38 protein-coding genes and 1 pseudogene are annotated in these 44,928 nt (G+C 72.7%); 15 read left to right on the top strand and 24 right to left on the bottom strand.

Annotation, left to right across the window (positions count from 1 at the left end):
* Window positions 1-25 precede the first annotated feature (25 nt).
* The 15 genes from ACFWUQ_RS19090 to ACFWUQ_RS19020 all read right to left on the bottom strand — a co-directional run bounded on the left by ACFWUQ_RS19090 (window position 26) and on the right by ACFWUQ_RS19020 (window position 15,279).
* On the bottom strand, window positions 26-1,318 hold the full coding sequence (locus ACFWUQ_RS19090; RefSeq protein WP_384539179.1) for a ricin-type beta-trefoil lectin domain protein: 1,293 nt from the start codon (window positions 1,316-1,318) through the stop codon (window positions 26-28).
* Window positions 1,319-1,517: 199 nt separating this feature from the next.
* A complete protein-coding gene (locus tag ACFWUQ_RS19085; RefSeq protein ID WP_384539177.1) occupies window positions 1,518-2,288 on the bottom strand; it encodes a sirohydrochlorin chelatase in 771 nt (256 codons plus the stop codon).
* A 5-nt stretch (window positions 2,289-2,293) separates the two neighbouring features.
* The gene (locus tag ACFWUQ_RS19080; RefSeq protein ID WP_384539175.1) at window positions 2,294-3,190 is read right to left on the bottom strand and encodes an ABC transporter permease; all 897 of its coding nucleotides are present in this window, start codon (window positions 3,188-3,190) and stop codon (window positions 2,294-2,296) included.
* Complete coding sequence (locus ACFWUQ_RS19075) at window positions 3,177-3,971, bottom strand: ABC transporter ATP-binding protein (RefSeq protein ID WP_384539173.1); 795 nt, start codon at window positions 3,969-3,971, stop codon at window positions 3,177-3,179. The genes ACFWUQ_RS19080 and ACFWUQ_RS19075 overlap by 14 nt, the downstream gene beginning before the upstream one ends.
* A 31-nt stretch (window positions 3,972-4,002) precedes the next feature.
* The gene (locus ACFWUQ_RS19070) at window positions 4,003-5,130 is read right to left on the bottom strand and encodes an aliphatic sulfonate ABC transporter substrate-binding protein (RefSeq protein WP_384539171.1); all 1,128 of its coding nucleotides are present in this window, start codon (window positions 5,128-5,130) and stop codon (window positions 4,003-4,005) included.
* A 212-nt stretch (window positions 5,131-5,342) separates the two neighbouring features.
* Complete coding sequence (locus ACFWUQ_RS19065) at window positions 5,343-6,683, bottom strand: sulfate adenylyltransferase subunit 1 (protein ID WP_384539169.1); 1,341 nt, start codon at window positions 6,681-6,683, stop codon at window positions 5,343-5,345.
* A 1-nt stretch (window position 6,684) separates the two neighbouring features.
* Window positions 6,685-7,620, bottom strand: coding sequence for a sulfate adenylyltransferase subunit CysD (gene cysD, locus ACFWUQ_RS19060; protein ID WP_384539168.1), 936 nt, complete (start codon window positions 7,618-7,620; stop codon window positions 6,685-6,687).
* Window positions 7,617-8,162, bottom strand: a complete 546-nt coding sequence (gene cysC / locus ACFWUQ_RS19055) for an adenylyl-sulfate kinase (RefSeq protein WP_384539185.1) — start codon at window positions 8,160-8,162, stop codon at window positions 7,617-7,619. The genes cysD and cysC overlap by 4 nt, the downstream gene beginning before the upstream one ends.
* A gap of 44 nt (window positions 8,163-8,206) precedes the next feature.
* On the bottom strand, window positions 8,207-8,914 hold the full coding sequence (locus ACFWUQ_RS19050) for a phosphoadenylyl-sulfate reductase (RefSeq protein WP_384539167.1): 708 nt from the start codon (window positions 8,912-8,914) through the stop codon (window positions 8,207-8,209).
* Window positions 8,911-9,090, bottom strand: a complete 180-nt coding sequence (locus ACFWUQ_RS19045) for a hypothetical protein (RefSeq protein WP_384539165.1) — start codon at window positions 9,088-9,090, stop codon at window positions 8,911-8,913. The genes ACFWUQ_RS19050 and ACFWUQ_RS19045 overlap by 4 nt, the downstream gene beginning before the upstream one ends.
* 28 nt (window positions 9,091-9,118) lie before the next feature.
* Window positions 9,119-10,825: a nitrite/sulfite reductase gene (locus ACFWUQ_RS19040; RefSeq protein WP_384539164.1), complete on the bottom strand. Its 1,707-nt coding sequence runs from the start codon at window positions 10,823-10,825 to the stop codon at window positions 9,119-9,121.
* Between the two features lie 213 nt (window positions 10,826-11,038).
* Window positions 11,039-11,122, bottom strand: coding sequence for a putative leader peptide (locus tag ACFWUQ_RS19035; protein ID WP_312847410.1), 84 nt, complete (start codon window positions 11,120-11,122; stop codon window positions 11,039-11,041).
* Window positions 11,123-11,332: 210 nt separating this feature from the next.
* Window positions 11,333-11,896, bottom strand: a complete 564-nt coding sequence (locus ACFWUQ_RS19030) for a GNAT family N-acetyltransferase (RefSeq protein WP_384539163.1) — start codon at window positions 11,894-11,896, stop codon at window positions 11,333-11,335.
* A gap of 48 nt (window positions 11,897-11,944) precedes the next feature.
* Window positions 11,945-13,297, bottom strand: a complete 1,353-nt coding sequence (locus ACFWUQ_RS19025; RefSeq protein WP_384539184.1) for a GAF domain-containing protein — start codon at window positions 13,295-13,297, stop codon at window positions 11,945-11,947.
* A gap of 293 nt (window positions 13,298-13,590) precedes the next feature.
* Window positions 13,591-15,279: an acyl-CoA dehydrogenase family protein gene (locus ACFWUQ_RS19020; RefSeq protein ID WP_384539162.1), complete on the bottom strand. Its 1,689-nt coding sequence runs from the start codon at window positions 15,277-15,279 to the stop codon at window positions 13,591-13,593.
* 17 nt (window positions 15,280-15,296) lie between these two features.
* Between ACFWUQ_RS19020 and ACFWUQ_RS19015 the strand changes: the two genes are divergently transcribed.
* Entirely contained in the window at window positions 15,297-16,412 is a 1,116-nt protein-coding gene (locus tag ACFWUQ_RS19015) for a YihY/virulence factor BrkB family protein (protein ID WP_384539160.1), read from the top strand.
* Between the two features lie 141 nt (window positions 16,413-16,553).
* Here the strand turns inward: ACFWUQ_RS19015 and ACFWUQ_RS19010 are convergent, their stop codons facing one another.
* Window positions 16,554-17,366, bottom strand: a complete 813-nt coding sequence (locus ACFWUQ_RS19010; protein WP_384539158.1) for a class I SAM-dependent methyltransferase — start codon at window positions 17,364-17,366, stop codon at window positions 16,554-16,556.
* 248 nt (window positions 17,367-17,614) lie between these two features.
* On the opposite strand from ACFWUQ_RS19010, the gene ACFWUQ_RS19005 reads away from it, so the two are divergent.
* A complete protein-coding gene (locus tag ACFWUQ_RS19005; protein WP_384539157.1) occupies window positions 17,615-18,361 on the top strand; it encodes a helix-turn-helix domain-containing protein in 747 nt (248 codons plus the stop codon).
* Here ACFWUQ_RS19005 and ACFWUQ_RS19000 read toward each other — a convergent pair.
* Window positions 18,280-18,693, bottom strand: a complete 414-nt coding sequence (locus tag ACFWUQ_RS19000; RefSeq protein ID WP_384539155.1) for a VOC family protein — start codon at window positions 18,691-18,693, stop codon at window positions 18,280-18,282. The two genes, ACFWUQ_RS19005 and ACFWUQ_RS19000, sit on opposite strands and share 82 nt — an antisense overlap.
* Window positions 18,694-19,018: 325 nt before the next feature.
* Between ACFWUQ_RS19000 and rsgA the strand changes: the two genes are divergently transcribed.
* A complete protein-coding gene (gene rsgA, locus ACFWUQ_RS18995; RefSeq protein WP_384539154.1) occupies window positions 19,019-20,134 on the top strand; it encodes a ribosome small subunit-dependent GTPase A in 1,116 nt (371 codons plus the stop codon).
* A gap of 333 nt (window positions 20,135-20,467) precedes the next feature.
* On the opposite strand, the gene ACFWUQ_RS18990 is transcribed toward rsgA, so the two are convergent.
* Entirely contained in the window at window positions 20,468-20,953 is a 486-nt protein-coding gene (locus ACFWUQ_RS18990) for a DUF456 domain-containing protein (protein WP_384539153.1), read from the bottom strand.
* Between the two features lie 24 nt (window positions 20,954-20,977).
* Window positions 20,978-21,955: a helix-turn-helix domain-containing protein gene (locus ACFWUQ_RS18985; protein ID WP_384539182.1), complete on the bottom strand. Its 978-nt coding sequence runs from the start codon at window positions 21,953-21,955 to the stop codon at window positions 20,978-20,980.
* A gap of 1,122 nt (window positions 21,956-23,077) precedes the next feature.
* On the opposite strand from ACFWUQ_RS18985, the gene ACFWUQ_RS18980 reads away from it, so the two are divergent.
* The 3 genes from ACFWUQ_RS18980 to ACFWUQ_RS18970 all read left to right on the top strand — a co-directional run bounded on the left by ACFWUQ_RS18980 (window position 23,078) and on the right by ACFWUQ_RS18970 (window position 26,583).
* The gene (locus ACFWUQ_RS18980; RefSeq protein ID WP_384539151.1) at window positions 23,078-24,163 is read left to right on the top strand and encodes a protein phosphatase 2C domain-containing protein; all 1,086 of its coding nucleotides are present in this window, start codon (window positions 23,078-23,080) and stop codon (window positions 24,161-24,163) included.
* A gap of 75 nt (window positions 24,164-24,238) precedes the next feature.
* Window positions 24,239-25,981: a pyruvate dehydrogenase gene (locus ACFWUQ_RS18975; RefSeq protein WP_384539149.1), complete on the top strand. Its 1,743-nt coding sequence runs from the start codon at window positions 24,239-24,241 to the stop codon at window positions 25,979-25,981.
* Window positions 25,982-26,193: 212 nt separating this feature from the next.
* A complete protein-coding gene (locus tag ACFWUQ_RS18970) occupies window positions 26,194-26,583 on the top strand; it encodes an ATP-binding protein (RefSeq protein ID WP_384539180.1) in 390 nt (129 codons plus the stop codon).
* 74 nt (window positions 26,584-26,657) lie between these two features.
* On the opposite strand, the gene ACFWUQ_RS18965 is transcribed toward ACFWUQ_RS18970, so the two are convergent.
* Window positions 26,658-27,743 (bottom strand): DUF2637 domain-containing protein, encoded by a 1,086-nt coding sequence (locus tag ACFWUQ_RS18965; protein ID WP_384539147.1) that lies wholly within the window; start codon window positions 27,741-27,743, stop codon window positions 26,658-26,660.
* A gap of 191 nt (window positions 27,744-27,934) precedes the next feature.
* Window positions 27,935-28,810, bottom strand: a complete 876-nt coding sequence (locus ACFWUQ_RS18960) for a (2Fe-2S)-binding protein (RefSeq protein ID WP_384539145.1) — start codon at window positions 28,808-28,810, stop codon at window positions 27,935-27,937.
* Between the two features lie 140 nt (window positions 28,811-28,950).
* Here ACFWUQ_RS18960 and ACFWUQ_RS18955 point away from each other — a divergent pair, with 140 nt between their 5' ends.
* On the top strand, window positions 28,951-29,649 hold the full coding sequence (locus ACFWUQ_RS18955; RefSeq protein WP_384539143.1) for a GntR family transcriptional regulator: 699 nt from the start codon (window positions 28,951-28,953) through the stop codon (window positions 29,647-29,649).
* A 62-nt stretch (window positions 29,650-29,711) separates the two neighbouring features.
* On the opposite strand, the gene ACFWUQ_RS18950 is transcribed toward ACFWUQ_RS18955, so the two are convergent.
* The gene (locus tag ACFWUQ_RS18950; protein WP_384539142.1) at window positions 29,712-30,563 is read right to left on the bottom strand and encodes a hypothetical protein; all 852 of its coding nucleotides are present in this window, start codon (window positions 30,561-30,563) and stop codon (window positions 29,712-29,714) included.
* A 165-nt stretch (window positions 30,564-30,728) separates the two neighbouring features.
* On the bottom strand, window positions 30,729-32,405 hold the full coding sequence (locus ACFWUQ_RS18945; RefSeq protein ID WP_384539140.1) for a PucR family transcriptional regulator: 1,677 nt from the start codon (window positions 32,403-32,405) through the stop codon (window positions 30,729-30,731).
* 254 nt (window positions 32,406-32,659) lie between these two features.
* Between ACFWUQ_RS18945 and ACFWUQ_RS18940 the strand changes: the two genes are divergently transcribed.
* The 6 genes from ACFWUQ_RS18940 (at window position 32,660) to ACFWUQ_RS18915 (ending at window position 41,062) form a co-directional block, all read left to right on the top strand.
* The gene (locus ACFWUQ_RS18940; RefSeq protein ID WP_384539139.1) at window positions 32,660-33,556 is read left to right on the top strand and encodes an FAD binding domain-containing protein; all 897 of its coding nucleotides are present in this window, start codon (window positions 32,660-32,662) and stop codon (window positions 33,554-33,556) included.
* Between the two features lie 2 nt (window positions 33,557-33,558).
* Window positions 33,559-34,182: a (2Fe-2S)-binding protein gene (locus ACFWUQ_RS18935; RefSeq protein WP_384539137.1), complete on the top strand. Its 624-nt coding sequence runs from the start codon at window positions 33,559-33,561 to the stop codon at window positions 34,180-34,182.
* Between the two features lie 2 nt (window positions 34,183-34,184).
* A complete protein-coding gene (locus ACFWUQ_RS18930) occupies window positions 34,185-36,590 on the top strand; it encodes a xanthine dehydrogenase family protein molybdopterin-binding subunit (RefSeq protein WP_384539135.1) in 2,406 nt (801 codons plus the stop codon).
* Between the two features lie 319 nt (window positions 36,591-36,909).
* Window positions 36,910-38,373, top strand: a complete 1,464-nt coding sequence (locus ACFWUQ_RS18925; RefSeq protein WP_384539134.1) for an NCS2 family permease — start codon at window positions 36,910-36,912, stop codon at window positions 38,371-38,373.
* 83 nt (window positions 38,374-38,456) lie between these two features.
* Entirely contained in the window at window positions 38,457-39,620 is a 1,164-nt protein-coding gene (locus ACFWUQ_RS18920) for an XdhC family protein (protein WP_384539132.1), read from the top strand.
* Between the two features lie 185 nt (window positions 39,621-39,805).
* Window positions 39,806-41,062, top strand: a complete 1,257-nt coding sequence (locus tag ACFWUQ_RS18915) for a YncE family protein (protein WP_384539131.1) — start codon at window positions 39,806-39,808, stop codon at window positions 41,060-41,062.
* A 113-nt stretch (window positions 41,063-41,175) separates the two neighbouring features.
* On the opposite strand, the gene ACFWUQ_RS18910 is transcribed toward ACFWUQ_RS18915, so the two are convergent.
* Window positions 41,176-43,392 (bottom strand): germacradienol/geosmin synthase, encoded by a 2,217-nt coding sequence (locus ACFWUQ_RS18910; RefSeq protein WP_384539130.1) that lies wholly within the window; start codon window positions 43,390-43,392, stop codon window positions 41,176-41,178.
* Window positions 43,393-43,567: 175 nt separating this feature from the next.
* On the opposite strand from ACFWUQ_RS18910, the pseudogene ACFWUQ_RS18905 reads away from it, so the two are divergent.
* Both ACFWUQ_RS18905 and ACFWUQ_RS18900 read left to right on the top strand, forming a co-directional pair.
* Window positions 43,568-43,648, top strand: a pseudogene (locus ACFWUQ_RS18905) (2-phosphosulfolactate phosphatase); the annotation flags it as partial.
* 44 nt (window positions 43,649-43,692) lie between these two features.
* A complete protein-coding gene (locus ACFWUQ_RS18900) occupies window positions 43,693-44,862 on the top strand; it encodes an acyltransferase family protein (protein ID WP_384539128.1) in 1,170 nt (389 codons plus the stop codon).
* The last annotated feature ends 66 nt before the right edge of the window (window positions 44,863-44,928 follow it).

The following is a 44,928-nucleotide window of genomic DNA, read 5'->3' as shown; positions in this document are numbered from 1 at the left end:
GTCGCCGACGGGGGGCCGCGCCCGGCTACTTCGGAGCCACCCAGACCTGGCGCTTGTTGCTGTTCGCCGTGTAGAGCTGGATCGCGGTGCCGTTGGCGGTCGCGCCGCCCGTCACGTCCAGGACCTTGCCCGACGCGACGTGCACGATCTGCCCCTTGGCGTTGACGGACCAGCGCTGCGCCGGCGAGCCGTTGCAGTCGTGGAGGCTGATCCGGTTGCCGTTCGTGCTCGCGTTGCGCGCGTTGTCCAGGCACTTGCCGAAGGCGCGGAAGGTGCCGTCCTTGCCGAGGATCCACGACTGCGCGGGCGACCCGTTGCAGGTGTAGAGCTGGATCTGCGTGCCGGTGGCCGCCTTTCCGCCCTTGACGTCCAGGCACTTCCCGCCGAGTCCGCCGACCCTGCCCTGCGGGGACAGCGCGGCGCCCGCGCCCGCGGCCAGCAGGCGCAGGCCCTGGACGTCGAACTGCTGCACGTAGCCGCCCGCGCGCTTGTCCTGGTAGGCGTACGCGGGCGAGCACATGACCGGGAACTGGCCGGAGTCCGTTCCCTTGACGCAGTCGCTCCTGGTCAGGCTGCGGTTGGCGTGCGTGAGCCCCAGGGTGTGCCCGAGCTCGTGGCTGATGTGGTTGCGCATGTACGTCTCACCCATGGCGGCGGTCGGCTTGCCGGCGGACGTGAAGAACTCGCTGTCGATGTAGGCGTGCCCGCTGGTGACCGTCCCCGGAACGGAGGAGTTCGTGAAGCCGCAGCTCAGGTTCGCGCTGCCGGAGCCGTCGCGGACCACCTTCCAGCCCGTGCTGCCCATGCTGCCCTCACCGGCGGGCGGCAGGCACGGCCGGTGCAGCACGCCGATGACGACCTCGCCCTTGGGCCGGACGTACTCCCAGCCCACCGGCCGGGAGTCGACCGTGACCGGCAGGTTCGTGATGCGCTGCAGGTCCGCCGCCGAGGCCCGCACGTAGGGGCCGAGCCAGTCCGCGGACTTCTGGTCGTAGAACCTGACGGTGTAGCCGGTCGGCAGCCACTTCGTCGCGCCGCTCAGCTTCCACCCCTCGCCCTGCGGCGGGGCGGGGGCGGCGGCCGCCGGGGCGGTCGCCGCCATCGGCGCGGGCCGGGCCCCGGCGGGGCCGAGCGACATGGTCCCGTTCGTGAAACCGGTGTGGTCGCTGCCGTACGGGGCGGCGTCCCCGTGGTGCGCGTCGGGCGCCGTGTCGGGCAGCGCCGCCGGCACCTCCCGCTCGCTCACGGCCGACCGGCCGCTGTCCTCGGTGCCGAAAGCGCTGGGGGAGAGCTGGAGCCCTCCCACGATCGTCGCCACGACTGCCGCCGTGACGACGGATATGCGCCGTTTGCGTGTGAAACTCAAGTCCCCGTTGCCCTCTCGTCGTTCGTCGACTCACCTGCCCCGCGGACCATGTCCGGGCGGCGGGAATCGAACAGATGATAGAGGAGTCGCCGAAGAGCCCCCGTCGGCGCCCCAGTTGGGGGCCGGACGGGGGCTCGTGCGTGCGGCGGGTCTACGCGGTGAGGGCCGGGAGCCGCGCGGGCGCCGCGGCGGCCGCGTCGTAGCGGCGCAGCAGCAGCGCGGCCAGTTCCGGCGCGGCGCCCAGCACGCCGGCGAGGACATCCGCGCCGCCGGCTCGCGCGCCCGCCTCGATCCGGTCCGGCAGCCGTCCCGGAGCGATGACGTACGGGGCCACCGCCACCCGGGCGAAGCCCTCCGCGCGCAGGGCCCGTACCGCGTCCTCGGTACGGGGGAACGCGGGCGAGGCGGCGGAGGCGAACGCGGGCCGCACGGCGCACCAACCGGTGCGCCGCCACTCCCGCGCGGTTCGAGCGATCACCGCGCCCGCCTCCGGATCGGTGGATCCGGCGGACGCGAGCACCACCGCGGTGGTGGCGCGGTCCGCCGGGGTGAGGCCGGCCTCTTCGAGCCGACGGTCGAGGGCGCCGAGGAGCAGCGGGGACGGTCCGAGGACGTCCGCGACCCGTACCGACAGGCCCGGCAGGCGCGCGGTCGACTCGGCCAGCGCCGCCGGGATGTCGGCCTTGGCGTGGAAGGCGCGGGTCAGCAGCAGCGGCAGCGCCACGACCTCCCGTACGCCCGACAGGTACAGCGAGGACAGGACCGGTCCGACCGACGGCGTGTTGAAGTCGAGGAACGCCGTCTCCACGCGCAGCCCGGGCCGCAGTGCCCGTGCGCGCCGGGTGAGGGTGTGCACGGTCGCCGCGTGCCGCGGGTCGCGGCTGCCGTGGGCGATGACGAGGAGGGCGGGGGAGCCGGACACGGTGATCAGCTCTTGACCAGCAGGCCGCGGCTGCGCAGCACGTACCGCTCGATCGGGCTGAAGATGAGGAGGTCGATGGCGATGCCGACGACCAGGATGAGGATGATCGCCAGGAACACCCCCGGCAGGTCGATGTTGTTGCGGCCGTTCTCCAGCAACTGCCCCAGCCCCAGGCCCAGGTCGGGGGAGCTGGCGATGATCTCGGCGGCCATCAGCGAGCGCCAGGAGAAGGCCCAGCCCTGCTTCAGGCCGGCCAGGTAGCCGGGCAGCGCGGCGGGCATCACGATGTGCCGGGCCCCGCGCAGACCGGTGGCGCCCAGGGTGCGACCGGCCCGCAGGAACAGCGGCGGTACCTGGTCGATGCCGGAGACCAGGCCGTTGGCGATGGACGGGACGGCTCCCAGCAGGATCACCGTGTACATCATGGCGTCGTTGAGGCCGAACCAGAGGACGGCCGGCGGCACCCAGGCCACCGAGGGCAGCGACTGCAGGCCCTGGAGGATCGGGCCGATCGCGGCGCGGACGAACTTCACCCGGGCGACCAGCAGGCCGAGCGGGGTGCCGATCGCCAGGGCCATCAGGAAGCCGAGCAGGCCGCGCGAGACACTGGTCCAGATGATCTCCAGCAGGGTCCCCTGCAGCCACATCGTGGTCAGGCTGTCCCAGACGGCGGACAGCGGGGGCAGTTTGGTCTCCTCGGTGACCTTCGCCGCGACGAGGACCTGCCACACCGCCAGCACCAGGCCGACGGCCAGGAGCGGCGGGAAGACCTTCTTGAGGAGCACCTCGCGGATCGGCGTGCGGTGGGTCTGGACCGCGTCGAGCGCGTCGAGGCCCGCCTCCAGGCCGGCGAGGTCGTCGTTCTTGGCCGCGGCCTTCGAGGTGGTGTCAGTGCTGGCCATGGCGGCGGATCTCCCCACGCAGGTGTTCAGTGATCTCAAGGGACAGCTCCGCGACGTCCGCGTCCTCGATGCGGCGCGGCTGCGGGATGCCCACGGTCCATTCCTTCGCGATCCGGCCGGGCCGGGAGGAGAGGAGGACCACGCGCTGGGCGAGGCGCACGGCCTCGCGCACGTTGTGCGTGACGAAGAGGACGGACAGGTTCGTCTCTTCCCAGATGCGGGTGAGCTCACCGTGCAGTACGTCCCGCGTGATGGCGTCGAGCGCCGCGAACGGCTCGTCCATCAGCAGGAGTTGACTGTCCTGGGCGAGCGCCCGGGCCAGCGCCACGCGCTGGCGCATGCCCCCCGACAGCTCGTGCACGCGCTTGCCGTACGAGCCGCCGAGGCGGACCAGCTCCAGCAGCCGCTCGGCCTCCGGGCGGCGGTCGGCCTTGGCCACCCCGCGCAGCCGCAGGGCGAGTTCGATGTTCTTGCCCGCGGTCAGCCACGGGAAGAGGGCGTGCTCCTGGAACATGAGCGCCGGACGGCCGCCCGGGGTCGCGATGGACCCCGCGGACGGCTTGTCCAGCCCGGCGACGAGGTTCAGCAGGGTGGACTTTCCGCACCCCGACGCCCCCAGGATGGTGACGAACTCCCCGGGAGCGACATCGAGGCTGATGTCGTCCAGGACGAGCTGCGATCCGGCCGGGCCGGTGAAGGACTTCGAGACGTGCTCGATGCGCGCGGCGCCGGTCAGCTCCGCTACGGTGCCCTCGGCAGCCTTGGCAAGCGTGGTGGCCATGGTCGTCACCTCCTGGGTTTGCTGTACGGGGTTACTTGGTGCCGAGGCCGGCGTCGGAGACCTCGGGCTTGCCGGCGGCCTTGAGGACCTTGTTCAAGAGCGTCAGGTCGTAGATGCCGGCCAGGTCGGGCTGCTCGATGAGCTTGGCCTTGACCGCCCAGTCGGCCTGCGTCCTCAGCGTCGCGGCCAGCGGGTCGTCGGTGATCGCGATGCTGGGCCACGCCGGGTCGATGATCTTCGCGTCGAGCGGCTTGCCGCTCTCCGCCTCCAGCTTGGCGTTCGCGGAGGCCTTCGCCTTCTCCGGGTTGGCGTTGATCCACTCGTTGGTCTTCACCGTGCCCCGGAGCACGGCCTCGACCACGTCCGGGTGCTCCTTGAGGAACTTCTGCGACACGATGACGTTCGTGATCACGAACTTCTTGTCGGGCCACAGGGCGGTCTCGTCGAGGAGGACGGCGCCGCCGTCGGAGACGAGCTTGGAGGCCGTGGGCTCCGGCACCCAGGCGCCGTCGATCGAGCCCTGCTTGAAGGCGTCGGGGGTGACCTTGTTGTCCGTGCGGACGACGGAGACGTCGCCCTTGCCGGACTCCGGGTCGACCGTCCAGCCCTTGGTGGAGATCCAGTTGAGGAACGCGACGTCCTGCGTGTTCCCCTTCTGCGGGGTGGCGATCCTCTTGCCCTTGAGGTCGTCCAGGGTCTTGATCTTCTGCGGGTTCACGACGAGCTTCACGCCACCGGACGCGGAACCGGAGATGATCCTCAGGTTGGAGCCCTTGGACTTGACGTAGCCGTTGATCGAGGGCGAGGGCCCGATGAAGCCGATGTCGAGAGAGCCGCCGTTGAGGGCTTCGATCTCGGACGGTCCGGCGTTGAAGGCCTGCGGCTTGACCTTGGTGCCGCTCAGTTCCTTCTCGATCAGGCCTTCCTGGAGCCCGACGAGCGCGGTGGCGTGCGTCAGGTTCGGGAAGTAGCCGATGCGCACCTCGGGGGCGGAGAGCTTCTTGCCGGCGTCGGCCACGTTGGCGGCCTTGTCCCCGGGCTCGTCCTTCTTGGCCGCGGAGCCGTAGCCGCAGGAGGCGAGCGCACCGATCAGGAGCGGGAGGGCGGCGGCGACGACACCGCGGCGCAGAGTGTTACGGGTGGTTCCGTTGGCAGGCACGGGAGGGTTTCCTCTCGGAGCGCCGTGGGGTCACGACGCATGTCTTCGTCTGTGGGGCAGGGGCGGGTGCAGCGGGAGGGCTTGGGCGCGCATGCGGTGCGCGTACGTCGTCACGCACATCGCGCCACCCCTCCCTGGCCGCTGCCGAGGGCGCCGCTGCCGACGCGGCCGCCCTCTTTCGCGAAGGTGGAGTAGATGTCGTCGGGCATGGGCTAGAAGTCCCACCCTTCTTCATCGGCCTGGACGGTCGTCTCGGCCTGGGAGGCGAAGGACTCGCCCGCCATGCCGGCCGCCAGGGTCGTACCGTCGGCCGGGTCGATCAGCAGGAAGGACCCCGTGCGGCGCGAGTCGGCGTACGCGTCGAGCGCGAGGGGCTCGGCGGTGCGGACGACGACGCGGCCGATGTCGTTGGCCACCAGCTGCCCCGGATTCGGGTGCTGCGACAGGTCGTCCAGGGTCAGCCGCGAGGGGATCTCCTTGACGATCGCCTTGACCGTGCGCGTCGTGTGCTTGATCAGCACCCGGGCGCCGACGGCCAGCGGCTGGTCCGCCACGTGGCAGACCGTCGCCTCGACGTCCTGCGTGGTGGCCGGGGCGCTCGCGGACGGCGCGATCAGGTCGCCGCGCGAGATGTCGATGTCGTCCCGCAGCCGCAGGGTCACCGACTGCGGGGCCCAGGCGATGTCGACGCTCCCGCCGAGTGCGTCGATGCCCGCGATGACGCTCGTGCGGCCCGAGGGCAGCACGGTCACGGCCTCGCCGACGCGCAGTACGCCGGAGGCGATCTGGCCCGCGTAGCCGCGGTAGTCGGGGTGCTCCGCGGACTGCGGGCGGATCACGTACTGCACCGGGAAGCGTGCCGGGCAGGCCGTGAGGTCGTGGCTGACCGGGACGGTCTCCAGGTGCTCCAGGACCGTCGGGCCGCCGTACCAGTCCATGTTTCCGGACGCGTCCACCACGTTGTCGCCGGCCAGGGCCGAGATCGGGATCGCGGTGATCTCCGGGACGCCCAGGTCCGAGGCGTACGCCGTGAACTCCTCGGCGATCGCGGCGAAGACCGCTTCCTCGTAGCCCACCAGGTCCATCTTGTTGACGGCCAGGACCACGTGCGGCACGCGCAGCAGCGCGGCGACGGCCGCGTGCCGGCGGGTCTGCTCGATGACGCCGTTGCGGGCGTCGACGAGGACCACGGCCAGGTCGGCCGTGGAGGCGCCGGTGACCATGTTCCGGGTGTACTGCACGTGCCCCGGGGTGTCCGCGAGGATGAACCGGCGGCGCGCGGTGGCGAAGTAGCGGTACGCGACGTCGATGGTGATGCCCTGCTCCCGCTCGGCCCGCAGGCCGTCGGTGAGCAGCGCGAGGTCGGGGGCGTCCTGGCCGCGCTGGGCGGACACGGCCTCCACGGCCTCCATCTGGTCGGTCAGGACCGACTTGGAGTCGTGCAGCAGCCGGCCCACCAGGGTGGACTTGCCGTCGTCGACGGAACCGGCGGTCGCGAAGCGCAGCAGTGTGGTCGCCGACAGGTCGGCGAACTGCTCGGTGGTGCTGGTCATCCTAGAAGTACCCTTCGCGCTTGCGGTCTTCCATCGCGGCCTCGGACATCTTGTCGTCGGCGCGGGTCGCGCCCCGCTCGGTGAGCCGGGAGACGGCGATCTCGGCGATCACGGCGTCCAGCGTGGCGGCGTCGGAGTCGACGGCGCCGGTGCAGGACATGTCACCGACGGTGCGGTAGCGGACGAGACGCGTCTGGGGCGTCTCGTCCTGCTTGGGCCCGCCCCACTCGCCGGCGGTCAGCCACATGCCGTTGCGCTGGAAGACCTCCCGCTCGTGTGCGAAGTAGATCTGCGGCAGCTCGATGCCCTCGCGGGCGATGTACTGCCAGACGTCCAGCTCGGTCCAGTTCGAGAGCGGGAAGACCCGGACGTGCTCGCCGGGGGCGTGCCGGCCGTTGTACAGCTGCCACAGCTCGGGGCGCTGGCGGCGGGGGTCCCACTGCGAGAACTCGTCGCGGAGGCTGAACACCCGCTCCTTGGCGCGGGCCTTCTCCTCGTCACGGCGGCCCCCGCCGAAGACGGCGTCGAAGCGGTGGCTCTGGATCGCCTCGGTCAGCGGGAGGGTCTGCAGCGGGTTGCGGGTGCCGTCCGGACGCTCGCGCAGCTTGCCCGCGTCGATGTAGTCCTGGACGGACGCCACATGGAGGCGCAGGCCGTGCTCCTCGACCGTGCGGTCGCGGTACTCCAGCACCTCGGGGAAGTTGTGCCCCGTGTCGACGTGCAGCAGCGTGAAGGGCACCGGCGCCGGCGCGAACGCCTTCAGCGCCAGGTGCAGCATGACGATGGAGTCCTTGCCGCCGGAGAAGAGGATCACCGGCTTCTCGAACTCCCCCGCCACCTCGCGGAAGATGTGGACGGCCTCGGATTCGAGGGCGTCCAGGTGCGACAGCGCGTACGGAGCGTCCGTCTCGCCGTGCAGGTGGGCGACGGTGGTCATGCCAGACCCCTCTCGGTGAGCAGCGCGTGCAGGGCCGAAGCCGACTCCCGCACGGACTGCGTGTGCGACTCGATACGGAGGTCCGGCGACTCCGGCGCCTCGTACGGGTCGTCGACCCCGGTCAGACCGGAGATCTCGCCCGCCGCCTGCTTGGCGTACAGGCCCTTCACGTCGCGCTCGGAGCACACCTCGACCGGGGTGGCCACATGGACCTCCAGGTACGGGGTGCCCTCGGCGGCGTGCCGCTTGCGCACGGCCTCACGGCTGTCCGCGAACGGCGCGATCACCGGCACCAGCGCCGTGACGCCGTTGCTCGCGAGGAGTTCGGCGACGAAGCCGATCCGCTGCACGTTGGTGTGCCGGTCCTCGCGGCTGAAGCCCAGGCCCGCCGAGAGGAACTCGCGGATCTCGTCGCCGTCGAGCACCTCCACCCGGTGGCCCTCGGCGCGCAGCCGCTCGGCCAGCGCGTAGGCGATGGTGGTCTTGCCCGCGCTCGGCAGACCGGTCAGCCACACCGTGGCGCCCTGGTCGCTCACGCTCATCTGGTTCTCCGTCAGTTCTTCGCTGTCCGTCATCCGCCGTGCCATCAGCCGTGCAGTCCGCACTCGGTCTTGCCGCGTCCGGCCCAGCGTCCGGCCCGCGCGTCCTCGCCGAGTTCCACGCGGCGGGTGCAGGGGGCGCAGCCGACGGAGGCGTAGCCGTCCATCAGCAGGGGGTTGGTGAGTACGCCGTGCTCGGCGACGTAGGCGTCCACGTCGTCCTGGGTCCAGCGCGCGATCGGGGAGACCTTGACCTTGCGCCGCTTCTCGTCCCAGCCGACGACCGGGGTGTTCGCCCGGGTCGGGGACTCGTCGCGGCGCAGGCCCGTCGCCCAGGCGTCGTACGCGGTCAGACCCTCTTCGAGGGGCTGGACCTTGCGCAGCGCGCAGCACAGGTCCGGGTCGCGGTCGTGCAGTCTCGGACCGTGCTCGGCGTCCTGCTCGGCGACGCTGCGGCGCGGGGTGAGGGTGATGACGTTGACGTCCATCACGGCCTCGACCGCGTCCCGGGTGCCGATGGTCTCCTCGAAGTGGTAGCCCGTGTCGAGGAAGACCACGTCCACGCCGGGGAAGGCGCGGGACGCCAGGTGGGCGACGACCGCGTCCTCCATGGAGGAGGTCACGGCGAACCGCTTGCCGAAGGTGTCGGCCGCCCAGCGCAGGATGTCCAGCGGGGAGGCGTCCTCCAGGTCACGGCCCGCGCGCTCGGCCAGCTCCCTCAGGTCGGCCGTCCCGGCGTCCTGAATGGTCGTCATATCTCGTCCCCTCCAGCGGTGTCGGACCGGACGCCTCGGGCCAGCAGCCCGAGGTACTTCAGCTGGAAGGCCCGGTTGCAGGCCCTGCACTCCCAGGCGCCGTGGCCCTGCTCGTGGGGGAACAGGTCCTCGTCGCCGCAGTACGGGCAGTAGAACGGGGCGGCTCGCTCGCTCATACGGTGCTCCTCGTGTCGTTCGCTGCGCTCACGACAGGGCCTCGTCGGCGGCGCGGGTCACCCAGGCGGCGAAGCGCTCGCCGTCCTCGCGCTGCTCCTGGAAGCGCGTGACGACCCGCTCCACGTAGTCCGGCAGGCCGGCGGAGGTGACCTTGAGGCCGCGGACCTTGCGGCCGAAGCCGGCCTCCAGGCCGAGAGCGCCTCCGAGGTGGACCTGGTAGCCCTCGACCTGGTTGCCCCGCTCGTCCAGGACCAGCTGGCCCTTGAGACCGATGTCCGCCACCTGGATACGGGCGCAGGCGTTCGGGCAGCCGTTGATGTTGATGGTCAGCGGCTCGGCGAAGTCCGGCAGGCGGCGCTCCAGCTCGTCGATCAGCGAGGCGCCGCGCGCCTTGGTCTCGACGATGGCCAGCTTGCAGAACTCGATGCCGGTGCAGGCCATCGTGCCGCGGCGGAACGGGGACGGCTTGACCCGCAGGTCCAGCGCCTCCAGGGCCGCGACGACCGAGTCGACCTGGTCCGCCTCGATGTCGAGCACGATCATCTTCTGCTCGGCGGTGGTGCGCAGGCGGCCGGAGCCGTGCTGCTCGGCGACGTCCGCGATCTTGGTGAGGGTGGCGCCGTCGACCCGGCCGACGCGCGGTGCGAAGCCGACGTAGAAGCGGCCGTCCTGCTGCTGGTGGACGCCGACGTGGTCGCGCCACTGGCCGCTGGGCTGCTCGGGCGCGGGGCCGTCCGTCAGCTTCCGCTTGAGGTACTCGTCCTCCAGGACCTGGCGGAACTTGGCCGGGCCCCAGTCGGCGACCAGGAACTTCAGCCGGGCGCGGGTGCGCAGGCGGCGGTAGCCGTAGTCGCGGAAGATCGAGATGACGCCCTCGTAGACGTCCGGGACCTCGTCGAGCGAGACCCACGTGCCGAGCCGGACGCCGAGCTTGGGATTCGTCGACAGCCCGCCGCCGACCCAGACGTCGAAGCCGGGGCCGTGCTCGGGGTGGTGCACGCCGACGAAGGCGATGTCGTTGATCTCGTGAGCGACGTCGAGCAGCGGCGAGCCGGAGACCGCGGACTTGAACTTGCGGGGCAGGTTGGAGAAGTCCGGGTTGCCGACGATGCGGCGGTAGATCTCGTCGATGGCGGGCGTGCCGTCGATGATCTCGTCCCGCGCGATGCCGGCGACCGGCGAACCGAGGATGACGCGGGGCGTGTCGCCGCAGGCCTCGGTGGTGGACAGGCCGACGGCCTCCAGGCGGCGCCAGATCTCCGGGACGTCCTCGATCCGGATCCAGTGGTACTGCACGTTCTGGCGGTCCGTGAGGTCCGCCGTGCCGCGGGCGAACTCCTCGGAGATCTCGCCGATGACGCGCAGCTGGTCGGTGGTCAGCCGGCCGCCGTCGATGCGCACGCGCAGCATGAAGTACTTGTCGTCCAGCTCCTCCGGCTCCAGGATCGCGGTCTTGCCGCCGTCGATCCCGGGCTTGCGCTGGGTGTACAGGCCCCACCAGCGCATGCGGCCGCGCAGGTCGTTGGGGTCGATCGAGTCGAAGCCCGCCTTGGAGTAGATCGTCTCAATGCGTGTCCGCACGTTGAGACCGTCGTCGTCCTTCTTGAACTGCTCGTTGCCGTTGAGGGGCGTGTGGTGTCCGACGGCCCACTGGCCCTCACCGCGGTGACGGCCGGTCTTGCGGCGCGCGGCGGCTGCGGGCGCGGCTGCGGGCGTTTCGGGGGTGGCGGCCATGGCGGTACGTCCTTCTTCGGCGGCTCGGGGCAGGGGCGGGGGAGCGACGGCGCGCCCCTGCCGCGTCGGCGACGCTGAGCGGGTGTGGCTGGTCACCGCGCCCTGTCCGGGATTGCCGGCGGGCAGGGCGGTGTTCGGCCTCGGGGGGCGAGCGGGTGATCGACGCGTCCGCGGCGGCGGGGACTGCGGCGATGTGCGGCGGGGCTGGTTCCGTCAGCGCGCCGGACAGATGGCGCTGGACATGCGGCCGAGGTCGACGTGCCGCCGACTCACCAAGGCAATTCCAGCTCCATTCATGGCGGAAGCGTGTCATGTGCCGATTGGAGGAGTCCACTACTGTCCACGATGCGGACGAAGTCGTCCCGTATGACGAGATGGCGTGATCAGGGTCACGCCGTACGGCGGTTTTCGCCGCCCCCCGCCGCGCCCGCGGGGGGCGGCAGACCCCGCCGCCGCCCGCCCCCGCGCGGCGGCTCCGGGCCCGCGCCCGGGACGTACGGCCGAGGGCTACGCGCCGGGCCAGGGGCCCGGGGACGGGGTCTCCTCGGTGGACCCGGTCTCCGTCCTGTAGAGCCTGAAGCCCCGCCGCAGGTAGTTGTCCATGGCCGTCGGGCCGTCCTGGCTGCACGTGTGGAGCCAGACGCGGCGCGTCGGCTCGCGGTCCGGCCAGCGCTCCGCCAGGTCCCACGCGCGGGCGACGCCCACCGACAGCAGGTGCCCGCCTATCCGGCGCCCCCGGAAGTCCGGGAGCAGCCCGAAGTACATGATCTCCACCACACCGTCGTCCTGGGGGTCGAGCTCGACGTAGCCCGCCGGCGTGCCCCGCTCGTACGCCACCCAGGTCTCCACCCCCGGCCGGTCCAGCTGCTCCACCCACTGCGCGCGGGTCAGCGACAGCCGGTCCGTCCAGTGGATGTCCCCGCCCACGGAGGCGTAGAGGAAGCGGCTGAACTCGGGCGAGGGGACCTCCGAGCGGACGACGGTGACGTCGGGGCCCGCCGGGGCCGCCTCGACGAGGTCCGACGGCGACGTCATCTCCAGGGACCAGGTGGTGAGAGTGATGGTGCTCATGCAGGTCAGGGAATCACGCCCGCCCCCGTCAGGCCCAGCCCGCCGGCGTCAGGCCCAGCCGTCCCGACCCCCGCCGGCGCCGTGCGCGCGGGCCCGGACCACCGAGGGGGCCGTGGAGTGCGGGAGCAGCGACGCCGGGTCCCCGGGCCGGACCAGCTCCACCTCCACGTCCTCCGCGAAGCGGTACGGTCGGTGCGACAGGACGCCCGCCAGGTAGCGCCGGACCCGGGACAGCTCCGCCCGCACGGTCACCGTGCGCGTCGGATCGCCGAACAGCTCCCCGGCCAGCTCCGCCGCCGAGCGCCCCCGCGCGCTGTCCGCCAGCAGGAACAGCAGCTCCGCGTGGCGCGGGCTCAGCTCCTGCGACCAGCTCCCGGCGGCCCCGTGCACCGTCGCCGTCCAGGCGCCGGGACGGCTGAGGTCCAGGACGAGCCGCGTCGCCGCCGCGCCCGTACGGCGGCCCGGTCCCGTACGGGCGCCCTCACGGCCCCCGCCCGCCCCCCGCGCACCCTCCGCGCCGCCGCCGTCCGCGGCGGTACGGTGCTCCTCGACCCGCAGCAGCCACCCGCCCGGCAGCGGCTCCACCACGCAGTCCCCGAGCTGCGGCACCCACACCGGTCCGGCGCCGAACCCCTTCGGGAGCGGGATGCGGTCGGCCGGCGCCATGCCCGTGACCGCCGCCGCCCAGCCGTCCGCGTCCACCGCCAGCGCCCGTCCCGGCAGCCGGGCCAGCAGCGGGGCCGCGAAGGTCCGCAGCCGCTCCAGGGACTCCAGGTGGCGGATCCGCAGCTCCCGCTCCGCGAGCCGGGCCACCGAACTCACCCACGCCAGCGTCGCCGGGTGCATCGTGGCCAGCGGCCCGCTCACGTCGATCACACCCAGCAGCCGCCCGTCGCGCGGGTCCCGCACCGGCGCCCCCGCGCACGTCCAGTCGTGGTGGCTGGAGACGAAGTGCTCCGCCGAGAACACCTGCACGGGCCGCCGCGTCACCAGGGCGGTGCCCACCCCGTTCGTGCCCACCACGGCCTCGTCCCAGTCCGCCCCCACCGCGAAGCCCAACCGGTCCGCCTTGCGCAGGATCGAGCTGTGCCCCTCCCGCCACAGCAGCCGGCCGTCCGCGTCGGCCACGACCATGATGTGCAGCGCCTCGTCCAGCGCCGGCAGCAGACCCTCCCGCAGCACCGGCAGGACCTCGCGCAGCGGCGACACGTGCCGCCGCTCCTCGGTCTCCGCCGCCGACAGCATCCGCGAGCGGGCGTCCCGGTCCGGATGCACCCCGCCGGCGAGCATCCGCCGCCAGGACTCGGCGATCTCCGGTCGCGGCGCGGCCGGCGGCCGGTCCCCGGCCAGGGCGGCCGCCCGTACGCCCTTGAGCAGACGGGCGGCGTCCCGCGCGTCCATGGCCGAGATACGTGCCACGTCGACCGTGCTGCCTGCGGTGTGGGCCACCGGAACCTCCCCGTGCGAACAGGACGTGCGGCGCAGGCCGCCCCGGTGGTCCGCGGGTGCCGTCTCCCACGGCGCCCCCGGAGGGCGACCTCCGACTCAAGGTTGCAACGGTATGCAACTCTCGCCAAGTCCCGGTCGCGCGACCGAAACTGTGCGGACGCCGCCCAGCGGCGTGACAGCTCCTCCTCGGGGCTTCTGGGACCAGGGGTGGTGCCGAGTCGGCGCGGTGCCACCCCTGATCCCGGTCAACGGGTCCGGATCCCGGAGCGGGGCGGTTTGGGGACCGGGCCCCCGCCCGCGATCCGAGCCCGTTCCACCACCGCGCCCAGGTTCAGGCTGTGCGGCAGCGTGCCGAAGGCCGCGCCCCAGTCCCTGCCCAGCCGCGAGGCGCAGAACGCGTCCGCGACCTCCGGCGGCGCCCAGCGGACCAGGAGTGACCCCTGGAGCACCAGTGCCATCCGCTCCACGACGCGGCGGGCCCGCGCCTCGATACCCTCCAGATCCGCGAGGTCCGTGAGCAGGTTCCGCACGGCCGCGTCCAACCGGTGGTCGGCGCCCCGGGCCAGGCCGATCTCCTCCAGGAACGCGCCGAGGGCCTGCGGCTCCCGCTGGAGCGCCCGCAGTACGTCCAGGGCCTGGACGTTGCCCGATCCCTCCCAGATGGAGTTCAGCGGGGACTCGCGCAGCAGGCGCGGCAGACCGGACTCCTCGACGTAGCCGTTGCCGCCCAGGCACTCCAGGGCCTCCGCGACCATCGGCGTACAGCGCTTGGTCACCCAGTACTTGGCCGCGGGTACCGCCAGGCGCAGGAAGGCCTTCTCCTGCTCGGTGCCGGCGTCGTAGGCGGCCGCCAGGCGCAGCGTCAACGTGGTGGCGGCCTCCGACTCCAGCGCGAGGTCGGCGAGCACGTTGCGCATCAGCGGCTGGTCGATGAGCGGCGCTCCGAAAGCGGAGCGGTGCTCCGCGTGGTGCACCGCCTGGGTCAGCGCCTGCCGCATCAGCGAGGCCGAGCCGATCACGCAGTCCAGCCGGGTCGCCGCGACCATCTCGATGATGGTCCGCACCCCCCGGCCCTCCTCGCCCACCCGCCGCGCCCAGGTCCGGTCGAACTCCACCTCGCTCGACGCGTTCGACCGGTTCCCCAGCTTGTCCTTCAACCGCTGGAGGGCGAAGACGTTGCGCGTGCCGTCGGGCAGCACCCGCGGCACCAGGAAGCAGGTCAGCCCGCCCGGCGCCTGGGCCAGTACCAGGAAGCCGTCGCACATCGGCGCCGAGCAGAACCACTTGTGCCCGGTCAGCAGGTACTCACCGGAGGCGTCCAGCGGCACGGCGGCCGTCGTGTTCGCCCGGACGTCGCTGCCCCCCTGCTTCTCCGTCATCCCCATACCGAAGAGCACCCCGGCCTTCCGCGCGGCCGGCCGCAGCCCCTCCTCGTACACGTGCGAGGTCAGCCGGGGCTCCCATTCGGCCGCCAGCTCCGGATCGGTCCGCAGCGCCGGCACGGCGGCGTGCGTCATCGAGACCGGGCACCCGTGCCCCGACTCGGCCTGCGACCAGACGAAGAACCCGGCGGCGCGGCGCAGGTGCCCCGCGGGCCGGCCCCAGGCGTCCGTCAGCCCGGATGTCACGGCGTGCCCCAGCAGCCGGTGCCAGGCCGGATGGAAGTCGACCTCGTCGACGCGGTTCCCGTACCGGTCGTGCGTGCGCAGCTTCGGCGGGTTCTCGTTCGCCTGCGCGCCCCACTCCTGGGCCTGCGCCGAGCCCGCGGCGAGCCCGAGCGCCGTGAGTTCCTCCCGTACCTCGCCGCGCAGTTCGGGCTTCGCGGCGGCGAGGTGCCGCTCCACGCCCTCGGTGAGTGCCCGGTCGCCTCCGTAGACGTCGTGGCCCACCAGGGGCGGGGCCTGGTTGCTGACTGTGTGGGTGGTGGCTGCCATGCGGATACCGTAAGGACGTGCAGCCAGCAAAAGAAACACCCGAGCGGATCCCAGGACGGCTCCACCGGGCCCGCGCCCTCTACCGCAACGTCTCCAAGCGGAAGATGACCTGGCTGCTCCTGAAGGACACCGTCAATTCGTGCATCGAGTACCGCATCCTCGGACTCGCCGCCGAAGCGGCCTTCTTCACCCTGCTCTCGCTGCCCCCACTCTTCCTCGGCCTGCTGGGCCTGCTCGGCTACGTGGACGGCTGGACCGACACCCAGACCGTGTCCAGCATCGAGGAGAACATCCTGCGCGCGGTGGGCACGGTCCTGTCCGACCGCGGTGTCAACGACATCGCCAGGCCCCTGCTCGACGACGTCACCCGGCCCGGCCGCCCCGACCTGATCTCGCTCGGCTTCGCCGTCGCCCTGTGGTCGGGCTCCCGCGCGGTGAACGTCTTCATCGACACCATCACCGTGATGTACGGGCTCGACGGGCAGCGCGGCATCGTCAAGACCAGGCTGCTGGCCTTCCTGCTCTACATGGTGGCCCTGCTGATCGGGGCGATCGTGCTGCCGCTGATGGTCGTCGGACCGGACGCGGTGGTGCGGCTGGTGCCCTGGGGCACGGAAGTGATCGCGGTCCTGTACTGGCCGACCGTCACGCTGCTGTCCATCGCCTTCCTGACCACGCTGTACCACGTGTCCGTCCCGGTGCGCTCGCCGTGGATCGAGGACGTGCCGGGCGCGCTCGTGGCCCTCGCCATGTGGGTGGTGGGCTCGTTCCTGCTGCGGATCTACCTGACCAACACCGTCGAGGGCCCGACGATCTACGGATCGCTGGCGGCGCCGGTGGCCGTGCTGCTGTGGATCGGCATCTCGGCCTTCGCCGTGCTGGTCGGCGCGGCCGTGAACGCCGCCATCGACCGGGTCTGGCCGTCGGTGGCCACGGCCGCGGCGCGCGAGGCAAACGAGCGGGCGCGCGAGCTGGAGGCCGCGCAGCTCATCGCGCGGGCCGCGGCCTGGCGGGCGATGGCGGAGGGCGAGTCGGAGGACGACGAGGACGAGGGGATGCCGTCGGAGTTCCCGGAGCGGTGGTCGAAGTTCCTGCCGCCGGAGGACTACTCGGCGCGGCTGCGCAAGCACTGAAGGGCCGGGCGGGGGCCCGGGAGGGCCTGCGCACGCCCACGCCGCGGGGGCGTCACCGCAGGCCGTCACCGCCCGCCGTCACCGCTCGCGGTCACCGGCCGCCGTCACCGCAGGCCGTCACCGCCCGCCGTCACCGCTCGCTCAGCGCGGGCTCCGCACCCCCCAGGCGGTGAGCAGGCCCGGGGAGAGCGCCGCGCAGTCCGGCGAGTCCAGGTAGCGGATCGCCGCGTCGACGGTCGCGTCGTCGACCAGTCCGGTGGCCGTCATCGACCCCCGCGCGCGGTCCCACGTACCGGCCCAGAAACGGCTGATGGGGCTGCCCGGCAGCAGCGGGGGGACGTGGATCTCCGCCCCCACGGACGTGAGACCGGCCTCCTGGAGCTGCCGCGGGTAGTCCGGTACCCGCGAGACGTCGGTCCCCAAGGTGTCCCGGAGCCCTTCCCACATGGCCCGCATCGCCCGGTGGTACGCCGTGGTGGGCGCCGCCGGGGTAGTCAGGTCGACGGCGTCGCCGATCACCAGCACGCCGCCGGGGGCCAGCAGGGAGGCGAGCGTGCCGATCATCCGCTCCCGGTCGCGCAGGTGCATCAGGACGAACCGGGCGTGGACCAGCTGGAACCGGCCGGGCGCGAACCCCGGCGCGGTGATGTCCGCGTCCAGGGCGGTGAGGCCGGGCAGAGGGTGCGCCCGGAGGAAACGCGTGTCGCGATCGACGGCGAGGACCTCCGCCACACCGGCCCGCTCCAGGAGGAGGCGGGCGACGGTACCCGTGCCCGCCCCCACGTCCAGGCAGCGCCAGCCGGGGCCCGCGCCCAGCGCGCGCAGCCGCGCCAGGGTGAAGTCGTCGTAGGCGAGCGCGCCGAGGTCGATGCGGTCGTCCTCGCCCGCCTGTTCGGGCCGGAACACCGCCTCCCCGTACCGGCCGGCGGGAGCGTCGCCGCCGTCGCCGCTCATGTCGCCGCCCCGGGGGCGGGAACGCGGGCCGAGGGGGCGTCGGGGTCCGGCGGTTGGGCGTCGGGCTCCGGCGGGGCGTCGGGCAGTCTCACGTCCGGACCTCCACGGAGCGGGGGGCAGTGCGTGCGGCCCGGGTCCGCGCCGCCGCCCACCGATCCTGCACCGGCCGTCCCCGGCCCCGCCGAGGCGCGCCGGGCCTGCTCCGAAAGAGACGGCCCGCAGCTGAGCGACGGCCTTAGCCTGGAGGGGTGTACGAGGAAGCGCCGTCGGCGACCGTGCCCGGGGCCGTGCTGTGGCGGGCCGCGGGGGCGGGCGGGACCGTACTGCCCGACGGGTGCATGGACCTGCTGTGGGTCGACGGGCGGCTGCTGGTGGCGGGGCCGGACACCCGCCCGCATCCCGCCGGGGAGGTCCCGGGCGGGGTCTTCGCCGGGATCCGGCTCCCACCCGGCACCGCGCCCGCGCTGCTCGGCGTACCCGCGCACGCGGTGCGGGACGGCCGGGTGGAGCTGACGGACCTGTGGCCCGCGCGTGAGGTGCGCCGGCTGGCCGGGCCGGTCGAGGCGAGCGCGGACCCCCGTACGGGGCTGGAGGCGCTGGTCGCCCGCCGCGCCGCCGGGGCCGCGCCGCCCGACCCGCTGGCCGCCGAGATCGTGGCCGGGCTGCGGGCCGGCTCCGCCGTCGCGGACATCGCGCGCGCGGTGGGGCTGGGGCCGCGCCAACTGCACCGGCGCTCCCTCGACGCGTTCGGGTACGGCCCCCGGACCCTCGGCCGCATCCTGCGGCTGCGCGGGGCGCTGGCGCGGGCCCGCGCGGGACTGCCGTACGCCGAGGTCGCCGCCGTCGCCGGCTACGCCGACCAGGCCCACCTCGCCCGGGAGGTACGGGCCCTGGCGGGGACCACGCTGCGCGCCTACACGGGGGGCGCGGCCGGGGCTGCGGCGGGGGCGAACAGGGAGACCCCGCAGCCGTCCGGGTCCAGGACGACGGCGTAGCGCTGCCCCCAGAAGGCGTCCCACGGTTCCAGGTGTCCGGGGTGCCCGGCGGCGGTCAACTCGGCGTACAGCGCGTCCACCTCGGCGGGCGACCCGCACAGGAAGGCCAGGTCCCGGCGGCCCTCCCCGGCGGGCGGGGTCCATCCGGGGTCGAAGGAGCGGATGACCTCCTCCGTGTCCCAGGCGATGCGCAGCCCGCCGGGCAGGACGGCCTCCACGTGCGGCTGCTGCTCGGCGCCGGCCGGAACGTCCAGCCCCAGGCGGCGGTAGAAGGCGAGCGAGGCGGCCATGTCGGAGACGACCATGCCGATCATGTCGAGTCGTGGAGTCATGCCGGCAGGCTAGCCAGACCGGCACACGGCCGTCTTGAACGTTTCGGACACCCCGCCGCCGCCCACCCATTCGGTACACCGGAAAAAGAGGTGGCCCGGCCCCGCTCCCGCTTGTTACGGTGAGCGTGTTCCCGCCGATCGGCGCGGACTTCGGCTTGTGCTGACCCGGAGGTGAGTTCATTGATGACTGTCGTGACGCAGGGCGCTGCCCGCACTCAGAAGTCCATCGATGTCACTTCCGTGGTCTCCGGCTGACCTCACACCTTTACGCCCGCCGCCGCTGAGCGAGCGCGCGCTGCCGGGGCCGCCCTGTGAAGGGTTTCCCTTGTCTTTCTCCGCTTCTCCTTCCTCTTCCCTCTCCTCGTCCTCCGTGCCCCTCGCCCCCTTCGGGTGGGACGACGCGTGGCAGGCCGAGTTCGCCCCCTACGCCGCACAGGGGTTGGTGCCCGGCCGGGTCGTCCGGGTCGACCGGGGCCAGTGCGATGTCATGACGGCGGACGGCGTCGTCCGCGCCGACACCGCGTTCGTGACCCCGCACGACCCGCTGCGGGTGATCTGCACCGGTGACTGGGCGGCCGTCGAGGCGGCCGGGAACCCGCGTTACGTGAAGGCGTACCTGCCGCGCCGGACCGCCTTCGTCCGGTCCACCTCCTCCAAGCGGTCCGAGGGGCAGATCCTCGCCGCGAACGTCGACCACGCGATCATCGCCGTCTCCCTCGCCGTCGATCCGGACCTGGGGCGCATCGAGCGCTTCCTGGCCCTGGCCTGGGAGTCGGGCGCGCGGCCGCTGGTCGTACTGACCAAGGCGGACCTCATCCCGGACCCGGCCTCGCTCGGGTATCTCGTACAGGACGTGGAGACCGCCGCGCCGGGCGTACAGGTGCTCACCGTGTCCTCCCGCACGGGGGCCGGCATGGACGTCCTCGCCGACGTCGTCGGGGGCGGTACCAGCGTGCTGCTCGGCATCTCCGGCGCCGGGAAGTCCACGCTGGCCAACGCGTTGCTGGGGGAGGACGTGATGGAGGTGCAGGAGGCCCGCGAGGTCGACGGCAAGGGCCGCCACACGACGACGACCCGCAACCTCCTCGCGCTGCCGGGCGGGGGAGTCCTCATCGACACCCCCGGGCTGCGCGGCGTCGGCCTGTGGGACGCGGAGGTCGGGGTCGGCCAGGTGTTCTCGGAGATCGAGGACTACGCGGGACGCTGCCGCTTCCACGACTGCGCGCACGAGGCGGAACCGGGGTGCGCGGTACTGGCCGCACTGGACGCCGGGGACCTGGCGGAGCGGCGCCTGGACAGCTACCGGAAACTGCTGCGGGAGAACCAGCGGATCGTGGCCAAGACGGACGCGCGGCTCCGCTCGGAGATCCGCCGCGAGGGCCGCCTGCGGATGGCGGAGGGCCGCGCGAACTACGCGGCGAAGCGCCGCGGTCGGGCCTGAGCCCGCGCCGGGGGCCCGCCCCCGTACGGGGGCGCCCCCGTACGGGGCCCCCGACCGGGCTCCGGGCCCCGGGACGCGGGCGCGGGGGAGGACAGGGAGACGCCCACGGCCGCCGAGGCGGTCGCGATCAGGCGGAGGACGAGGCGGCGGGTCCGGGTGACGGTCATGGGGGCCTTCGCGGGGGTGAGGGGGTGGTGCCGCCGGGCCGGGGGCCGGCCCGCGGGCGGAACTCCATTGAGCCCCGCCCGCGGGCCCCGGGTCACGACCCGGGAAGTCGGGGCTTGACAGGCCCGCGCCCGGGCTCGGCAGCCCGCGGCGCTCGGCCGGGCGGTGTCACGGACGCGTCAGGACCGCGGCCAGCCAGGCGGCCAGGAGCAGCAGGCACGCGAACAGCTCCACCAGCACACTCGTCCCCACCGCCCGCATCACCGCGCGCACGGACGCCCACGCATCGCCGCGGCTGCCCAGCCGGAGCCGTTCACACAGGTAGATGCCGCCGACGAAGCCCGGGACCGCGCCCAGGACCGGGATCAGTACGAAGCCCAGCAGCGCCCCCGAACCCGCGAAGACCGCCGCCCTGGGGGTCACGCCCACCCCCCGCAGCCGGCGCGGTGGGAGGAGCCACTTCACCACCTGAACCACCAGCAGCAGGGCCGTCGCCGCGACCAGCAGAGTCCAGGACACCGACGACCGCTCGTGCAGCGCCCACCACAGCAGCCCCGCCCACACCAGCCAGGTCCCCGGCACGCCCGGGACCATCACCCCGAGCGCACCGAGCAGGAGCACCAGCCCCACCAGGAGCAGCTGAGGCAGATCCATCTGCTCAGCGTGACCGACGGGAGGCTATCGGGCCACCCAGCCCCGCTCGTACGCGTGCCAGCCCAGCTGGAGCCTCGTCGTGACCCCGGACAGCTCCATCAGCCCCTTCACCCGCCGCTGCACCGTCCGCAGGCCCAGCTCCAGGTGCTTGGCCACGCTCGCGTCCGTCATACCCGCCAGCAGCAGCGACAGGATCTCCAGGTCCGTCGCGTCGGGGGTGCCCCCGGACTCCTCCGCCGTGCCGGCCGCGCCCAGCCGCAGCGGCAGCGACTCCCGCCACACCGCCTCGAACAGCCCCAGCAGGGACTCCAGCAGGCCCGACGCGTGCACCACCAGCGCCGACGGCTCCGCGCCGCGCGAGACCAGGGGCACCATCGCCAGCGTCCGGTCCGCGATGACCAGCTTCGCCGGGACCTGGCCCGTCACCCGCACCCGCTCACCCCGCGCCAGCGCCGTCGACACCTCCCGGATGCCGCGCGGCAGGCTCAGTACCTCCCGCTCGATCACCACCCGGTGCGCGACCCCGCGCGCGGCCGCCCGGTCCTCGGCCTCGTTGTCGGTGCCCGTCGCCCCCTGCGGCCGGCCGCTGACCAGCGCGCACACCTCCTCCACCGCGCCCAGCTGGAGCTGGTGGAAGCGGTGCGCGACGGCGCCGGCGCCCTGCACCACCTCCACCAGGTCGTGCACGGCCGGCTCGGACGCCTCCGCCCGGTACTCCTGCGCGAGCAGCGCCGCCGCCAGCTCCGCCTGCTCCAACTCGTGCCGCTGCCGGGTGAGGAGGGCGCCCAGAGCCACCCCGGGCGGGGCCGCCACCCACCGGCCCGGCCGCGCCGAGGACCGTGCGGCCAGGCCCTGCCGCTCCAGATGCCGCAGGGCCCGCTCGGCCTGCGGCACCGGCAGGGCCAGCCGGTGCGCCAGATCGGGCACTTCGGCCGCGCCCAACGCCACCAGCGTCCGGTACGCCGACTCCTGGCCCTCGTCCAGGCCTATCGCACCCAACAACCCGTCCACCCGCTCTCTCTGCGCTGCGCCTGGCGGGAAGCGGCCACGGCGCGAACCCGCCGCGGCCATCATCGCCGCACCCCCGCCCTTCGGTAAGGGCGAGGCCACCGCGGCACCACCGTCCGCCGCCGGAAGCGAGCCGCGCGGCACGCGGGGCCGGCCGGTTTCGAGCAGCTTCCCCGCAGGCGGGTTCATGACGGGGACGCAGCAAGAGGGCCACGCGGCGGGCGTGTTGACGGCGGTCGGCACGGGACCGAGGCCGAGCCGGCATACCTGAGGGTCGAACCGACCGGCGCGAGGGGCGCCCGGATCACCCCGACGGCCGCGCGGGCGTACGGCATCCGCCAGTGCGTACGGGTCGCACGGCCAGGGTCGACCGGGCGGCGGTCCGGCGGACCCATTTCGCGCGTTTCGCGTTTTCCGCCCCGGCGGGAGGCCGAGAATGAGGGCATGAGTCAGCAGGGCGCGGGCGCGGACGACTGGTGGCAGAAGCTCTACGAGGACCCGGACCCGGGAACGGAGCCCGATCCGGGGGACACGCTGGACAACCGCTTCCGCTCGGCGGCGGTGGTCGTGACGGACTCGGCGCCGGGCGCGCCGGGCGCGCCGGGCGCGCCGGGCGCGCCGGGCCTGCCGACGGCCCCGGCTCCCGGGCGACCGGGGCCCGCCACGGTTCCCGAGGCCCGGTCCGGCGGCACGGAGCGCCCGCCGCTCGCGCCGGAGCCGGTCCTGCCGCAGCCCCGCCGCGCCCAGACCCCGCCGGCGCGCGCGCAGGACGACCGGCAGGCTCCGCCGCCGTTCCCCCCGCCGCCGCCCGAGTTCCGGCCGACCGCCGACCCTGTCCCCCCGCCTCCGCCCGGGTTTCGCCCGGCCGCCGACTCCGTTCCGCCGCCGCCCGGGTTCCCGCTGCCGGCCGATCCCGGATCCCCGCCTGCGCCTGCGTCCGGGTTCCGGCCTTCCGCCGATGCCGTCCCTCCGACGCCGCCCCGCGGATTCCGGTCGGCTGCGTCCGAGACACCCCCGCCCGCGTCCGCCGTGCCCGCGGCGGGACCGCCGCCCCCGCGTCCGGCCGGGGTTCCCCACGGTGTACTGCCGCCGCCCCGGGACCCCCGGGAGGGCGGTGTGACCGGGTACGCGCTCGGCGGTGTCCACGTGCCGCCCGTACCGGCGCCCGGACCCTGGTCCGAGACGGAGTCCGAGCCGCCGGTACGGCGCTGGGACGCGCCGCGCGAGGCCGCCCACGCACCGCCGGCGGAGCCCCCGGCGGCCCCGGGACCGCCCGCCGCCAGGCCCGAGGTACGGCACCTGGGCGACCGCGCCCCCACCTACGCCGCCGAGCCGGGAGCGCTGCCGCCCGCCGATCCGGCCGCCGTCCACGCCCTGACCCCGGACACCGTCCTGGAGGGCGCGCGCTACGGCACCTACACCCTGCGCGCCGCCTCGCTACGCGGGGACTCCGCCCGCTTCCGCGGCGAGGTCCGCCGGGACTTCCTGCTCACCGCCCGCTTCGGCAGCGGCGACGACGCCCTGGTCCTCGTCGCCCTCGCCGGTGGCGACCGGGCCGCTCCCGGCGCGGCGGAGGCCGCCGCCGAACTGTGCCGCACGGTCGCGGCGGCCGTCGGGCGCAGCCAGGAGCGGCTGGCCGAGGACATCCGGGCCGGCCGGCGCGACGCCCTGCGCTCCGGGCTCCAGCGGCTCACCGATCGGGGGTACGGGCGGCTGCGCGCCCGGGCCGCCGAGCTGGGGCTCCCGGAGTCCGCGTACTCGGCCGGCATGCGCGGACTGCTCCTGCCGGTGGACCCGCGGTGCCGGACCCGGGTCTGCTTCGGCGTCGGCGCGGGCGGGCTCTTCCGGCTCCGCGAGGGCCGCTGGCAGGACCTGGAACAGGCCGGGACGGAGGAGTCCGCACCCGCCGCCACCGCACCCGCCGCACCCACGCCCACCGCACCCGCGGGACCGGCCGCCGCCCCCGCCGAGCCGGCGGAGTTCCGCTTCCGCGCGTCCGTGGCCCGACCCGGCGACATCCTGCTGCTGTGCACCGGCGGTCTCGCCGAGCCGATGCGGGAGGAAGCGGTGCTGTCGGCCGAGCTCGCCGCGCGCTGGGCCGAGCCCGAGCCGCCCGGCCTGGCGGCCTTCCTCGCGGACGTCCAGCTCCGCCTCAAGGGCTACGCCGACGACCGCACCGCCGCCGCCGTCTGGGAGGCGTAACCGGCGCATACGTGGCTGGATGGGAGGCACACGTCTCGCAGGACAGGACCGGAGACCGCGAAGGGTGCCCCCCTCATGGCCAAGCAGAATGTGGCGGAACAGTTCGTCGACATCCTCGTGCGCGCCGGCGTGCGCCGGATGTACGGAGTCGTCGGCGACAGCCTCAACCCCGTGGTGGACGCGATCCGCCGGACCGACGGCATCGAGTGGATCCAGGTCCGGCACGAGGAGACGGCCGCCTTCGCGGCGGGCGCCGAGGCCCAGATCACCGGCCGCCTCGCCGCGTGCGCGGGCTCCTGCGGCCCCGGCAACCTGCATCTGATCAACGGCCTGTACGACGCGCAGCGGTCGATGGCCCCCGTCCTCGCGCTGGCCTCGCAGATCCCCTCCAGCGAGATCGGGCTGGGCTACTTCCAGGAGACCCACCCCGACCAGCTCTTCCGCGAGTGCAGCCACTACAGCGAGCTGATCTCCAACCCCCGGCAGATGCCGCGCCTGCTCCAGACGGCCGTGCAGCACGCCATCGGCCGCAGCGGGGTGAGCGTGGTCGCCCTGCCCGGTGACATCGCCTCCCTCCCGGCACCCGACAAGGCCGTGGAGAACGCGCTCGTCACGGCCCGGCCGACGGTGCGCCCCGGCGAGGGGGAGATCGAGAAGCTGGTCCGGCTCGTCGACGAGGCCGACAAGGTCACCCTCTTCTGCGGCAGCGGGACCGCCGGCGCGCACGCCGAGGTGATGGAGTTCGCCGGCCGGGTCAAGGCACCCGTGGGGCACGCCCTGCGCGGTAAAGAGTGGATTCAGTACGACAATCCGTACGACGTGGGGATGAGCGGACTGCTCGGTTACGGCGCGGCCTACGAGGCCACGCACGAGTGCGATCTGCTGATCCTGCTCGGCACGGACTTCCCGTACAACGCCTTCCTGCCCGACGACGTGAAGATCGTCCAGGTGGACATCAGGCCCGAGCACCTCGGCCGCCGCTCCCGGTTGGACCTGGCCGTCTGGGGAGACGTACGGGAGACGCTGCGCGCTCTGAACACCCGGGTCAGGGCCAAGACCGACCGGCGCTTCCTCGACCGGATGCTGAAGAAGCACACGGACGCGCTGGAGGGCGTGGTCAAGGCCTACACCCGGAAGGTGGAGAAGCACACGCCGATCCATCCCGAGTACGTCGCCTCGGTGCTCGACGAACTCGCGGACGAGGACGCCGTGTTCACCGTCGACACCGGCATGTGCAATGTGTGGGCGGCGCGCTATCTTTCCCCGAACGGCAAGCGCCGCATCATCGGCTCCTTCAGTCACGGCTCCATGGCCAACGCCCTCCCGCAGGCCATCGGCGCACAGTTCACCGACCGCAACCGTCAAGTGGTGTCGATGTCGGGTGACGGCGGCTTCTCGATGCTGATGGGAGATTTCCTCACCCTGGTGCAGTACGACCTGCCCGTCAAAGTGGTCCTCTTCAACAACTCATCGCTCGGAATGGTCGAGTTGGAGATGCTGGTTTCCGGCCTGCCCTCCTACGGGACCACGAACAAGAACCCGGACTTCGCCGCGATCGCCCGCGCGGCGGGCGCGTACGGGGTCCGCGTGGAGAAGCCCAAGCAGCTCACAGCCGCTTTGAAGGACGCCTTCCGGCACAAGGGGCCCGCCCTGGTGGACGTGGTGACCGATCCCAACGCCCTGTCGATCCCGCCCAGGATCAGCGCCGACATGGTGACCGGATTCGCACTCTCCGCCAGCAAGATCGTGCTGGACGGGGGAGTGGGGCGGATGCTCCAAATGGCCCGGTCCAACCTCCGCAACGTGCCCCGCCCGTAAGCCCGAAGGAGTGCGGACCGGTCCGGGGGGCATGCATCCCGTAGGCCTGTTCGAGGGGTCGATCTGTTCGGGAGGACTGACGGGGGAGGTACATCGCCGTGCGGGTGGGGGCGAAGACCGGGAAGCTGGGAAAGAGAGGGCAGCCGGCACCGCGTGAGCCGTCCGCCGCCGAGGACGGGGGAGGCGTGGACGCGCTGCGGATCACCCGGAGCGTGCGCCGGGCCGACCTGAAAGCGGTGGGCGAGGTCCGCCGGGCCCTGCGGGAGCTGATGCGCCACCGCTGCAGGGCCGACGCCGCCGAGGCGGCGGAGCTGCTGATCACCGAGCTCGTGACCAACGCCCTCGTCCACACCGACCAAGGGGCCGAGGTGAGCGTGATCCTCTGCGCCGCCCGGCTCCGGGTGGAGGTCCGGGACTACGCCGCCCGCAGGCCCCGGCCGCACGTACCGACCGCCGACGACGGTACGCACGGCCGGGGACTGGCGCTGGTGCAGGCGCTCGCCGACGCCTGGGGTGTGGAGGCGCCGGCTCCGGACGGCAAGGTGGTGTGGTTCGAGCTGGAGGGCGCCCGCGGCGGGGCGTACGACGGAGGACCCGCCTGAGCGGCGGGCCCTCCGGGTCGCGACGGGAGTCCGGCGGCCGGGCGGAGTCGGGGACGCCGCCGCGGCCGGCCTCGTCAGCCGAACTGCTGCTCCAGATCCTTCAGTTTGCGCTCCAGTGAGTCGAGCCGGGGAATGGTCTGGGTGTCGTCCTCGGCGGTGAGGTCCACCGTGCGGGGGCCGGTGACCTCAAGGGACTCGGTTCGGTTCACGGCCTGGAGGGAGGGCCGGCCGGAGCCCCCGCCCAGGGGCAGCCTCGGAAGTGATGGCAGGTGTCCCTGGTCCGGTATGGCCGGCTCCGCGCCGACCGGCGCGGAGCCCGTTCCGGGGGCCAGCCCCGGCATGTCGCCCTCGCGGGCGCGTGCCCGGCCGAAAGCCCGGTTCTGGCGGCCCAGTGCCTTGATGTGCGCGCGGTCCAGCCGGTGCTGCTCCCGCCGGCGGTGGCGGTCCTGCTCCTTCTCCTTCTTGTCCTCGCGCACCTCGTCCACGGCCTCGTCGAGGGTGCGAACCCCTTCCAGCAGCATCAGCGACCACGCGCCGAAGGTCTCCCGGGGGGCCCGCAGCCAGCGGACCATCCGGATCTGCGGCAGCGGCCGGGGGATCAGCCCCTGCTCGCGCAGAGCCGCCCGGCGGGTCTGCTTGAGGGCGCGGTCGAAGAGGACGGCCGCCGAGAGCGACATCCCGGCGAAGAACTGCGGCGCCCCGTCGTGGCCGAGTCCCCTGGGGGCGTGCACCCAGTTGAACCAGGCGGCGGCGCCCGCGAACAGCCAGACCAGCATGCGGGAGCCGAGTGCCGCGTCCCCGTGGCTGGCCTCGCGCACCGCGAGCACCGAGCAGAACATCGCGGCGCCGTCGAGGCCGAAGGGAACCAGGTACTCCCAGCCCCCGGTGAGGTTGAGGTTCTGCCGGCCGAAGCCGACCAGCCCGTGGAAGGAGAGCGCGGCGGCGACCGCCGCGCAGCAGAAGAGCAGGACGTACGAGGCGGTTCCGTAGACGGCTTCCTTGCGCCGTCTGCGTTCCTCGCTGCGTTCCCAGCTGTCCTCGGCCGCGGCCTTCTCGCTCTCCCGCTTGCCCCGGGCCAGTACCGCAACTGCCGCAAGTACGCCCAGGATCAGCAGGCTGCCGGGCAGCAGCCAGTCCAGCGATATGTCGGTCAGTCTCATGCGGATGTCCCTTGCCTCGCGAATGCGGCTTTCCGGGCGCCATAGTGGCGCAGCGGGCCGGTCGTGCACGCGGTTTTCGGGACAAGTGGACGCCAACGGGGGGCGGGGCCCGCCGGATAGGGTGTTGTAGTTCGAACTGGCCTTCCTGGGCTGGGAATCCAGTTCGATTACGGTCACCCGTGCGGGTGGGTTCAGGCGGTGGCGGACGCCGTGAGCCGGGCGACGCGGTCCGCGTCGCAGGTCCGGGGGCAGGTCACGCAGGTGTCCTCCGGACGGATCGTGTAGAAGAAGCAGCAGCTGGCCCGGTCCCGCGTGGGCAGCGCCGTGCCGTCCGGCCCGGTGAGCGTGCGGAAGCCCGCGCTCCCGGTGTACGGGGCGGTGGAGCCGGGCAGCAGGGCCTCCAGCTCGGCCATGGCCCGCTCCTCCTCGCCGAGCAGGTGCCCGAGGTACCAGAGGCTCTCCACGACCTCGTCGGTGGCCATGCCCCACAGGGCCCGGCGGCCGCGCCGCATGCGCGGGCCGAAACCTTCCAGCACCGGTCCCAGGTGCTCGGCCACCGCGGCACGCACCTCGTCGCGCAGCGCGGCCTCGTCGGGCACGACACGAGCGCCGGGGAGGGCGGCCGCCGGGTCGTCCGGCAGGCAGGCGAACCGCTCCACGCGGACGGCCATGCGGCCCAGCGTCCGGTGGAACGAGACGTCGGCGGCCGGGAACCGGGGCACCCGCCGGTGCAGGAACCACGGCAGGGTGATCAGCAGGCAGGCGGGCCACGCGTACCGGTGCAGCCCGAAACTGGCGATGACGTCGGGGCGGGCCTGCTGCCCGTAGTCCCTCAGCACCTGGGCGTTGTCCCAGGCGAGGAAGGCGTCCAGGGCGGCGCCGCCCGCCGAGAGCTCGTCCGCGCCGACCCATCCCGCACCGCGGGGGGCGGGCTCGTGCGCGGCGAGCTCGGTCACTCGCAGCCCGCTGAAGACCTCGCCCAGCCGTGCGTACGCGCCCGTCACCGGAGAGCCGGTCGGGGCGGAACTGACGCTCGGCGGGGCACTGGGTGCACCGACGGAAGCCATGACAGTCATGACGAACCACCGAATCACGCGATCGTTAACAGGTAAGCCTTACCTTATCTGATCAATGGTGATCCGTCTCCTCCCGGCGCGGGGTGCCGCGTCGCCTATCCTCGGGTGGTCGAGACCGGTAGGAGGACCGAGTGCGCGAAGCGGCCCAGGCCACCGCAGGGGCGAGCCCGTCGATCCCGGCCCAGAAGGCACCCGGGAGCCCCCGGCGCGTACTGCGCCATTCGGTGCGCGGGCAGATCCTGGACGCCCTGCGCGCGGCGCTGATCGAGGGGGAGCTGGTCCCCGGCGGGATCTACTCGGGCCCGGCCCTGGGCGAGCGCTTCGGTGTCTCCGCCACGCCGGTGCGCGAGGCGATGCAGCAGCTGGCCGTGGAAGGGGCGGTGGAATGCCTGCCGAACCGGGGCTTCCGCGTCCTGTCGCGCACCCCGCGGGACCTGGCCGAGCTGGCCGAGGTCCGCGCGCTGCTTGAGGTCCCCGTCATGCTCCGCCTGGCCCGGACGGCGCCCCCGGCGGCCTGGGAGGCCCTGCGCCCCGCGGCCGCCGCCACGGCCGAGGCGGCGGCGGCCGGTGACGTACCCGGCTACGCGGACGCGGACCGGGCCTTCCACCGCCAGGTCCTGGCGCTCGCCGGGAACAGCCGGCTGGTCCAGGTGGCGGAGGAGCTCCACCGCCGCGCGCAGTGGCCCCTGCCGGGCGCTCCGCGGGTGCGACGCGCGGACCTCGTCGCCGACGCGGCGGAGCACGCGGCGCTGCTGGAGGCGCTGATCGCGGGGGACCTCGCCGTTGTCGAGTCCCTCGTCCGCGAGCACTTCGCCGGCGCCACGGCCTGACGTCCGCCCCCGCCGCTCCGCCGGGCCCCGCGCCGGGTCCGGCCCCGGTACGGGTCCGGGTGCTATGCCGCGGGCGAAGGAGCGGGCGGGGACACGGGCGAAGGCACGGCCGGCGCGGGCGAAGAGGCGGCCGGTGCGGGTGCGGCCGCCGGGGGCTGGAGCTGGTCCGCGAGCCAGGTCGGGATGCCGCCCAGCAGGTGGAACAGCCGCCGCGCCTCGGCCCGCAGCCGGGCCGCCTCCGGCTCCGGTTCTGCCTCCGCCAGCGCCGCCAGCGCCGGGGCCGTACCGATCAGGAATCCCAGTTCCTCCCGGATCCGCAGGGACTCCGTGAACCCCTTGCGGGCCTCCGCCACCTCGCCGTCGCGCAGGGCCAGCGCGGCCAGGTGGCGCCAGGTGAACGACAGCAGCAGCGTGTCCCCGTGGACCAGTGCCCCGGCGTGCGCCCGCCGGTAGGCGGGCCGGGCCGACTGCGGGGCGTCCGCCAGGTGCTCGGCGACGAGCCCGCGGCGGAAGTCCATCAGCGGCCTGGTCCGGGAGCCCGGGGACAGCAGCGCAGCCGCCCGGCCCAGCGCCGAGCGGGCCTCGTCGGCCCGGTCCCGGACGCCCAGCACGGTGGCCGCGTACGCCAGTTGGCCCCGCTCGCAGGCGGCCGCGCCCCGGTCGTCGTCGTCCTGGGCGACCGCCTCGGCGACCCGCAGCGCGTCCTCCGCCTCGGCCCAGCCCTGGCCCGTGAACAGGCAGCGCTCGACCAGCAGCGCGGTGCGCTGCACGGCGGCCCCGGCGTGCTCGGCGTGCGGTGTCAGCAGCGCCGCCGCGTCGGTCCAACAGCCGCGCGAACGCAGCCGCCATATCGCCCGCTGGAGGGGGTCGTCCCCTCCGGTCGTTCCGGCACCCGACATGGCGGTATCCGCCACATTGCCCTCCCCAAAGCAAGCAAGCAGCACATCGTTGAGCCCTGGGGCGAAATGAGAGCACGAATGGACCAGCTCGGCCAAGGGGTCGAGTGAACTCTTTCACAAAGTCCTGAAACCGCGTCGGCCGCCCCCGGCCGGGTGCGGCCGGCCCGGGAGTGGATCAGCTCAGCTCATGCGCAGTGCGAGGAAGAAGTCGAGCTTGTCCTCCAGCCGGGAGAGGTCGCGCCCCGTCAACTGCTCGATTCGCCCGACGCGGTACCGCAGCGTGTTGACGTGCAGGTGCAGCCGGGTGGCGCACCGGGTCCACGAGCCGTCGCAGTCCAGGAAGGCCTCCAGCGTCGGGATGAGCTCCGCGCGGTGGCGCCGGTCGTAGTCCCGCAGCGGGTCCAGCAGCCGCGCAGTGAAGGCGCGCCGCACGTCGTCCGGTACGAACGGCAGCAGCAGGACGTGCGAGGCGAGCTCGTGGTGGCCCGCCGCGCAGACCCGGCCCGGGCGTGCCGCGGCGACCCGGCGGGCGTGCCGTGCCTCCTCCAGCGCCCCGCGCAGCCCCTCGGCGGAGTGCACGGCCGCGCTGACGCCCAGGGTGAGCCGGCCGTCGTCGGCGAGGCCCGCCGCCAGGGGCTCCCGTACGGACGTCAGGAGCACGTCGGCGTGCAGGGCGCTGACGGGGCCCCGGTCCTCGCCCTCGACGGACAGCGCGGGCAGCGGGACGAGCGCGATGGCCTCGTCACCCGCATGGGCGACCGCGATCCGGTCGGAGGGCTCGGGACCCGCCACGGACGGGTCGACGAGGATCTCCTCCAGCAGGGACTGGGCCACCGGACCGCCGGGGATGTCCCCGCCGTCCCAGTCCACCCTTGCCACGACCACCTGCCAGTGGGGCGCGGCGCCCAGTCCGGGCAGCAGTACCGGGGCGGCCACCCGCAGCCGGGCGGCGATCTCGGCGGGCGGGGCACCCGTCTGGACCAGTTCGAGCACCTCCTGCGCCAGGCGGCGCCGCACCGTGCGCGCGGCGTCGCGCCGGTCCCGTTCGACGGCGATGAGCTGGGTGACGCCCTGGAGCAGGTCCAGGCGCTCGGCGGGCCAGTCGCCCGCGTCCGCCTCCACGGCCAGCAGCCAGTCCGAGAGCACGCTCTCGCGCACGTCGCGGGTGGCGGTTCCGGCCGGTCCGCGCCCGTGTCCCCTGATCGGGAAGAGCGAGTAGGCAATACCCTGGATGGAGATCCGGTGCGGTCCCCTGCGGCCTGTCCGGACTGCCGCGAGGTGCTCGCCCGCCAGTGCTGCGCAGACGCCCGGCGCCAGCGGCTCGCCCGCCCCGGCGATCTGCCGGCCGGTGGGGGACAGCACCCAGGCCCGGAGATCGAGGTCGGTGGTGAGCAGATCCAGCACCACGTCGGGTCCGCCGCCGGCCGGACCCGACGTCATGAGGCGGCGGTGGCGGTCCACGACGGCCGCGAGGTCGCCCGCGCGCTCGCCGGAGACCTGGCGCACCACGTACTCGGTGATCGTGGCGAATGCAACGTCCTCGTTCACGGCGAACAGCGGCAGCCGGTTGCGCCGACAGGCTGATACCAGATCGTCGGGGATGTCCCCGAGCTCCGCCTCGCCCGCCGCGAGGCCCGCCACGCCCGCGCTCGCGAGGATTCGTACGAACGGCTCGGAGTCGGCTGAATTTCTTCGCCATGCCAGTCCGGTGAGGACGAGCTCACCCCCTGTGAGGTATCGGCTGGGATCACGCAGGTCGGTCGTCATGACCCCGCGGACCGTCCGGTCGAGTTCGTCCTCGCCGCCCAGCAGCCGCAGCCCCAGCGCCTCGGTTTCCAGCAGTGCGCGCAGCCGCATGATGTCGCCGCCGATCTGTCTCGAATGTTGCCGTTGGAAATCGGGCAGGTCGTTGCATCCTGCCTTTCATACGAATCTACAAGACGAGGGAGGCCGCCAGCCAACTCCTTCATGGTTTCGGTGACTGCACCCGAGGGACGCGCGGCTTGTGTACTGGCTCCACACCGCGTTAACAGCACGTGAACGACCAGTCGAGGGCCATGGGGCCTCCTGGCTTGAAGTGAACGACCCGATTGAGAAGAAGAGAGCCGCACATGGACTTCCTTCGCCCCGCCAGCTGGGAGGAGGCGCTCGCCGCTAAGGCCGAGTTCCCCTCAGCTGTGCCGATTGCGGGTGGCACCGATGTGATGGTCGAGATCAACTTCGACCACCGTCGGCCGGAGTACCTCCTGGACCTGAACCGCATCGGCCTGCTGCGGGAGTGGGAGGTCGGCGAGGACGTGGTTCGTCTGGGCGCCTCCGTCCCGTACACCCAGATCATGGAGAACCTCCGCACGGAGCTCCCGGGTCTCGCGCTCGCCTCGCACACGGTCGCGTCCCCGCAGATCCGCAACCGCGGCGGCGTCGGCGGCAACCTCGGTTGCGCCTCGCCGGCCGGGGACTCGCACCCCGCACTCCTGGCGGCCGGGGCCGAGGTCGAGGTGGAGTCCGTACGCGGCTCCCGCCTGATCCCGATCGACGAGTTCTACACCGGTGTCAAGCGCAACGCGCTCGCCGCCGACGAGCTCATCAAGACCGTCCACATCAAGAAGGCGGACGGCCCGCAGCAGTACTCCAAGGTCGGCTCCCGCAACGCGATGGTCATCGCGGTGTGCGCGTTCGGTCTGGCCCTGCACCCGCGGAGCCGCACGGTCCGTACCGGCATCGGCTCCGCCGCGCCGACCCCGATCCGTGCGAAGGCCGCCGAGGAGTTCCTGAACGCCGCGCTCGAAGAGGGCGGCTTCTGGGAGTCCGGCAAGGTCATCACTCCCTCGATCGCCAAGCAGTTCGGTGACCTCGCCTCCGGCGCGGCCAACCCGATCGACGACGTCCGCGGAACGGCGAAGTACCGCCGTCACGCGGTCGGCATCATGGCTCGCCGCCAGCTCGTCTGGACCTGGGAGCAGTACCGCGGTACCGGCAACGGCCGCTCGCTTGAAGGGGCTGCGTAATCATGCGCGTCAATTTCACTGTCAACGGTCGTCAGCAGGAAGCCGACGACGTGTGGGAGGGCGAGTCCCTCCTCTACGTGCTGCGTGAGCGTCTGGGCCTGCCCGGCTCGAAGAACGCCTGCGAGCAGGGCGAGTGCGGTTCCTGCACCGTCCGCCTGGACGGCGTGCCGGTGTGTTCGTGCCTGGTGGCCGCCGGTCAGGTCGAGGGTCGCGACGTCGTGACCGTCGAAGGCCTGGCGGAGTTCGCCAAGCAGCGCGACGCGCACGGCCACGGCGGTGCCTGCGGCACCGGCGGCGGCTGCGGAGCCGAGGGCGGCGTCTCGCTGGACGCGGCCAAGCAGTGGCAGGCGCACGGCTCCGCCGGCCGCGCGGGCGACTCGCAGACCGGCGAGGGCGTCGAGCTCTCCACCATCCAGCAGGCGTTCATCGACGCCGGCGCCGTCCAGTGCGGTTTCTGCACCCCCGGCCTGCTGGTCCAGGCGGACGCGCTGCTGGAGGAGAACTCCTCCCCGTCCGACCAGGACATCCGTGAGGCCCTGTCCGGCAACCTGTGCCGCTGCACGGGCTACGAGAAGATCCTCGACGCGGTCCGCCTCGCGGCCGCCCGTCAGGCAGAGGCGGTCTGACCATGGCTCAGAACACGCGCACCGTTCCGGCGGGTACGCCGACCAACGTCACGCAGAAGCACAACAAGGGCGGCATCGGCGAGTCCACGCTCCGCCCGGACGGCACCCTCAAGGTCACCGGCGAGTTCGCCTACTCCTCGGACATGTGGCACGAGGACATGCTGTGGGGCCAGACCCTGCGCAGCACCGTCGCCCACGCCGAGATCGTCTCCATCGACGTGTCCGAGGCGCTCGCGATGCCCGGCGTCTACTCGGTGCTGACGTACGACGACCTGCCGGCCGAGATGAAGAACTACGGCCTGGAGATCCAGGACACCCCGGTCCTCGCCAACGGCCGGGTACGCCACCACGGTGAGCCGGTCGCCCTCGTGGCCGCCGACCACCCGGAGACCGCCCGCCGCGCGGCCGCCAAGATCAAGATCGACTACCGCGAGCTGCCGCTCGTCACGGACGAGGCCTCCGCCCTCGCCGAGGGCGCGCCGCTGATCCACGAGGGTCGCGACGACCACCACATCGGCCACGTGCCGCACCCGAACATCGTGCACCGCCAGCCGATCATCCGCGGCAACGTGGAGGAGGCCCGCAAGCGCGCCGACGTCATCGTCGAGGGCGAGTACACCTTCGGCATGCAGGACCAGGCCTTCCTCGGCCCGGAGTCCGGCCTGGCCGTACCCTCCGAGGACGGCGGCGTCGAGCTGTACGTCGCCACCCAGTGGCTGCACTCGGACCTCAAGCAGATCGCCCCCGTCCTCGGCCTGCCCGAGGAGAAGGTGCGCATGACGCTCTCCGGCGTCGGCGGTGCCTTCGGCGGCCGCGAGGACATCTCGATGCAGATCCACGCCTGCCTGCTGGCCCTGGCCACGAACAAGCCGGTCAAGATCGTCTACAACCGGTTCGAGTCCTTCTTCGGCCACGTGCACCGCCACCCGGCGAAGCTCTACTACGAGCACGGCGCCACCAAGGACGGCAAGCTCACGCACATGAAGTGCAGGATCGTCCTGGACGGCGGCGCCTACGCGTCGGCCTCCCCGGCGGTCGTGGGCAACGCCTCCTCCCTCTCGGTCGGTCCGTACGTCCTGGAGGACGTCGACATCGAGGCGATCGCGCTCTACACGAACAACCCGCCCTGCGGCGCGATGCGCGGCTTCGGCGCCGTCCAGGCCTGCTTCGCCTACGAGGCCCAGATGGACAGGCTCGCGGCCAAGCTGGGCATGGACCCGGTCGAGTTCCGCCAGCTCAACGCCATGGAGATGGGCACGGTCATGCCCACCGGCCAGGTCGTGGACGCGCCCGCGCCCGTCGCCGAGCTGCTGCGCCGGGTCAAGTCCCGCCCGCTGCCGCCGGAGCGCCAGTGGGAGTCGGCCGGCGAGGGCGCGGACGTCCGCGCGCTGCCGGGCGGCCTGTCCAACACCACCCACGGCGAGGGCGTCGTGCGCGGCGTGGGCTACGCGGTCGGCATCAAGAACGTCGGCTTCTCCGAGGGCTTCGACGACTACTCCACCGCCCGGGTGCGCCTGGAGGTCATCAACGGCGAGCCCGTCGCGATGGTCCACACGGCCATGGCGGAGGTCGGCCAGGGCGGCATCACCGTCCACGCGCAGATCGCCCGTACGGAGCTGGGTGTCACGCAGGTGACCATCCACCCGGCCGACACGCAGGTCGGCTCCGCCGGTTCCACGTCCGCCTCGCGGCAGACGTACATGACCGGCGGCGCCGTGAAGAACACCTGCGAGGCCGTCCGCGAGGCCGTCCTGGAGATCGGCCGCCGCAAGAACGGCTCGTACCACCCCGCGTGGGCGACCGCCGAGCTGCTGCTCGAAGGCGGAAAGGTCGTCACCGACGGCGGCGAGGTCCTCGCGGACCTGGCCGACATCCTGGACGGCGAGGACGCGATCGACCTGGAGCTGGAGTACCGGCACCACCCGACCGTCCCGTTCGACCTGGTCACGGGCCAGGGCAACGGCCACGTCCAGTACACCTTCGCCGCGCACCGCGCGGTCGTCGAGGTGGACACCGAGCTCGGCCTGGTCAAGGTCGTCGAGCTGGCCACCGCGCAGGACGTCGGCAAGGCGCTGAACATGCTCTCCGTGGTCGGCCAGATCCAGGGCGGTACCACCCAGGGCCTCGGCGTCGCGATCATGGAGGAGATCATCGTGGACCCGAAGACGGCGAAGGTGCGCAACCCCTCCTTCACGGACTACCTGATCCCGACCATCCTCGACACCCCGACCATCCCGGTCGACGTCCTGGAGCTCGCCGACCCGAAGGCGCCGTACGGCCTGCGCGGCATGGGCGAGGCCCCGACCCTCTCCTCCACCCCGGCCGTCCTCGCGGCGATCCGCCAGGCCACCGGTCTGGAGCTCAACAAGACGCCGATCCGTCCGGAAGCCCTCACCGGCACCCTCTAGGACGGCACGGTCCGGGGGCCGCGAGGCCCCCGGACCCCCCCGATCTTCCGGGCGGTGCGACGCGGGAACGTCACACTTGCCAGTCGCGCCGCCCGGAGCACGAAGTACCGCACCGCTCGCGGTCCCTTCACCTCGCAGTACCCCTGCAAGCACCCCCACGTAGTACCAGCGGTCACCCCCGCACTACCCGCAGTACACGCAGTGAACATTCGCGTCGCCTCGGGCCGTCACCCCGGGTCGTGCAGCCAACGCAGTTTCCCAAATCCCGCGTCTCCAATCTTTATGCGGGTGCCCCTTTGAACCTTGGGAGTTAGGCACCATGACCCAGTCGTCTGTGGAGCCCAAGACCACCGCGGAAGAGGCCGGCGACGGCTCTCGTCCCCCCGCCGGGCGTTCTTGGCTCGATCGGTATTTCCACATAACCCACAGAGGATCCAACGTCGGCAACGAGGTCCGTGGCGGTATCACGACCTTCATGGCCATGGCGTACATCCTCCTGCTCAACCCCCTGCTCCTCTCGGGCAAGGACGTCGCCGGCACCGTGATGAGCGGATCGGCGATCATCACCGCCACCGCCTTCGCCGCCGCCGTCACGACGCTCCTGATGGGCTTCGTCGGCAAGGTCCCGCTCGCCCTCGCGGCGGGTCTGTCCGTGTCCGGCGTGCTCGCCTCGCAGGTGGCCCCGCAGATGACCTGGCCGCAGGCCATGGGCATGTGCGTGGTCTACGGCGTCGTCATCTGTCTCCTGGTCGTCACCGGCCTCCGCGAGATGATCATGAACGCGATCCCCCTCGCGCTCAAGCACGCCATCACCATGGGCATCGGCCTCTTCGTCGCCCTGATCGGCTTCGTGAAGGCCGGCTTCGTCGGCAACGGCGGGGAGTTCATGCCCCCCGTCCAGCTCGGCGCGACCGGTGAGCTGTCCGGCTGGCCCGTACTGCTCTTCGCCGTCACCCTGATCGCCACCTTCATGCTCCAGGCCCGCAAGGTCCCCGGGGCGATCCTGATCGGCATCGTCGGCGGCACCGTCCTGGCCGCGATCCTCAACGCCGTCGTGGGCATCGACCCGAAGGCCTGGAAGAACGGCCCGCCGGAGCTCGACGGCTCCGCGATCTCGATGCCGGACTTCTCGCTCTTCGGCGACGTCTCCTTCGGCGGCTGGGGCGATGTCGGCTACATGACGGTCGGCATGATCGTCTTCACCCTGGTGCTCGCGGGCTTCTTCGACGCCATGGCGACGATCATCGGTGTCGGCACCGAGGCCAAGCTGGCCGACGACAAGGGCCGCATGCCGGGCCTGTCCAAGGCACTGTTCATCGACGGCGCCGGTGGCGCCATCGGTGGTGTCGCGGGCGGCTCCGGCCAGACCGTGTTCGTCGAGTCCGCCACCGGCGTCGGTGAGGGAGCCCGCACAGGCCTCGCCTCCGTCGTCACCGGCCTCTTCTTCGCCGCCTGCCTCTTCTTCACCCCGATCACGCAGATCGTCCCGGGTGAGGTCGCCTCCGCGGCCCTGGTCGTCATCGGCGCGATGATGATGCAGAACGCCCGCCACGTGGACTGGGCCGACAGCGCGACCGCGATCCCGGTCTTCCTCACCGTCGTGATCATGCCGTTCACGTACTCGATCACCGCCGGTGTCGCCGCGGGCGTCATCTCCTACGTCGCCATCAAGGTCGCCCAGGGCAAGGCCCGGGAGATCGGCGCCTTCATGTGGGCGCTGACCGCGATCTTCGTGGTCTTCTTCGCCCTGCACCCGATCGAGGGCTGGCTCGGGGTCGGCTGACCCCGACGACCGTCCTGACCGGTACGAAACCGCACCTTCCACGTATCAGATACTGGAAACCGAACCTCTCCGAGGAGGCCCCCATGCTGGACATCGCCGAAGAACTGAACCGGTGGGTCGAGCAGGGACGTGACTTCGCCGTCGCCACGGTCGTGGCGGTCGGCGGGAGCGCGCCCAGGCAGCCCGGGGCGGCCCTCGCCGTCGACGGCGAGGGAACAGCCATCGGCTCGGTCTCCGGCGGATGTGTGGAGGGTGCGGTGTACGAGCTGTGCCGGCAGGCGCTGGAGGACGGCCACACCGTCCGGGAGCGCTTCGGCTACAGCGACGACGACGCCTTCGCCGTCGGCCTGACCTGCGGCGGGATCATTGACATCCTCGTCACCCCGGTCCCCGCGGACTCTCCCGTACGGGAGGTGCTCGGCGCCGCTCTGGCCGCCGCCGCCCGCGGGGAGGCGGCGGCGGTCGCCCGGATAGCGGAAGGGCCGGCCGAGCTGATGGGCCGCGCCGTCTTCGTCCGCACCGAGGGCGCCCACCGGGGCGGCTTCGGCGGGCACCCCGAGCTGGACCGCACCATCGCCGAGGAGGCCCGCGCCATGCTCGACGCCGGCCGGACCGGCGTGCTGGAGATCGGCGCCGACGGCCGTCTCTGCGGGGAGCCGCTCAAGGTGCTGGTCGAGTCCAGCGTCCCGCCGCCGCGGATGCTCGTCTTCGGCGCCATCGACTTCGCCTCCGCCCTGGTGCGGATCGGCGCGTTCCTCGGCTACCGGGTGACCGTGTGCGACGCCCGCCCCGTATTCGCGACGAAGGCCCGCTTCCCCGAGGCGGACGAGGTCGTCGTCGACTGGCCGCACCGCTACCTGGAGGCCCAGGCGCAGTCCGGCGCCGTCGACGGCCGGACCGTCCTGTGCGTCCTCACCCACGACGCCAAGTTCGACGTGCCGCTCCTCGAACTGGCCCTCAGGCTCCCCGTCGCCTACGTCGGCGCCATGGGCTCCCGCCGCACCCACGAGGACCGCAACAAGCGGCTGCGCGAGGTCGGCGTGACCGAGCTGGAACTGGCCCGGCTCCGCTCCCCGATCGGCCTGGACCTGGGCGCCCGCTCCCCGGAGGAGACCGCGCTGTCCATCGCCGCCGAGATCGTCGCGAACCGCCGCGGCGGCAGCGGCGCGGCCCTCACCGGGGCCCGCATCCCCATCCACCCCGACGCCTCGGACACCGTGACCGGGCGGATCGGCTCCGTCGCTTGAAGGAGCGGGGGCGGCGGGGCGTGACGCGGGACGGCCGGGGGGCCTGACGGCTGCCACGCCGGAGGGCGGTACGAGAGAAAAGGGCGCACCCCGCGGGGGTTGCGCCCTTTCGGCGTTCCCCCTATCTTACCGGCCGGTAATCGGAGGCGCCTTCTCCGTCCCTTCCCCGCAACGGAGTTGAACGGATGTTACGTACCGTACGCACCCTGGGCGTGCTGGCCGCGGCCGCCCTGCTCGCCGCCGTCCCGGCCGCGTCCGGGCAGGCGGCCCCCGCGCCCGCCCCGGTCGGCGGCCTGCGCCAGGTGTTCTTCGTCGGGAACAACTGGGAGGGCACCGCCGACGTCCTGGCCTCGACCGGTGACCTCGCCAAGGTCGGCCGGATCAATGTGATCCCCGACAAGGACGAGCGGCTCCGGGAGATCTACCTCAATCCCGTGAAGCTCGCCTTCTTCCTGGGCGTCCGCACCACCGCGGGCGAGGGTCACGACCAGTTCGTGGACGACATGTACACCACCCCGGACGGCTCGGCCGTGGTCGTCTCCCGCCCCAGCTTCGCGGACGTCGTCTCCATCGACCTGGGCACGGGGCGCATCAACTGGCGTTTCGCGGTGTCCGGTTACCGCTCCGACCACATGGCCGTCTCCCCGGACGGCACCCGCGTGGCGGTCTCCGCCTCCACCGCCAACACCGTGCACGTCCTGGACATCGCCACCGGCCGCCAGGTCGGCTCCTTCGCCACCGGCGACAAGCCGCACGAGAACACCTACACGCGTGACGGCCGCTTCCTGTGGAACAGCTCCATCGGCGAGGTGAACACCGCCCTCGACGCGCCGTGGCTGGACTGGACGAAGGGCGACCGGAGGATCACCGTGGTCGACACGCAGACCTTCCGCACCGTACGGGTGATCGACATGCGCGAGCGGCTCGACGCCTTCGGCCGCTCCGACCTCTCCGACTCCGTCCGCCCGGTCGCCTTCAGCCCCGACGAGTCGAAGTTCTACTTCCAGGTGTCCTTCTTCAACGGATTCCTTGAGTACGACGTGGCCACCGACCGCATCACCCGGCTCAAGAACCTGCCGGCGAACCCGGCCACCAGCACCGACCGCACCACCTGGGTCAACGACTCCCGCCACCACGGCATGTCCATGAGCCCGGACGGCTCCAAGCTGTGCATCGCCGGCACCATGGACGACTACGCCACCGTCGTGGACCGCGCCACGCTCACCGAGGGCCCGCTCGTTCCCGCCGCCAAGCCGTACTGGGCCACGGTCGACGGGGACGGCAAGGGCTGCGTGATCTCCGAGAGCGGCGCCGACCGGGTCACGGCCATCGATTTCGCCACCGGGGCCAAGCGGGTGTCCGTACCCGTCGGCGACCACCCGCAGCGCGTGCGGCTGGGCCACGTCCCGGCCGGCTGGACCGGTCCGGTCGCCATGGGGTGACGGGCCCGCGGGCGCGGGGACGGCGGCGCAGGGCGGGACGGGCGCGGCCGCGGAAGGCGGGGCGGGCGGGGCGTAAGGCGGGGGCGGGCGAGCGGACCGCCCCCGCCCTGGGATCAGGCGGGCAGGGAGATCCTGGCGGCCGCCATGCCGAAACCGGACCCGAGCACCCCGGTCGACAGCGGGTCCGGCAGCGCGTGCAGGTCCTCCGGGCGGTAACGGCGGCACTTCTGGTGCCAGTTGAGGATGCCCGACAGCCAGTCCCGGAGCTCGCCGACGTACGCGTCGAGCCCGGCCCGCGCCTCGGCGTCCAGCTTCCAGTCGTCGTACAGCACGGGGAGCTGGTGGGCGGCGATGTGCTCGAACTCCTCGGTGCGCCGGGTCATCAGCGAGTGGCAGATGCGCAGCGCCTCGGGGTAGTCGAGGTCGAAGAAGTTGCGGGTGACCAGGATGTAGTTGTGGACCTCGCCCTCGACCTCCACCTCCTTCTGGTAGGAGAAGATGTCGTTGATCATGCAGGCGGTGTCGGCGGCCGCGTTCTCCAGGGACCGGATGGTCCCGGAGGCGTAGATCTCGTCCGGGATGCCGCGCCCGGCCTGGCCGAGCCGGCACAGGTACATCGTCAGGTGCGAGCCGAAGGTGTGCCGGCGCATCTCGGCGTAGTCCACGGGGTCCGGGATGCGGTTCTGGATCTGGTTCTCCACCTCCCACAGCCAGCTCTCCAGCATGGACACCAGGGTGGCCCGGAACTCGGCCCGTACGCCCGGGGCCATGCTCTCGCTGGTCCGCACCCAGAGGTCGGCGAGCGCGCGCTCCATCGCCGTCACGGGCGTGCCCTGTTCGGCGTGGTCGACCGGGATCATGGAGAGGAGCCGGGCCGTGGTCGCCTTGGCGGCGCCGAGGTCCTTCGCCCGGGCGAAGACCACCGGGTAGTAGTCGTCCCCGTACGTGCCCCAGGTCAGCCAGCAGGCGTTGAGGAGCAGCGCCCCGGGTGTCGCGTCGGGGTCGATGCCCGCCGAGCAGAGCGCGAAGTCGTAGCCGCGCAGCTTCGCCTCGGTCCAGATCGCCGACCCGGGGTCGCCGATCTGCGGGTCCAGCAGGCCCATCCGCCGGGCCCAGGCGACGGAGCCCTCGCGCGCGTGCTCCAGGTGCGGGCTCAGGGTGAGCGCGAACGGCATGTAGACGTCGGGGACGACGGACGGGCCCGTGCGTTCGAAGGGCACGTGGGTGAAGGACCGGCGGCGCATCTCCATCGAGCGGCGGTTGAAGACGGACCGCAGGTCGAGGGCGCTGCTGCCGAGCCCGGCCGGGAGGAAGGGCAGGGTCAGCGGGCCGGTGGTCCGCGCGCCCTTGTTCATGTACCGGCTGGAGACCATGTGCCACTCGTGGCCGCCGGACTGCCAGTCCTGGAGGCCCTTGGCGTAGGCGAGGACGGCGGCGATCTCCGCCGGGTCCATGGCGTGGTCCGCGAAGAGCTGCGGGAGCTCGACGAGCGCGGTCTGCTCGAACTGCTGGAGGCGGGAGGTGAGCAGGTCGTTCGCCGCGTCGGCCGCGGCCTGGGTGTCCCAGCCGAGGAAGGTCTCCAACACCAGGATCGCGTTGGAGAGTTCGCCCTCGTCGGTGACCTCGCGCTCGTAGGAGAAGATGTCGTTCCTGATGTGCACGGCGTCGGAGAAGGCGTCGCGCAGCACCGCGAGCGGCCGCGCGTGCGCGACGCGCGCCGGGACCTCGGCCGACACGTACTCGACCAGCCCGGCGGACCAGGGGGCGCCGCCGACCTTGCGGCGCATCTCGATGTATTCGAGGGGGTTCGCCACCCGGCCGATGTGGATGTTGGCGAGCTCCCACATGGACTCGTTGAGCAGGTTCTTCGTGGACAGGGAGAACCGTTCCCGCCAGTCCGCGGACATGGCCGGGACGGTGCGCGCCCAGAGGTCGGCCAGACCCGCCTCGACCGGGTTGGTGGCCTCGGGGAAGCCGGCGGCGAGGTCCATGGGCATGAACGCGGCGAGTCTCTCCAGGTAGTCCCGGGCGCCCTCGCGGTCCTGGGAGCGCTTGAACATCTCCAGGAAGTGGTCGTCGAAGAAGAAGACCCACACGTACCAGTCGGTGACGAGGGACAGTGCCTCGCTGTCGCAGTCGGGGTGGGTGTAGGAGCACAGCAGCGCGTAGTCGTGCGAGTCGAGGTCGCCCTCCTCCCAGACGCCGGAGCCCTCCAGCATGCCGAGGTCGCGTGCCCACCGCTTGGTGTGGACCCGCGCGTCCTCCAGGTGGGGGTTCAGTCGCGCCGGATAGGGCACATAGAAATCCGGCAGTTGGAACGGCTGCGTCACGTCGGGGTCGGCCTTTCGTCCATGGGTGCGGGGGCCGGTGGCCCGGCCCCCGCACGAGATCAGCAGTGCCCTACCCGTGGTGCCCGTGGGATAAGGGGGATTTCACTTCTTCAGGTGACAGACCCGTCGTTCCGCGACGCGGGGGCCTGGCGCGGGATAGTGCTCCCGTCCGGGAGCTTTCGCCCGGGGCGCGGAGAGGATCGTGCTCGACACGTCGCTGGACGAGGCCCTGGCGCTCAAGGCCCGCCACCCGGACCGGGCCGGTCAGCGCACGAGCGAGGCCTTAGTAGGATCTGCCGGGTGCTGAACCACCTGATACCCACCCCGGCCCGAGAGCCTGCTCAGGCGCCCGCTCCGGCGCCTGCTCCGGCGGCCGGGACGCGTCCAAGGCTGGCCGCTTTGGACGGCTTGCGCTTGATAGCCGCCCTCATGGTGGTTTTCCATCATTACGTCGGTTTCGGTGGTAATGCCGAGGCGTCCAAGAATGCCTGGACGAAGCCGGTGGATGTGGTGTTCCCCACTGCGTCCTGGCTGGCGTCCTACACCTGGACCGGCGTCGAGTTCTTCTTCATCATCAGCGGCTTCGTCATCTGCATGAGCAGCTGGGGCCGCAGTCTGGGCGACTTCTTCACCTCCCGGGTGGTCCGCCTCTATCCCGCGTACTGGTTCGCCGTTCTCGCGACGACCGCGGTGGTCACGCTCTGGCCGTTGGTCGTGCAGCCGCTGGGCATGAAGGACGTGCTGCTGAACCTCACGATGCTCCAGGAGCCCTTCCGGGTCGGCTCGGTGGACGCCGTCTACTGGACGCTCTGGGTCGAGCTGCGCTTCTACCTGCTGTTCGCCCTGGTCGTGTGGAAGGGCGTCACCTACCGCCGAGTGGTGCTGTTCTGCGTGCTGTGGACCGTCGCCTCGGTGCTGGTGACCGCCGGGCGGGCCCCCTTCCTCGACTACATCGTGATGCCCGAGTACTCGCCCTACTTCATCGCGGGGGTCGCGATGTACCTGATGCACCGCTTCCGGCCGACCCTGCTGCTGTGGGGCATCATCGTGATCTCGTGGCTGTTCTCGGTCCGCCAGGTGAGTCTCTACAGCGACGGTCTGGCGGTCAGCCTCGGCCGGACGATGGACTCCGAGCCGGCGATCGCCCTGATGACCCTGGGCTACCTGGTGATGATCGTCCTCGCCCTCGGCGGGCTGTCCTGGGTGCGCGGGAAGTGGCTCACCGTGGCAGGAGCGACCACGTACCCGCTCTACCTGCTGCACGAGCACATCGGCTGGACCGGCATCCGCCTGCTCCGCCACCACCTGCCCCCGTGGGGGCTGGTCGCCGTGATGACGGTCGGCATGCTCCTCGCCGCGTGGCTCGTCCACCGCTTCGTGGAGCGCCCCTTGTCCACCGTTCTCAAGCGCGGGCTCACCCGCGCCCTCGATCCCCTCCGCCGACCCCTCGCGCGGGGGGAAGCGCGGTGACCCGGTAAGACGCGAAGGGGGGTGAGGGCCCGCGGGCCCAGCCCCCCCATCGCACGCAGCCGGAGC

The organism is Streptomyces sp. NPDC058662 (genome assembly GCF_042716255.1).
Lineage (GTDB): Bacteria > Actinomycetota > Actinomycetes > Streptomycetales > Streptomycetaceae > Streptomyces.
The sequence above is the reverse complement of the archived record's forward strand: the minus strand, read 5'-3'. Positions and strand labels throughout refer to the sequence as shown.

Bases quoted from the DNA above. Each gene is read 5' to 3' on its own strand.
- ACFWUQ_RS18960 (WP_384539145.1), bottom strand. From the start codon at position 28,810: ATGGCTTCCGTCGGTGCACCCAGTGCCCCGCCGAGCGTCAGTTCCGCC.
- ACFWUQ_RS19040 (WP_384539164.1), bottom strand. From the start codon at position 10,825: ATGGCCGCCACCCCCGAAACGCCCGCAGCCGCGCCCGCAGCCGCCGCG.
- ACFWUQ_RS18990 (WP_384539153.1), bottom strand. From the start codon at position 20,953: ATGGATCTGCCTCAGCTGCTCCTGGTGGGGCTGGTGCTCCTGCTCGGT.
- ACFWUQ_RS19035 (WP_312847410.1), bottom strand. From the start codon at position 11,122: ATGAATGGAGCTGGAATTGCCTTGGTGAGTCGGCGGCACGTCGACCTC.
- ACFWUQ_RS19030 (WP_384539163.1), bottom strand. From the start codon at position 11,896: ATGAGCACCATCACTCTCACCACCTGGTCCCTGGAGATGACGTCGCCG.
- ACFWUQ_RS18965 (WP_384539147.1), bottom strand. From the start codon at position 27,743: ATGAGACTGACCGACATATCGCTGGACTGGCTGCTGCCCGGCAGCCTG.
- ACFWUQ_RS18930 (WP_384539135.1), top strand. From the start codon at position 34,185: ATGGCTCAGAACACGCGCACCGTTCCGGCGGGTACGCCGACCAACGTC.
- ACFWUQ_RS18935 (WP_384539137.1), top strand. From the start codon at position 33,559: ATGCGCGTCAATTTCACTGTCAACGGTCGTCAGCAGGAAGCCGACGAC.
- cysD (WP_384539168.1), bottom strand. From the start codon at position 7,620: ATGACCACCGTCGCCCACCTGCACGGCGAGACGGACGCTCCGTACGCG.
- ACFWUQ_RS19045 (WP_384539165.1), bottom strand. From the start codon at position 9,090: ATGAGCGAGCGAGCCGCCCCGTTCTACTGCCCGTACTGCGGCGACGAG.
- ACFWUQ_RS19025 (WP_384539184.1), bottom strand. From the start codon at position 13,297: ATGGACGCGCGGGACGCCGCCCGTCTGCTCAAGGGCGTACGGGCGGCC.
- ACFWUQ_RS19010 (WP_384539158.1), bottom strand. From the start codon at position 17,366: ATGAGCGGCGACGGCGGCGACGCTCCCGCCGGCCGGTACGGGGAGGCG.
- ACFWUQ_RS18925 (WP_384539134.1), top strand. From the start codon at position 36,910: ATGACCCAGTCGTCTGTGGAGCCCAAGACCACCGCGGAAGAGGCCGGC.
- ACFWUQ_RS18915 (WP_384539131.1), top strand. From the start codon at position 39,806: ATGTTACGTACCGTACGCACCCTGGGCGTGCTGGCCGCGGCCGCCCTG.
- ACFWUQ_RS19080 (WP_384539175.1), bottom strand. From the start codon at position 3,190: ATGGCCAGCACTGACACCACCTCGAAGGCCGCGGCCAAGAACGACGAC.
- ACFWUQ_RS19065 (WP_384539169.1), bottom strand. From the start codon at position 6,683: ATGACCAGCACCACCGAGCAGTTCGCCGACCTGTCGGCGACCACACTG.
- ACFWUQ_RS19000 (WP_384539155.1), bottom strand. From the start codon at position 18,693: ATGACTCCACGACTCGACATGATCGGCATGGTCGTCTCCGACATGGCC.
- cysC (WP_384539185.1), bottom strand. From the start codon at position 8,162: ATGAGCGTGAGCGACCAGGGCGCCACGGTGTGGCTGACCGGTCTGCCG.
- ACFWUQ_RS19050 (WP_384539167.1), bottom strand. From the start codon at position 8,914: ATGACGACCATTCAGGACGCCGGGACGGCCGACCTGAGGGAGCTGGCC.
- ACFWUQ_RS18940 (WP_384539139.1), top strand. From the start codon at position 32,660: ATGGACTTCCTTCGCCCCGCCAGCTGGGAGGAGGCGCTCGCCGCTAAG.
- ACFWUQ_RS18945 (WP_384539140.1), bottom strand. From the start codon at position 32,405: ATGCGGCTGCGCGCACTGCTGGAAACCGAGGCGCTGGGGCTGCGGCTG.
- ACFWUQ_RS18920 (WP_384539132.1), top strand. From the start codon at position 38,457: ATGCTGGACATCGCCGAAGAACTGAACCGGTGGGTCGAGCAGGGACGT.
- ACFWUQ_RS18975 (WP_384539149.1), top strand. From the start codon at position 24,239: ATGGCCAAGCAGAATGTGGCGGAACAGTTCGTCGACATCCTCGTGCGC.
- ACFWUQ_RS19075 (WP_384539173.1), bottom strand. From the start codon at position 3,971: ATGGCCACCACGCTTGCCAAGGCTGCCGAGGGCACCGTAGCGGAGCTG.
- ACFWUQ_RS19020 (WP_384539162.1), bottom strand. From the start codon at position 15,279: ATGGCAGCCACCACCCACACAGTCAGCAACCAGGCCCCGCCCCTGGTG.